We start from the raw sequence: 57,671 nt of genomic DNA on the forward strand, positions 1-57,671 counted from the left end.
TGCAACTATCACGAACGCCAGACCCTGATCCCGCAGTTCAGCACGCGGCTGCGTGCCGGCGCGCCGCGGGTCCGTCTCGTCCTGCTCGATGCCGCGGGCCACGGCGACGTTCATCTCAAGCAGAACCAGTGCGACATCGTGCTCGGTCCGGTCGGGATCGTCGGCGAGAGCTTCTTTCGGCGCCATCTCCTCACCGACCACTATGTCTGCGTGATGGATCCGGCCAATCCGCTCGCGCGCGGCCGGATCGCGCTATCGGCCTATGCCAGGGCCGAGCATGTCTTCATCACCCACAGCGGTGAGTGGCAGCCGCTTTATCTCGCGGCGCTGAGGGCGAGGAAGATCGAGATCGAGGCGGTGGTCAGCCTTCCCAACCACGACAGTCTGGAGCGCATCATCACAGGCACGAGGCTCGTCGCGACCATCCCGTATCATCTGGCGCGGGCGATGCGCGGCGGCCTCCATGTCGCTGCGCTGCCGTTCCGCGTGCCGATCTCGATCGACATGTACTGGGGCGCCAGGACGGCCAAATCCGGCCTGCACAAATGGGCGCGCGGCCTGCTGGCCGAGGTTGCGAAGGCTTGCGCCGCCTGAGCGAGGAGCCGGGCTGCAGGTCCAAAGCAAAAGGCCCGCACCGGAGTGCGGGCCTTTGTCCGGCGCGTTGCTGCGCCGAAAGCGTGTGGCGTCAGAACAGGTGGTAGAACACGTAGTAGAGAACGCCCGAGATGATCATCGCGGCCGGCAGCGTCAGCACCCAGGCCATCGCGATGTTGCGGATCGTGGCCCATTGCAGGCCGGAGCCGTTGGCGGCCATGGTGCCGGCGATGCCTGACGACAGCACGTGCGTGGTCGAGACCGGCAGGCCGTAGCCGTCGGCCGCCGCGATCGTCGCGGCCGCCGTGATCTCGGCGCAGGCGCCCTGCGCGTAGGTCAGGTGGGTCTTGCCGATCTTCTCGCCGACGGTGACGACGATACGCTTCCAGCCGACCATGGTGCCGAGGCCGAGCGCGATGGCGACGGCGAACTTCACCCAACTCGGGATGAACTTCGTCGCGGCATCGAGCGAGCCCTTGTACTCGTTCAGCGTGGCGATGTCGGCAGCGGTCAGCTCGGCTTCCTTGTCCTTCATCAGGAAACGGATCGCCTCGGACGCCAGGTACATGTCGTTACGGGTGTTGCCGACCGCGTCAGCCGGGAACTTGGCCAGCGATCCATACTGGGCAACCTGCTGGCCGATGTCGCGCACCAGCACCGCAAGCGACGGAAAGGTGCCTTCGTTGATCTGGTGCTGCGCGACATAGTTGGTCACGGCCGGGCGCGGATTGCCGATCACGTTGTAACCGGCGGCCTTGCCTTCGATGACCTTGCTGGCCGCGGTCGAGTGCGCCGTGAACAGCTCGATCTGGCTCGAGGGCATTGCGCGGTTCAGCGCATAGGCGGTCGGCACGGTGCCGATCAGGATCAGCATGATCAGGCCCATGCCCTTCTGACCGTCGTTGGAGCCGTGGAAGAAGCTGACAAGCGTGCAGGTCAGGATCAGGATGCCGCGGATCCACCACGGTGGCGGCTGGTCGCCGACCGGTTCGCCGAACAGCGCCGGCGTCGCGCGCTGCAGCGCGATCTTGAGGAGGTAGAGCAGGCCGGCGGCGAGCGCGAAGCCGAACAGCGGCGACAGCAGCAGCGCCTTCGCGATGTTGGTCGCCTGCGACCAGTCGACGCCCGAGGTGCCGTCACGGCCGCGCAGCAGCGCATTGGTGATGCCGACGCCCATGATCGAACCGATCAGGGTGTGCGAGCTCGAGGCCGGCAGGCCGAGCCACCAGGTGCCGAGATTCCAGATGATGGCGGCGATCAAGAGCGCGAACACCATGGCAAAGCCGGCACTGCTGCCGACCTGCAGGATCAGCTCGACCGGAAGCAGCGAGACGATGCCGAACGCGACGGCGCCGCTGGAGAGCAGCACGCCGATCAGGTTGAACATGCCCGACCACACCACGGCGACATGGGCCGGCAGCGAGCGGGTGTAGATCACGGTGGCGACCGCGTTCGCGGTGTCATGGAAGCCGTTGACGAATTCGAAGCCGAGCGCGATCAGCAGCGCGACGAACAGCAGGATATACGGCAGGAACGAGGTGATGCGCGTACCGGTGGCGTCGACATCGGCATAGATGCTGTAGGCAACGAACAGCAGCGCGGCCGCGACCACGCCCAAATAGATAACCCCGGTGAGAGGATGAAAGCCCTTGTCGAGGTCCGGACCCTTCGTTAGGGCGGGCTCGATCGAGCCGGGTAACGCCATATCGCTCATGGTAAACTCCTGTCCCAATGCTCCCGATTTTGATCGATGCATATGACAAGCAATTGAAATCCGGCCCCGCGAGATGAGCCGGCTTGCGGTGACGGTGGACATCGAGCCGAATTTTTGTGCAACGCATTGAGCGCGCACGTGGCTTCGCGGCCTCGTGGCAAACTTCAGCAATAACGGATCGCCGATCGCGACGGAGACTTGCGGCCTGCGTTTCGCTGAACGAGACAATGTGCGGATGACATCACACCGGCATCCGGCGGGGCCGGCAGGCCTTACGGCCGGAGAATTCGGCGGGCGCCTGCGAGTGGGAGGATCGCGAATGAGGGAGGAGGATTGCGAGATGAGGTGGCGCGCCGCACGATCGGGGCTAGCAAACCGCGCAGCGCGCCCGCCTCAGGGTACGTCATGGCGTGAACATGACGCCCGATACCTGCGGAACATGCTACCCTACCACGGATCAATTAAAGGTTGTAGGTATTTGTCTGCGTTTAGAACAATTTCTCGTTGCGATGTAGTTCCTCCGGTTCCGCTGGTTTTACGGAACTCAAGCTGCATCGGCTGATCTGCGCAACTGATGTGCGGCGATTTTCAGGTCGTCGATAAAGCGCTGATATTCCAGCGCCTTGGCTTTTTCATCCGGCAGCCGCAACAGATAGGATGGGTGCACGGTGACGAGCACCTTGGTTCCGTCGTGATCGATCAGATGGCCGCGGTTCTTGTTGATCGGCGTGATCTTGCCGAGCACGCTCTGCGCGGCGGTGGCGCCGAGCGCCATCACGAGGTCCGGCTTGATGGTGGCGAGCTCGCGCTCATACCACTGGCGGCAGGCGCGGATCTCCGGTGTGCTCGGCTTCTGGTGCAGCCGGATCTTGCCGCGCGGCACGAATTTGAAGTGCTTCACTGCGTTGGTGACATAGACCTTGCGACGATCGATGCCCGCTTCCTGCAGCGCGCGATCGAGCATCTGGCCGGCCGGTCCGACGAAGGGGTGGCCTGCGAGATCTTCCTTGTCGCCGGGCTGCTCGCCGACCAGCATCAGCGTTGCGCTCTGCGGTCCCTCGCCGAACACGGTTTGCGTTGCGTCTTTCCACAGCGGGCAGGCGCGGCAATCGGCGGCCTCCTCGCGCAAGGCCGCAATCGTGTCGTGAGCTTGCCTGTCTTGAGCTTGCTTGCCTTGAGCTTGCTTGCGGGGCATCGGCGTATCCTGCCGCTTCTGCGGCTCGGCCGCCTTGCGTGCGATGAAGGGGCCGCTGGTCATGCGCATTGCGTCTTCGATCAGAGGCTTAATGATCGAGTCCTCGGGCAGGTTCCTCCAATAGGCTTGCGGCATCTCCATCACCTTCAGCCGTGCGGGATTGAAGCGGCCGTTGTCGTGACGCCGCCAGGCCTCCTCGAGCCGGTCCTCGGTCGGCACTTCTGATTTGGCGACGCCCGGCGTGATCGAGATCGCGTGCCCGTCCCAATGTGCGCAGACGTCGGGGGTCAGGATCGACCACGGCATGTCGGCGAAGCGGCCGGCGAAGAACGGCGCGGCAAGTTCGACGATGCGATGCTCCGGCTCGAACCAGGCGACGTAATGCGCCGTCCGCTCGCGGCCGATCTCGCGGAAGCGCAGATGCGCGTGCATCCTGTCGATATCGACATAGACCGCGCGCGCCATCGCGTGGACCTCGACGACATCGGGATCATCGGTCGCGCCGAGCAGATCGTGGCGGCTGCGCAGCCGCCACAGCAGGCGATAGAGCAGGGCAAAGCGTTCGTCACTGCGATGCAGGATCGCGGCCTTTGCGAGCTCGACGAAGATCGCGGGGACGTTGAACTGCGCCTGCGGCACGTCAGGTAATTCATTCACGCAGGATGCCGGCGACAATTCGTCGTCCTTGCGTACGGTCCACGTGACCTCCGCAGGCTTCACGTCATTGATCGCCAATCGCCGCGCGGCCTTGCGCCAACCCTCGAAATCGGTGTCGTTGTCGAGCACGATGATACGCATGCGATTGCTCCGTTTCCGTCACGCTGCCATTTCCGGGGCCTTCCGCGCCTGGCTTGCGGAAGAGCGGGGCCCGTCTGCTTTGGCGGCTGCTGAATCCTATTGATTCCACTCATGAATCGATGAGCTCACCAATCCGATTGACTCCGCGGGCTCCGTTAGCTTTATATTAGAACATATCATGAACAAATGAGCCAGTCCCTGGTTCTCTATTCTGGTCAGTGACGGCCTCAAATTTTGGTTGGGAAGGAGCGGCGCAATGAATGGCGCACGCACGGGTACGCTTGCGTCTCTGCGCGGCAGCATCGCGCGCATCGAGGCGCCATCGGATGCGGCGATGCCGAACCGCGTCGCGCTTGGACACGCCGGTGCGGATGCGATGCTGCGCGGCGGGCTTGCGCCGGCAGCATTGCACGAGGTGTTCGCGGCCGGCCATCAAGGCGGCGCGGCGACCGGATTCATCGCCGGGCTCGCCGGACGGCTGTCGGCACGCAAGCCGCTGGTCTGGGTGCGGCAGGATTTTTCCGATCGCGAAAACGGCGCGCTGTCGATGCGCGGGCTTGCCGAGCTCGGCCTCGATCCGCGCCTCTTGGTCACGGTGCGCGCCGCCGATGTCGACAGCGGTTTGCGCACCGCGGCCGACGCGCTCGCCTGCGATGCGCTCGGCGCGGTCGTGCTCGAGGTCTGGGGCCAGGCGCGCCAGTTCGATCTCGTCGCCAGCCGCAAACTGACCCTGGCCGCGCAAGCCTCCGGCGTCACCGCGCTGGTGCTGCGGATCGCAGCAACTCCGATCCCCTCGACCGCGGAGACGCGCTGGATCGTGCGCGCGGCGCATTCGCCGCCGGGCAATGCCGCGAGCGCCTGGGGCACGCCGCGCTTCGAGGCCGAACTCGTGCGCAATCGTCATGGCCCGGTCGGGCGATGGATCATGGAATGGAAATGTGATGAGTGCCAATTCAGTGAACCGTCGGCGTATCCTCAGCCTGTGGCTGCCACGCCTGCCCATCGACCGCATCAAGCGCAAGCTCGCGCAGGACATCGCCTCGCAAGCTGATGCGCATGGCGTTGTGCCAACCGACACACGGGCGGTGGTAGGGCTCCCTCTCCCGCTTGCGGGGGAGGGCTGGGGTGGGGGTCTCGCCACGAGTCCCGCTGAGGAGAGAGCCCCCACCCGGATCTCATCTGGCGATGCGATCCGGCCTCCCCCGCAAGCGGGAGAGGCGAAGAAAGAACCTCGCTTGCCGCCGCAAGCGGTGGCAGTGCAAGAACTCCCCAGCGTTGTCGTCGCAAAAGACCACAACGCCATCCTGCTGCACGCGATCGACGAGGCCGCGGTGCGCGCCGGGCTGTCGATCGGGCTGCCGCTCGCCAATGCGCGGGCGATCTGTCCGGAGCTCACGGTCTATGATGCCGATCCCGCCGCCGATCTGAAGACGCTGAACGACATCGCCGACTGGTGCGACCGCTTTACGCCGCTGGTCGCGCTCGATCTGCCTTACGGTCTGTTTCTCGACATCACCGGCTGCGCACATCTGTTCGGCGGCGAGCGCGCGCTGCTGCAGATCGTGACGGGGGCGCTGAGCCGGCGCGGCTTTGCGGTCAGCGCGGCGATTGCCGGCACCTCGATCGCGGCGCGTACGCTGACGCGCATCGCCTCGGGCAAGGTTGTCGCCAATGGCGAGGAGGCGGCGGCGGTCGGCCCGCTGCCGGTGTCGGCGCTCGGTGCCGATGCCGCTGTCACCACCGGCCTGCGCCGCGCCGGCTTGAAGACCATCGGCGATGTCGCCTCGCGCGCGCCGCATGAAATCTCGGCGCGGTTCGGTGCGGCCTTCACCACCTTGCTCAGCCACGCGCTCGGGCAGGGCGATGCCCCGATCAGCCCGCGCAAGCCGCTGCCCGACTACATCGTCGAGAAGCGTTTCCCCGAGCCGGTCGCGACCGACACCGTGATCGCGCTGACGCTCTCGAGCCTCGCCAAGATGCTGGTTGCGGCGATGGACAAGCAGGGCAAGGGCGCCCGGCAGCTGGAAGCGAGCTTCTTCCGCACCGACGGCGCGGTGCCCGCGGTCATGGTCGAGACCGGGCGTCCGGTGACGCGGCCCGAGATGATCGACCGCCTGTTCCGCGAGCGGCTCGATGCGCTGAACGATCAGCTCGATCCCGGCTTCGGCTTCGATCTCATTCGCCTCGCCGCAGGGCGTACCGAGATCGTGGTGCAGCAGCAGCGCGATCTCGACGCGTCAGTGCACGACAATGACGAGCTCTCGGCGCTGATCGACCGCATCGCCGCCCGCATCGGCGGAAAACGCGTCGTCGTGCATCTGCCGCTGGAGAGCCACATCCCCGAACGATCGGCGCTGACGCTGCCGGCGCAGCATCATCTGGCCGCGGCGGGCGCCGCCGCCTGGCCGGAGCGCGTTGCCGGCGAACCGCCGCTGCGTCCACTCAGGCTGTTCGAGCGGCCCGAACCGATCAAGGTGCCGTTCGCGACCGTGCCCGACGGTCCGCCGCATCAATTCACCTGGCGGCGCGCGCAGCATGACGTGGTGCGGGTCGAGGGCCCCGAGCGCATCGCGATGGAATGGTGGAAGCAGGACGGCGCGTCGCTGACGCGCGATTACTTCCGCGTCGAGGATGCCGAGGGCCAGCGCTTCTGGATCTTTCGCGACGGCCTCTACGAGAGCGAGCTGCGCGACGAGGAGGGTAAGCCCGTCCCGGCCAGCTGGTATGTGCACGGGCTGTTCGCATGAATATGCATAGCGTTTTCGAGCGAAGTGGGAGCCGGTTCGCGTGAAGAAAACGCGTCAAAACAAGAGTCCTCCACCCGACTATGCCGAGATCGGCATCACCAGCAATTTCTCCTTCCTGCGCGGCGGCTCCGATCCGCGCGCCTATGTGCATCAGGCGAGCGAACTCGGGATTCCCGTGATCGGGCTCGCCGATCACAACACGCTCGCCGGCGTGGTGCGCGCCTGGAAGGAGCTCGACAGCGAGAAGGTCGCCCATCCGCCAAAGCTTTTGATCGGTGCCCGCATCGTCTTCATCGACTCTACGCCCGACATACTGGTCTATCCGCGCGATCGCGCCGCCTATGGACGGCTGTGCCAGCTCTTGACCCGCGGCAAGCGCGGCGGTGGCATCGAGCGCATCGAGAAGGGCGACTGCCGGCTTACCCTGTCCGATCTCATCGACTTCGCCGAAGGCCAGCTTCTGGTGCTGGCGCTGCCGCATCGCTTCGAGGCACCTGTTGCGCTCGATATCCTTGCGCAACTGAAGGCAAGCGCCGCCGACGGCGTCTGGCTCACCGCAAGCCTGCTCTATCGCGGCGACGACAAGCGCCGGCTCGCGCGGCTGCATGGCCTCGCCACTGATGCCGATGTGCCGCTGCTCGCCACCAACGAGGTGCTCTATCACCATCCGGCGCGCCGCCCGCTGCAGGACGTGCTGACCTGCATCCGTGAAAAGACCACGATCGAGGCGGTCGGCCGCAGGCTCGAGGCCAATGCCGAGCGGCATCTCAAGCCGGCGCATGAAATGATCAGGTTGTTTCGCGATCTGCCGGACGCGATCGCGGAAACCATGCGCTTTGCCGCGCGCATCTCTTTCTCGCTCGACCAGCTCAAATATCAGTATCCCGACGAGCCGGTGCCGCCGGGCAAGACCGCGCAGCAGCATCTGGAAGATCTGACCTGGGCCGGTGTCGACAAATATTTCGGCGGCGAGATCGACGAAAAGCTTCGCACCACCCTGAACAAGGAGCTCGCGCTGATCGCCGAGCTGAAATACGCGCATTACTTCCTCACCGTGCACGACATCGTGCACTATGCGCGCAGCCAGAACATCCTGTGCCAGGGGCGCGGCTCGGCGGCGAATTCCGCGGTCTGCTTCGTGCTCGGCGTCACCTCGGTCGATCCGACCAAGGTCGATCTCTTGTTCGAGCGCTTCATCTCCAAGGAGCGGCTGGAGCCGCCCGACATCGACGTCGATTTCGAGCATTCGCGGCGCGAGGAGGTGATGCAATATGTCTATCGCCGCTACGGCCGCCATCGTGCCGCGATCATCGCCACCGTGATCCATTATCGCCCGCGCAGCGCGATCCGTGACGTCGGCAAGGCGCTCGGACTGACCGAGGATGTCACCGCGGCGCTTGCCGACACCGTGTGGGGCAGCTGGGGCAAAGGCCTCAACGATATGCAGGTGCGCCAGGCCGGGCTGGACCCCAAAAATGCGATGATCAACCTCGCGGTCGAGCTCGCCACCGAGCTGATCGAGTTTCCGCGCCATCTCTCGCAGCATGTCGGCGGCTACGTGCTGACCCAGGACCGGCTCGACACCTATGTGCCGATCGGCAACGCCGCGATGGACGACCGCACCTTCATCGAATGGGACAAGGACGACGTCGACGCCCTTAGCATGATGAAGGTCGACGTGCTGGCGCTGGGCATGCTGACCTGCATCCGCAAATGCTTCGACCTGATCGCCGACCACAAGGGCGAGCGCCGGGAGCTCGCCACCGTCCCGCAGGACGAAAAAGAAGTCTACGACATGCTGTGCCGCGGCGAGTCGCTCGGCGTGTTCCAGGTCGAGAGCCGCGCCCAGATGAACATGCTGCCGCGGCTGAAGCCGCGCACCTTCTACGATCTCGTCATCGAGGTAGCGATCGTGCGTCCCGGTCCGATCCAGGGCGACATGGTGCATCCTTATTTGAGGCGGCGGAACAAGCAGGAGAAAGAAAGCTATCCTGCGCCGTCGCCCGAGCACGGCCCACCGGACGAACTCTACAAGGTCCTGCACAAGACGCTCGGCGTGCCGCTGTTCCAGGAGCAGGCGATGCGGATCGCGATCGAGGCGGCAAAGTTCACCTCCGAGGAAGCCAACGGCTTGCGCCGCTCGATGGCGACCTTCCGCAACCTCGGCACCATCGGCAGTTACGAGGAGAAGTTGGTCGGCAACATGGTCGCGCGCGGCTACGATCCGGACTTCGCCCGCAGCTGCTTCGACCAGATCAAGGGCTTTGGCAGTTACGGCTTCCCGGAAAGCCACGCCGCGAGTTTCGCCCAGCTCGTCTACATCTCCTCATGGCTGAAGCACCATCATCCCGATGCGTTCTGCTGCGGGCTGCTCAACTCGCAGCCGATGGGCTTCTATGCCCCGGCCCAGATCGTCGGCGACGCCCGCAAGAACGGCGTCACGGTGCGCGAGGTCGATGTCTCCCATAGCTTTGCGCAGAACACGCTGGAGGAGAAGGTCGGCGATCATTGCGCGGTGCGGCTCGGCTTCCGCCAGATCGACGGATTTCACTGGCTGGATGAGGACGAGGAGCGGTTGAAGCAGTTACAGTTGTCATTCGGGGATGCGCGAAGCGCAGATGTACATGAGTCAGGGAGGCACGAACGGATGGGCTCTCTCCCCCCTTGCGGGGGAGAGTTGGAGAGAGGGGTAAGCCACGACCACCGCCCGTGCGGCTTACCCCTCTCCCTAACCCTCCCCCGCAAGGGGGGAGGGAACCCTCCCACCTCCCGAGCGGCCTTGGACGGAGAACTCGATTGGGCCGACCGCATCGTCGCGGCGCGCAACCGCCGGCCGTTCACCTCGCTGGAAGATTTCGCGCGCGACACCGGCTTGCCCAAGCGCGCGCTGATCCTGCTCGCCGACGCCGATGCGTTCCGCTCGCTCGGGCTCGACCGCCGCGAGGCGCTGTGGGCGGTGCGCCGGCTGCCCGACGACGTGCCGCTGCCGTTGTTCGAGGCCGCCACCGCGCGCGAGCAGCCGGATGAGGGCGCCAAGCCGCTGCCGGAGATGCCGCGTCCGGAGCAGGTGGTCGCCGACTATCAGACCATCCGCCTGTCGCTGAAGGGCCATCCGATGGAGTTTTTGCGCGGCACCTTCACGAAGGAGCGCGTCGTCGCCTGTCACACCATCAACCAGAGCAACGACCGCCGCCGCGTCCGCTGTGCCGGCGTCGTGGTGGTGCGGCAGCGGCCAGGCAGCGCCAAGGGCGTCGTGTTCATGACGCTGGAAGACGAGACCGGCATCGCCAACATCGTGGTGTGGCCGAAGGTGATGGAGCAGTACCGCAAGGAGGTGATGGGCGCGCGCCTGATCCTGGTCGAGGGCTATATCCAGAGCAGCCCGGAGGGCGTGACGCATCTGGTGGCGCAGCGCATGACCGATCGCTCCCACGATCTGATCGGCCTCGCCAATGAATCCTTGAGCCGCAAGCATCCCGTGCCCGCGGGCCCCGCGCTGATCGAGCCGCTCAACGACGACCGCCGCGATCACGGCGACAACTCGCCGCAAAAGATCCGCCACCCGCGCAACGTCCGCATCCTGCCGCCGTCCCGCGATTTCCATTGAACCGCGTGCGACGGCTCTCTCACCGTCACCCTGAGGAGGCCGCGGAGCGGCCGTCTCGAAGGGTCGACGGCCCGAATGTGGCCGTGCATCCTTCGAGGCTCGCAAGAGCTCGCACCTCAGGATGACGGTATCCTCTATCCACGTTATCGCGATCGAAACGAAACAATCCCATCCTATGCCGTCAATCCTCGAATATCTTCTTCGGCTTTTCGGAATTTCACTTGACGGCAGACCCAACTCAGATGTTCAATATGCCGTCTCACCCGACACGAGGGGCGCTTCGCGGTCGTCACGAACGTGGGTCGAGATGCGGTGGACGCCGATTGCGCAACTGACGAGTGCGCGTGACGCGGACGACGAAGTCGTGTGGTCCTGACGCCCTAGCGGCAGGTGTCCTCTCGTAAGACGCGAAGCGTGTTGCGAAGGCGGTGACAAAAAAGCCCAGTCTCGCCGGGGAGAGCACGTATAAGCCGTAACCCATCGCGCAGGGAAAGCCGGATTGCTCCGGTTACACCTGTGGTCCTACCCCCGAGCTTTCTACCCATTGCTCGGGGCCCATGGGTGCGATCGGCACCCGGCTTTCCCTGCGCCCTCTGTTCAAGACAGGGCGGAACGAAGAGCAAAGCTCGGACAAATCATGTCGCGAGAATGCGGAAGTGTGTCACAGACGACGCCACACATTCAGTGTCGTCCCTGCGAAAGCAGGGACCCATAACCACCGATGGTCATTGTTGAGCAGCGCTGCAACGACGAGTCCCCTCCACAACAGCCGCCGCGAAGTATGGGTCCCTGCTTTCGCAGGGACGACAGCGGAGGACGCGCCCTCTCGGCTCAAGCACGACCGTCTCTGGAATACTGGATCGCCCGCTTTCGCATTCGCATGTGATGACACCCGCGTGTTTGTCATCATGAATCGAGGACCATCCACCGCCGTCGTCCTGGCCCCCCGTGCGCAATTGCGCGCTAGGCCAGGACGACGATTGAGGAGATCGTCAGCCCGTGTCCGTCACCGTCATGCAGATGAGGCCGCGCAGCGGCCGTCTCGAAGCAGCAAGCGGGATGGTGGATGCGGCGCGAACGCGCCATTGTCCATCCAACCAGTTCATCGACTGATGTCGCGCGAATGCGAACGTGTAGCCTACACGCCAATGCTGACACGTAGCTTACAACCCGTCCCTGTCGGACGGGCCCCACGTCGCATCGATGACGGATGACTTCCTCAGCCGCTGCATGCTACTCCACCGCGGCGCCGACCGGCGGTCCACCCGGCGGGCGGTGCAGGAAGGTGATCGATGCATAGGCGCCGACCCACGAGCCGAGGGCGGCGAAGGCGACGTAGAGCCAGTTTTCGGTGTAGCTGATCACCGCATAGGAGGAGAGCACATACCAGACGCTGCTCCAGGTCGCCGCCGGCACGCGCTTGCGTGCCACGACCGCCGAGGTGAACATGACATAGACCGCGTCGGTCGCTGCGGTCGCGAGGAAGACACCGCCGGCGGTGAGGGGATCGATGGCAGCCATTGCAACTCCTGTGTGGGTCAGGCAGAGCTGGATATAAGCAGGGCCGGAAATGACGGTTGGGATTGGGCACCGCCTTTTTGTCATCATGCTCGGGCATAGAATAATCGCAAACGGGTATGCGCATGCAGGACATTCGTGAAATCCTTTCCGATGTCTGGACCGGCGCCGGCGGCGCGCCGGCCGCGCTCGATGCGGTCGCGTTGACCGGCAGCGAGCCGCAGCTGCCGTCGTCGTTTCGGGTCGCAGCCGCAGCGCAGGTGCCGATCGCAGCAGCCGGCCTCGCGGCGGCCGAGATCTGGAAGGCCCGCAGCGGCGAGCAGCAAGAGGTCGCGGTCGACATCCGCCATGCCGTCGTCGGGTGCCGCAGCGAGCGCTATTTGCGCGTCGACGACAAGCCGCCACCTCCGGCCTGGGACAAGATCGCCGGCGTCTATCGTGTCAAGGACAACCGCTTCGTCCGCCTGCACACCAATTTCCCGCATCATCGCGATGCCCTCTGCAAGGTGCTGGGCTGCAACGCCGAGCGTGACGAGGTCCAGGCCGCACTGCTGCAATGGGACGGCGAGGCGTTCGAGACCGCGGCCTACGCCGCCGGCGGCGTCGTCGCCTTGATGCGCTCGCACGACGAGTGGTCGGCGACGCCGCATGCCAAAGAACTGGCAAAGCTGCCGCTGATCTCGATCGAGAAGATCGGCGAGGCCGCGCCGAAGCCGTGGCCCGCCGGCAACCGCCCGCTGGCCGGCATCCGTGTGCTCGATCTGTCGCGCGTGATCGCCGGTCCCGTCGCCGGCCGCACGCTCGCGGCGCATGGTGCCGACGTGCTGCTGATCTCCGGTCCCGATCTGCCGGCGATCCCCTGGCTCACCATCGACACCGGCCGCGGCAAGCTCACGAGCTTCCTCGAGCTGCGGAGCGAGGAGGGGCGGGGCGTGATGCAGGGTCTGGTGGCGCAGGCCGATATTCTCTCGCAGGGCTATCGTCCGCAGGCGATTGCACGGCTTGGCTTCTCGCCGGAGGACGCGGCGCGGATCAATCCCGGGATCGTCTATGTGACGCTGTCGGCCTACGGCCATGCCGGACCATGGGCCGGGCGCCGCGGCTTCGACTCGCTGGTGCAGACCACGACCGGCTTCAATCACGCCGAAGGACAGGCGGCCGGCACGGATGGGCCGAAGGAATTGCCGGCCCAGATGCTCGACCACGCGACCGGATATTTCATGGCGTTCGGCGCCATGATGGCGAAGGCCCGCCAGGCCCGCGAGTGCGGCAGCTGGCACGTCCGGGTATCGCTGGCGCAGACCGGGCGCTGGCTGTGGAATCTCGGCCGCCTCGAGGGAGGCCTTGCGACCGAGGACCTGAAGGCGGATGCGGTGCAGCCCTTCATCGAACGGCTGCCGTCCGGTTTCGGCACGCTGAGCTCGGTCCGCCATGCGGCCGTGCTGTCGCGGACCCCGGCGCATTGGTCCCGTCCGGCCATGCCGCTCGGCAGCCATCCTCCGGAGTTTCCTCCCCCGGAGTTTCCCGGATGAGACATTCAGCTGCCGTTCAGGCTATCCAAACTTTAACGACTGGCATCGCCGAAGGGCGATTTTTAGGTTGTTTGAAACGCCAATTCAGCACTATTAGCGCACCGCTGGGGCTGTCCCGCCGGACGCTGCAACGATCGACCCCGCGGACCGCATGGTGAAAGAGTTTACCAAGAGAATGCAGAGCTTTAGCCGCCCGCGCCTGGTCGTGGCCGCAGCGCTGCTGGCGGTTGCCTGCGCGGGTGCCTATGGCTACACGCGTTTCGGCACGGAAAAGCAGACATCTTCGGAAGTCTCCAGCCAGTCCCGCAAGGGCGGCGCGCGCTATGCCCCGTCGGCGGCCGAGTGGGCCAGCCTGACCTTCCAGACCGTGAGCGAGCGCACCTTCCGCTCCGAGCTGGTGACCGAGGGCAAGATCGGCATCGATGAGGACCGCTCCACCCCGGTCTACTCGCCCTATACCGGGCGCGTCACCCGCCTCATGGTGCGGCCCGGCGACGCCGTGGTGAAGGGCCAGCCGCTGTTCGTGATCGAGGCGGCCGACACCGTGCAGGCGCAGAACGATTACGTCGCGGCGATGACCGGCCTCAACAAGGCGCAGTCGGCGCTCGACCTGGCGCAGATCCAGGAGAAGCGCGCCAAGGATCTGTCCGAGGGCAAGGCGATCCCGCTGAAGGATTATCAGCAGGCGCAGGCGGCGCTGGTGCAGGCGCAGAACGATGCGCGCTCGGCGCAGACGCTTTTGGAAGCGGCGCAGAACAAGCTGCGCATCCTCGGCTTCAGCGACGACGACATCACGACGCTGCGACAGAAGGGCCGCCTCAATCCGGAGACGACGGTGTTCGCGCCGATCGGCGGCACCGTGGTTCAGCGCAAGGCCGGTCCGGGCCAATATGTCTCGACCGGCGCCAGCGACCCGGTCTACGTGATCGGCGATCTGTCGACGGTCTGGCTGATCGCCTTCGTCCGCGAATCCGACGCCGACAGCGTCGCGGTCGGGCAGGACCTCACCTTCAGCGTGATGGCGCTGCCGGGCAAGGTGCTGAACGCCCGGGTCAACTATGTCGCCGCGGCGATCGATGCGACCTCGCGCCGGCTCCTGGTCCGCGCCACCATCGACAACGCCGACAAGCGGCTGAAGCCCGAGATGTTCGCCAATGTGACGCTGTATTCGAAGGGCGATCATCCGGCGGTCGGCGTGCCGAAGCAGGCGCTGATCTACGAGGGCGACCAGGTTCGGGTCTGGGTCGCGAGGCCCGACGACAAGACCATCGAACTGCGCCAGATCAAGCCCGGCCTCATCAATGGCGATCTCGTCGAGGTCGCCGGCAACCTCAAGCCGGGCGAGCAGATCGTGACGAAGGGAAGCCTCTTCATCGACCGCGCCGCATCAGGCACCTAAGCGCATGATCCGGAAACGCGGGAACCGGTTTTCCCTCGCGACAAACGCGCAACGCGTTTGCGCGGAGATCACGCTCAATAAGAAAAGTCCCTTCCAGTTGAAAGCGTCGATCTGAATGGATCGCCTCGTCGCCCTTGCCGTCAATCGCCGCTACTTGATGGTGGCCATGTTCGTGGCCGTCTTCATCGGCGGCCTGATCGCGTTCAAGCAGCTCAACATCGAGGCCTATCCCGATCCGACCCCGCCGATGGTCGACATCGTGACGCAGAGCCCTGGCCTCTCGGCCGAGGAGATCGAGCGCTACATCACGATCCCGATCGAGACCCAGGTCGCCGGCATCAAGAACCTCAAGACCATCCGTACCATCTCGCTGTACGGCCTTTCCGACGTCAAGCTGCAGTTCTCCTTCGACTACACCTATGACGAGGCGCTGCAACAGGTGCTCAACCGCCTGTCGCAGCTCGCGCCGCTGCCGGGCAACGTGCTGCCCGGCATCTCGCCGCTGAGCCCGATCGGCGAAATCTTCCGCTACCGCCTGAAGGGACCGCCGAACTACAGCGTGCTCGACCTCAAGACGCTGCAGGACTGGGTGCTGCAGCGCCGCTTCCGTGCGGTCCCCGGCGTGATCGACGTCACCGGCTGGGGCGGCAAGACCAAGACCTATGAGATCCAGGTCGACTTCAACAAGCTGGTCGCCAACGGCCTGACGCTGCCGCAGGTGCTGCAGGCGGTTTCCAACGCCAACATCAATGTCGGCGGCAACACCGTGAACATCGGCTCGCAATCGGCCGTGGTGCGCGGCGTCGGCCTGATCCGCTCGATCGACGACCTCGCCAACACCATGGTCTCGCAGTCCGGCGGCAATCCGGTGCTGGTGCGCGACATCGCCCATGTCACGATCGGCGAGAAGCCGCGGCTCGGCATCGCCGGCCTCGACAATGACGACGACATCGTGCAGGGCATCGTGCTGATGCGCCGCGGCGAGCAGAGCTCGCCGACGATCTCCCGCGTCGAGCAGCTGGTCCACGACATCAACCATTCCTCGATCCTGCCGCCCGGCGTGAAGATCGAGCGGATCTACGACCGCAAGGACCTGATCGAGCTCACCACCCACACCGTGCTGCACAACATGGTGGTCGGCATCCTCCTGATCGTGCTGTTGCAGTGGATCTTCCTCGGCGACCTCCGCAGCGCGCTGATCGTCGGCGCGACGATCCCATTCGCGCTGTTCTTCGCCGTGATCATCCTGGTGTTGCGCGGCGAATCCGCCAATCTGCTGTCGGTCGGCGCGATCGATTTCGGCCTGATCGTCGATGCCACCGTGATCATGGTGGAGGCGATCTTCCGCCGGCTGTCGCAGACCACCGCGCTGTCGGAAGACGAGCGAAGCCACATCTCCGAGGACACGGTGATGGGGATGAAGAGCCACGCGATCCTGTCGGCGGGGGCCGATGTGTCGCGTTCGATCTTCTTTGCCGCGGCGATCATCATCGCGGCGTTCCTGCCGCTGTTCACGCTATCCGGTGTCGAGGGCAACATCTTCGGCCCGATGGCGCGCACCTATGCCTATGCGCTGGCCGGCGGCCTGCTTGCGACCTTCACGGTGACGCCGGCGCTGAGCGCGATCATCCTGCCGGCACACATCCACGAGACCGAGACCTGGATCGTCAAGAAGCTCGACGGGATCTACGTGCCGGTGCTGAACTGGGCGATTGCCAACCGCAAGATGGTGATGACCGGTGCGGCCGGCCTCGTGGTCATGACCATCATCTTCGCGCGCTTCCTCGGCCTCGAATTCCTGCCCAAGCTCGAGGAGGGCAATCTGTGGATCCGCGCCACGCTGCCGCCGACGATCTCGCTGCAGGAAGGCAATGCCTATGTCAACGAGATGCGCAAGCTGATCCGCAGCCGTCCCGAGGTGCTGTCGGTGGTGTCGCAGCATGGCCGTCCCGACGACGGCACCGACGCGGCCGGCCTGTTCAACGCCGAGTTCTTCGCGCCGCTGAAGCCGGCCAGCGAATGGCCCACCACCCACGACAAGGAAGTGCTGACCGCGCAATTGCTGGCGCAGTTGCAGGAGAGATTCCCGGGCGTCGAATTCAATTTCTCGCAATATCTGCAGGACAACGTGTCGGAAGCGGTGTCCGGCGTGAAGGGCGAGAACTCGATCAAGCTCTACGGCAATGATCTGCAGGCGCTGACCGACACCGCCAACAAGATCAAGTCGGTGTTGTCGACCGTGCAGGGCGTCACCGACCTTGCGGTGTTCACCTCGCTCGGCCAGCCGACCATCCAGATCGACGTCGATCGCGCCCGTGCCGCGCGCTATGGCCTGTCGCCGGGCGACATCAACGCCACGATCCGGGTTGCGGTCGGCGGCGATAGCGCCGGCGACCTCTATGAACCCGGCAGCGACCGGCACTTCCCGATCATCGTCCGCCTTGCGCCGGAATACCGCAAGAGCGCGGAGGCGATCCAGAACTTGCGGATCGGGGTGGCCAACGCCAATGGCGGCATCACGCAGATCCCGCTCTCTGAAGTAGCCTCGATCAACCTGATCTCCGGCGCGGCCTATATCTACCGCGAACAGCAGGAACGTTACCTGCCGATCAAGTTCTCGGTGCGCGAGCGCGACCTCGGCAGCGCGATCCGGGAGGCGCAGCAGAAGATCGACGAGCAGGTGCAGCTGCCGCCGGGATCGCGTGTCGAGTGGGTCGGCGAATTCGGCAATCTGCAGGATGCGATCAGGCGGCTGTCGATCGTGGTGCCGATTAGCCTCGCGCTGATCGCGGTGCTGCTGTTCTTCAATTTCGGCTCGATGGTCGACACCATGCTCGCGATGAGCGTGATCCCGATGGCGATCTTCGGCGGCGTGCTCGGGCTTCTGATCTCGGGGATTCCGTTCAGCGTCTCGGCGGCGATCGGCTTCATCGCGCTGTTCGGCATCGCCGTGATGGACGGCATCATCATCCTGTCGCAGTTCAACCAGCTGATCGACGAAGGCTATGACCGGATGCGCGCGGTGATCCGCACCGGCGAGCTGCAGTTGCGTCCGGTGCTGATGACCTGCGTGGTGGCAGGCGTCGGCCTGTTGCCGGCGGCGATTTCGGAAGGCATCGGCTCGCAGGTGCAGAAGCCGCTCGCCATCGTCGTCGTCACCGGCATGATGCTGGCGCCGCTGGTGATCCTGATCACGCTGCCGGTGTTGATCTTCTATTTCTCGCGCCGGCCGCGCGAGCGCTAGCTCAGAAGGAATCAGGTGAAGCCGTAGAGCCGTGCAGGGTTGTCGACCAGGATCGCCTTGCGGATCGCTGCGTCCGGCGCCCAGACCGGAAGCTGGTTGAGGAGGCGGCCGTCGTCGATCTGAAACAGCGGCGTCACGTCGGTGACCTTCCTGCCTTGCGGCGTCACCGAATCCGGGTGCGGCCAGTCGGTGCCCCAGATGATGCGCTCGGCATTGGCCGCGATCAGCGCCTGCGCCAGCGGCGTGGCGTCGGCATAATCGGGCGCGAGCTTGGAGGCGCGGTAGGCGCCGGAAATCTTGACATAGGCCTTGCCGGACTTGACCAGTGCGAGCAGGTCGGCAAATCCCGGCTGGCCTGTGCCGAGCGCGGCTTCGGCGCCGCCGAAATGGTCGAACACGATCGGCACCGGCGCTGTGGCGACGAGGTCCTTGATCGCGGAGATCATGGCGAGGCTGGTGAACAGCTGCACATGCCAGCCGCGCGCCTTCATCCGCTCGATCGCGGCCGAGAAGCGCTGCCGGCCGACATTGGGATCGTTGACGCCGCCGGTCGCGAGGTTGAGGCGAATGCCGCGGAAGCCGGCCTTGTTCAGGGCATCGAGATCGCTCTCGCTGGTCTTGTCGTCGATCACCGCGACGCCGCGCGCGGTCGGTCCGCGGGCCGTGATGCCGAACAGGGTCGACGAATTGTCGGGGCCGTAGACGCTCGGCGTCACGATCACCACGCGCTCGACATGGAGCGCCTTGTGCAGCGCGCTCATCTCCTCCGGCGAGGCCGGTTCCGGCGTGTAGACGCGGCCGGCGAAGAACGGGAATTTCTCGGGGTCGCCATGGATGTGGGTGTGGCAGTCGCACGCCCCGGCAGGCACGTCGAAGTTCACCGCGGTCGATGGTTGCGCTGCCTTGGAAAATGCGTTGCTGCTGGTCATGGTCACTCCGGCTGCGATGGAAGCCAGCATCATATCGCGTCGCGTCAGCATTGGACGTCTCCCTGCGTGCTCGGCTGTTATGCGCGTCATACGCGCGCCGGCATTATGGGTTGCCGGCGGGGCGGAGGTTATCGGTGGAGAGAGCGGGCGGGAAGGGCCAGTTCGCGGAGCGAACGGTTCCACAACGCCTATTGTCCCGACGGCGTGCGCAGGCCGTGCCAGGCGTCGCGCACCTGATGGTAATGCACCTCGGGCAGATAGTCCGGCGTCTTCAGGTTCAGCGTCTTGACGTCGAGCCGCCCGGTCGCGCTGAGCAGCGTGTAGGAGGCAATCACGCGGTCGCGCTGCGCACCGATCAGCCGTGCCCGCGCCGTGATCAAATCCTGCTGCGCGTTGAGCACGTCGACCGTGGTGCGCTGGCCGCCCGCGGCTTCCTTCTGCACGCCGGCGAGCGCAACTTCCGCGGCCTTCATCTCGGACTCTGAGGCCGACACCGCGATCTTGGCGCCCTCATTGGCGACCCACGCGCTGACCACGGCGGTCTTGGCTTGATTGCGGACTTGATCCAGCACCAGTCGGCTCTGCGCCGCGACTTCCTTGGCCTGCCGGGTCTGCGATGCGGCGGTGCCGCCGTCATAGATCGGCTGCGTGACCTGACCGATCACCGAGGCTTGATCGGTGCCGAAGCTGCCGAGCGTGGTGTCGGTGTCGCGGCTGCGGCTGACGCTGCCCTGCACCGAGACATTCGGCATCAGGCTGCTCTCGGCGACGCGGATCGAGGTCGAGGCGACGTCGACGTCGAAGCCTGCCGCGGTGACGGCGGGATGCTCGCGGAGCGAGAGCGCGATCGCATCCTCGCGGCTGCGCGGCAACAGCCGGTCGATGGTCTCGGCCGGACGCAACTGGGATGGTGCATTGCCGACCACCTGCGCATAGGTGGCCTGGCTGACCGCGAAATTGACCTCGGCGGCGTTGAGGTCGGCGAGGCCGCGGTTGAGCCGTGCCTCGGCCTGGGCGGTATCGGTCGGCGTCACGTCGCCGGCATTGAGGCGTCGTTCGGTGATTGCCCGGGTCTCCTTCAGGAAGGCGACGTTGGCGCGCTGCGCCTCGACCAGGGTCTGGTTGGCCAGCACATTGGTGTAGACGGTGACGGCGTCGAGCAGCACGCCCTGGCCGACATTGCGCAGCGCCTCGCGGCCGGACTGCACCTGCAACTCGGCGACGCGAACGCTGTTGGCGGTCTTGAAGCCGTTGAACAGGGTCTGCGTCACCGTGACGCCGATCTGCCACGGCTTCAGCGTTGCGGTCTGGATCACATTGCCGGGCAGCTGGTCGCGCACCGCCTGCAGGCCGACCGACAGGCCGGCGATGATCTGGGGACGGTAGCCGGCCAGCGCCTGCGGCACGTTCTCGTCGGTCGCACGCTGGCGCGCCCGCTCGGCATTGAGTTGCGGATTGGTCTGATACGCCTTGACCAGGGCTTCCGGCAGGCTCTCGGCGCGGGCCGCAGTCTCCGTCAGCAGCGCGCATGTCAGCACGCCAAGGCCGATGCCCGACAAAAGCACGCGCCTCGCTACGTCGCCAACCCTGGCGGCACGCTCAACCATGTGATCCCGCAAACCAAAACTCCGGCAGTGCGCCCCCGCCGACGCCGCCGACACATCTACCTGTTTACGGGGCGGTGCCGCCACAGACAAACCGCCGCGCGACATCTGCACATCATTTCAGTTCTTGTCTGTTGCCGGTTCGTCACAGGCGAACGTATCGGTCATATGAAGTATAAGTTTGAACCGCCGGCCGTCGATTCAACGACGCCGGTTATCCACTGTCTCCTCCGGGTCCATTGCTGATGCCCATATTCTTCTCCGACCCCGAGGCGATCGCGGAGCACATCATTGGTGACGTCGGAACCGAACTGGTGGTCGGGCTGCCGCTCGGCCTCGGCAAGGCCAACCACATCGTCAACGCGCTGTATGCGCGGGCACTGGCCGACCGCTCCGTCAATCTGACGCTGTTCTCCGCACTGACGCTGGAAAAGCCGAAGCCGAAGAGCCTGCTCGAACGTCGCTTCATCGGTCCGGTGATCGACCGCCTGTTCGGCGGCTATCCGGATCTCGCCTACGCGGATGCGCTGCATCACGGCGCGCTTCCGCCCAACATCAAGGTAATCGAGTTCTTCTTCCTCGCGGGGCAGTGGCTGCACCAGCCATTCGCGCAACAGCACTACATTTCCGCCAACTACACCCATGCGGCGTCATACCTGTTGTCGCGCGGACTGAATGTCGTGCCTCAGCTTATTGCCAAGCGCATGGTCGACGGCGCGCCGCGCTACAGCCTGAGCTGCAACACCGACACCACGCTCGACGTGCTGCGCGCCCGTGCCCAGGGGCGGGCGTCGTTCAAGCTGATCGGCCAGGTCAATTCCGAGCTGCCGTTCATGCCCGGCGCCGGCGACCTGCCGGCGGATGAATTCGCCGCGGTGCTCGACAGTCCCGAGACCGATTTCCCGCTGTTCGCGCCGCCGTCCGAGCCGATCAGCGACACCAAATATGCGATCGGCTTGCACGCCGCTGGTCTGGTGCGCGACGGCGGCACGCTGCAGATCGGCATCGGGCAGGTCGGCGACGCGCTGGCGCAGGGGCTCGTGGTCCGCCATCGCGACAACGCCCAATTCCGCGGCATCATGCAGCGCCTTGCGCCCGGTACCGGGCAACTCGCCGCGGCCGAGACCGGGTCGTTCGAAAAGGGTCTCTACGGCGTCAGCGAGATGCTGTTCGAGGCGTTTTTAGGGCTGATCGACGCCGGCATCCTCAAGCGCGACGTTGGCGGCGTGATCCTGCACGGCGCATTCTTCCTGGGCCCGCCATCATTCTACCGGGCGCTGCGCGAGATGGCACCGGAGCAGCTGGCGCGAATTCAGATGATGCCGGTTTCCTTCACCAACGAGATCTTCGGCGACGAGGAGGGCAAGCGCCGCGCCCGGGTCGATGCGCGCTTCGTCAACAACGCGATGATGGCGACGCTGCTCGGCGCTGCGATCTCGGACGGTCTCGAGAACGGCCAGGTCGTGAGCGGGGTCGGCGGCCAGTATAATTTTGTGGCGCAGGCATTCGCGCTCGAGGGCGCACGTTCGGTGCTGGCGCTGGAGGCGACCCGTCAGTCCGGCAGGCAGGCGCAGTCGAACATCCGCTGGTCCTATGGACATGAGACCATCCCTCGGCATCTGCGCGACGTCTTTGTCACGGAATATGGCGTCGCCGACGTCAGGGGGAAATCCGATGCCGACGTGATCGCCGCGATGCTGCGGGTCTCGGACTCCCGCTTCCAGGGCGAATTGATGCGGCAGGCCAAGGACGCCGGCAAGCTGCCGCGCAGCTATGAGATTTCCGCGGCGTATCGCGAAAATTATCCCGAGCGCATCGGTGCTGCGCTGAAGCCCGCGCGCGACGCCGGGCTGCTGCCGTCATTCCCGTTCGGCAGCGACTTCACCGATGTGGAGCAGCGGCTGATTCCGGCCTTGCAGATCTTGCAGCAGGCGCAGCACACGCCGCTGCAACTCGCCGGCCTGCTGTGGCAGGGCATGCGGCATCCGCCCGATGCCGCCGACCGCGAATGCCTGGCGCGGCTCGATCTCGACAAGCCGACGCATTTCGCCGAGCGCGCCTATCGCGCGCTCGTCACCGCGGCCTTGCAGCAGAGCCGAAGGGCTAAAGCGCGATGAGACCATCGCGCTTTAGCCTGTTGTCTGCGCATGATCTTGTCCGGAAAACCGCTTCGCACTTTTCCGGATCATGCTTTAGCGGTTCTTGTTGACCGGCTTGCGCTTCTCGATGAACGCCGCCATGCCCTCGGAGCGATCCTCGAGTGCGAAGGTCGAGTGGAACAGGTTGCGCTCGACATTCATGCCTTCCGCGAGCGGCGTCTCGAACGCGCGGTTGACGGCTTCCTTGGCCATCGCGACCGCCGGACGCGACATCGAGGCGATCTTCTCGGCCGCCGCGAGCGCCTCCTCGAGCAGCTTGTCGGCGGGCACGATCCGCGACACGAGGCCCGAGCGCTCGGCTTCCGCCGCATCCATCATCCGCCCGGTGAGGCAGAGGTCCATCGCCTTCGACTTGCCGATCGCGCGGGTCAGGCGCTGCGTGCCGCCGATGCCGGGAATGGTGCCGAGGGTGATTTCCGGCTGGCCGAACTTGGCGGTGTCGGCGGCGATGATGATGTCGCACATCATCGCGAGCTCGCAGCCGCCGCCGAGCGCATAGCCCGCGACCGCGGCAATGGTCGGCTTGCGACAACGGGCGACGCGGTCGCCGCCGATGGCGGTGAAGTCGCTGTTGAACATGTCGATGAAGCCCTTCGGCTGCATCTCCTTGATGTCGGCGCCGGCCGCGAAGGCCTTCTCGCTGCCGGTGATCAGGATGCAGCCGATCTTGTCGTCGGCCTCGAGATCGTCGACCGCCGCGGCGATCTCGCGGAACACGCCGAACGAGAGCGCATTCAGCATTTTCGGCCGGTTCAGCGTGATGACGCCGACCGGTCCCTTGCTTTCGACAATGATGAATTCGAACGTAGCCATGGACGCAAACCCCGTGCCTGATTTGCCGGGCAATGTGCCCGCTGACGGGATGCGCTTCAAGTGGCTGAAACGAGGCTTTGGGCTGCGGTGCGGCGCCCCCCGCGCCGCACCGCAGGTGCCTCCGCTAGGCCATGAACATGCGCGCGGCGGAGGCCACCGTGAGCAGGGCGCCGAAGCCGATGAAGATCTTCCCGATCAGCGAGGTCTGGTCCCAGCTCGCGCTGTCGCTGCTCGCCAGAACCGGGGCCGGCTTGGGTGCTGCCACGGCAACCGTCGGCGGTGGCGCGGGCGGTGCCTCCTGCTGGACGGTCTGCGGCTGAGCCGGCTGCGGCTGTTCCGCCGGCTGCTCCTGCTGCAGGGCGCGGTCGACGTCGTTGAGCTGGTCGGATGCGACCACATTCCCGTCGGACTGGTCTGCGGGCTTGTCGGCCGCGGCAATCAACGCATTGGCTTTCACCGGCGTCGCCGCCGCATTGTCGTCGCCGGAGGTCAGCTCTGCATTGGCGTTGGCGACCGTGGCGGGAATGCCTGCCGAGGTGACGCTGCCGGCGTCACTACTGGTGGCCTTCTTGCTCTCGGATTTATCGGCCGTTTTGGAGGACTGGCGGCGCGCATGGCGCCGGCCATGCCGGGGGCTCTGTTGCGCGGACTTGTCGGTCGTTGCGCTGTCGGATTTCGATGCTGATGAGTCCGAACCGGCCGCATGTGCCGGCAGCGGACCGGCGAGACCCACGAAAAGCCCTGTCAGTCCTGTCGCAACCATCAATGCCAAGCGCCCGCCGGCTTTGATCTTCATTTTGATGATCTCCCCATGTCGCCCGCCCAAGGGCGAAAAGAGACCCCGCTGCGTGTCCACACCGGGGCAGAAAAAGGGAATCTTCGGGCATCCGGGGGCAAAAGCTGGGCAATTTCGTCCTAGTGGTCGATCGGGCGAGCAGCAGCACCGATGCTTGTCGGACCGATCGGTGTTATGAGCCGTGACGGCTGGAAACCCGCCGGTGCGATTCTTTGAGGCCGATCCTCGGCGCGCGGTCGGAGGATGGAGATCACGAATCCGTGATCGTCTGGCGTGCCGCGTAACGAACTGAAAGATCGGCCGAATTGCAATTCAGGAGCCTGCGTGCGCGAACGTGAGGATGAATGGACCGACCTGATGCGGTCGGCCATTTCAGGCGATGACGCGGCGTATCATCGCCTGCTCAAGGCCATCACGCCGGTACTCCGTGCCGCTGCGCGCCGCGGCCTGGCGCGCGCGGGACAGCCGGTCGATCAATCCGAGGACATCGTGCAGGACATCTTGTTGGCGGTGCATTTGAAGCGACAGACCTGGGATACGAGCGCGGCGTTCGCGCCGTGGCTGTTCGCGATCGCACGCAACAAGCTGATCGACGCGCTGCGTCGCCGCGGCAAGCGGATCTTCGTCAACATCGATGATTTCGCCGAGACCCTGCCTGGGGAAACACCGGAGCCGACGGCCTCGCCGGGCGAGGTGAGCGCCCAGCTGCAGGCGTTGCCCGCGCGGCAGCGCGAGGTGCTGCAATCGATCGCGGTCGACAGCGCCTCGATCAAGGACACCGCGGCGAAATTCTCGATGAGCGAGGGCGCGGTGCGGGTCGCGCTGCATCGCGGGCTTGCGAGCCTCACTGCGAAACTGCGGGATCGATGAGCATGGACACCGATCAACTCATTCGAACCCTGGCCGCCGACAATGCCTATCGCGCACGTCCGATCGGTCTTGCGCTGATGCTGGCGCTGCTGGCGGCGGCGCCGGTCTCGCTCCTGATCTTCTTCGCCGAACTCGGCGTGCGGCCCGACGTGATGACCGCCATGCACAATCCGTTCTTCGACCTGAAATTCGCGGTGACGCTGGCGCTCGCCGCTTCGGCGATCGCGGTCAGCCTGCATCTGTCGCGCCCGGAGGCCTCGCTGCGCGGCTTCGGCTGGTGGCTGCTGATTCCCGCCGGCATCCTCGTCGCCGCCATCAGCGGCGAGATGATGATGCCGCAGCGTACGCCGATGATGACTCGGCTGATCGGCAAGAATTCGATGGCCTGCATGACTGCGATCCCCGCGATGTCGCTGCCGCTGCTGGTCGGCGCGCTGTACGGGCTGCGGCAGGGTGCGCCGGCGCGACCGGCGGTCGCCGGCGCGATAGCCGGCCTGCTCTCGGCAGGGCTCGCGGCGACCGTCTATGCGTCGCACTGCACCGATGACTCGCCGCTGTTCGTCGCCACCTGGTACACGCTGGCGACCGCGATTGTCGCGAGCGTCGGCGCGCTGATGGGAACGAGGGCGCTACGATATTGAGTAGCCCGGATGGAGCCAACGGGTCGCGCGAACGCGCGCCCGATGACAGGCTCCGCGAAATCCGGCTGCGCCCTAACCTCCCCTTGAAAAGGGGAGGTCGCTTTGCTCGTCAGAGCAAAGCGGGTGGGGATCAGCTCTCTCCAAGGGCAGCGTCGCCTGCGGCTGACCCCCATCCCGACCTTCCCCCTTTCAGGCGGAAGGGGAAGAGAGCTTCGTAGCCCGGATGGAGCGGAGCGAAATCCGGGGCAGCTCCATCCGCGGATACAGGTCCCCGGATTGCGCTCCGCTCCATCCGGGCTACGGAGATCAGGCTGAGAGTTCAGGCCGCGGGCGCGGACTGCTGCATGCGATGGAAGCGCAGCACCTGCTGCGCGGTCGACGGCCGCAGCCGTTCATAGGTGTCCTTGCAGGCCTGCAGATCGGTCGGCTCGCCGCCCGAGATGTCGTCGCGCAGGTTGATGATCGCCCGCACCGTCGACCATGACAGGCCCGAGACCTTGGCGAGGATCATGACGCCCTCGGCGCGGGTTTCGATCATCATGTTCTCGGCGACGCTGACCGAGACGTTGGCGAGCGCGGCCAGCGAGGCATTGGTCTCGTCGAACTTGCCGGCCTCGGCGAAGGCTGCGAGCTGGAATTCGTCGAGCCGGCCGTCCTGGTAGAGCGACTTGACCAGGGCATGCGCGATCGTGGTGTCCGGCGTCACGGCGGCCGGCGCCGAGCGCGCGCGTCGCGTCGCTTCCTTCACCGCGATCGGAATCTCCTTGGCCTGCTGCGGATTGGCGGCCTCGAGCCGCTGCCTGACCGCGTCCGAGGCCTTGGCGACCAGCTTGAGATAGAGATGCCGCGGGATGTTCGGGCGCAGGCCGACGCAGGTCGACAGATTGTCGTCGCCCTCGGCGCGGCTGACCAGGCGGGTGAAGCCCCGCTCGGTGAACTCCGCGCCGGGATTGTTGACCGCGCTCTGGATCACCTCGTCATTGCCGCGCAGCACCAGCACGTCGGTGACGGCGCCGCTCAGCGTCTTGCGGTTCGAGATCGCGAGCAGATGCGCCTGGCTCTTGCTGCGCGCCGTTTCGATCAGGGTGTCGTCGTCGAGCCGCGGCGACAGCGTCAGCACGGGGCCCGCGACCTCGATCAGATCGTCGAAGGCAAGGGTGCGGATGGTCTGCGGCGGCGCGGTGTCGATCGGGGCGAGGCGGTTGGCGAGCAGCGCCTTGGCCGAGTTTTCGATGTGCTCGAGCAGGCATTGGAAAACGTCGTCGAACAGCACGATCTGCTCGTTGGAATAGTTCACCGAGCCGTTGATGAAGAGGTCGGTCACGCGGCGCAGCGTCTCGACGCGGCGTGCGACGGTGCCGTGCGCGAGCGTCGTCTGAAGCTCGTCGAGCAGACTTTCGGGGGCGGTCTCGGGCTTCAAACTCATGACTCTGTCCTGAAGCAGTGGCGACGGCTTCTCCGGCGCCGAAGAGGGAATGAAGGGTCTCAGGCGCTGGCGATGCGGTTGCGTCCCCTGGCCTTGGCTGCGTAAAGCGCGCCATCGGCGCGGGCGAGCAACGTATCGGAGTTTTCGCGCGGCTTGAGGGTTGTGACGCCTGCGGAGATCGTCACCCGCATGCCGGGCGAGAAAGCGCTCCAGTCGAGATCGGCGATGATCGCGCGCAGCCGTTCGAGCGCGCGGATCGCCTGATCCTGCGACAGGTCGGGCAGCACCAGCAAAAATTCCTCGCCGCCGTAACGGCCGAAGCGATCGACGCTGCGGAGGTTGGCGAACATGCCGATGGCGAAGGTGCGCAGCGCCTCGTCGCCGATCGGATGGCCGTAGACGTCGTTGATGCGCTTGAAATGGTCGAGGTCGATCAGCGCGACCGCGCAGGAGCTGCCGTTGCGGGCGCAGCGGGCGATCTCCTCCTCGAGCGTGCGCATGATGCTGCGGCGGTTGGAGGCGCCGGTCAGCTCATCGAGCTCGGCGAGCTCCTCGATGCGCCGGTAGGCTTCCTTCAGCTTCAGTCCGCTCTGATACAGCGATTGCTGCATCGAGCTGGAGAAGATGCCGAGACACATGCAGCGCCCGATCGTCAGCGCGAACACCAGCATGGTGGCGAGGCGATCGATCCGGGTCGCCGTCGGCATCCCGATCGCCTTGTCGGTGCCGAGGAACAGCGCGGCGAGGCCCAGCACCATGACGGTCCAGACGATCGCGGTCTGCCGCGCCGAGGTGCGCAGCGCGCCGAAGCCGAACACCACGAACAGGTTGCAGAGGAACAGCACGCCGACTTCCGGCGCGATGTAGGTGAACACCAGCAGGTTCACCATGTTGATCGCCGATTGCGGCGCGACCAGATAATGGTCGCGGAAGCGTTCGTGAAAGCCGCGCTCGGAGAGCACCACGTAGACAACGACCAAACAGAGGCCGGTCAGCGCGTAGCCCGCCGCCACCCAGACGGACGTGGTGCCGGCATGCGCGTAGATCAGCAGCACGACGGCATCGAGCACGAAGCAGGCTGCGATCATCGACTGGATCTGGCGGCGCTGCCTGGCCCGGCGCGCCAGGCGCTCGGCCGTCAGCCTTGGACGGCCGCTTTCCGATGCGCCCACGATCGGGCCGGGAAGTGACGACGCAGCGCTGCCCATGGTCCCGCCATTGGTGAAATTCGGCGAAAATCTACGTGGGAAAGCCTTTAGGTTTGGTATCTTTTGGAACCGAATCTACCCCGGTGTACCCGGTCATCGCCCTTGTTTCGTAAGGGGAATCCGTTTGCCCAAGCGGGTCGGGAGCGGTGTGCCGGGACCTGCGCCGTGGTGGACTTCGCGACGGTGCTGGCTTGCCGATAAAGCCTTGGTATGGTCGCGCCGGATGGTGCCTGTCCGCGAGAGTTCTAACTACTATGATACCGTTTATCGAGTCTCGGCCGATTTTTCCTCATTTGAATCGCCGACTGTGGCATAGATCACACATGCAGTGCGGACATTGCCGTAATGTGAAGAATCTTGGCTCTCGCGTCGAACCACGCACCGCCCCCTTCAGACCAACTTTGCGAGACGGCCATTGAGCGCGACACAGGCGGCTTCAGACGACGTTCTGATCGCTCGGATCGCTCAAGGCGACCGGCTTGCCATGCAGGTGCTGTACGGGCGGCACCATGTCAGGGTGTACCGCTTCGGGCTTCGGCTCGTGCGGGACGAACAGGTGGCGGAAGATCTCATCAGCGAGGTCTTCCTGGACGTGTGGCGTCAGGCGGGCAAGTTTGAGGGACGATCCGCCGTTTCGACCTGGCTTCTGGCGATTACCCGGTTCAAGGCGTTGTCTTCGCTGCGGCGAAGGAAGGACGCCGAATTGGACGATGAGGCCGCGAACGCGATCGAGGACACGTCCGACGATCCGGAAACGGTAGTGCAGAAGAAGGACACCGGTGACACGCTGCGTAGGTGCCTGACGGGACTATCGGCGGAACATCGGGAAATTGTCGATCTTGTCTACTATCACGAGAAATCCGTGGAAGATGTCGCTGAGATCGTGGGGATTCCGGAGAATACCGTGAAGACGCGCCTGTTCTATGCGCGCAAGAAACTTGCCGAGTTGCTGAAGGCAGCCGGTGTCGAGCGAGGTTGGCCATGATGGCTGCGAGAAAAAAGGTGCAAGAGCCTGACGATATCGAGATGCTGCTGCCCTGGCACGCGGCCGGCACGCTGAACGCGCGTGACACGCGCCGCGTCGAGGACGCGCTCGCGAGCGATCCGGAACTCGCCCGGCAATATGCCGTCATCCGCGAGGAATATGCCGAAACCATCGGCCTCAACGAGAGCCTCGGTGCGCCCTCGGCACGCGCCATGCATAAGCTGTTCGCCGCGATCGATGCCGAACCGGAGCATAAGCCGTCGATGGGGGCACGCATGTCGGCCTCCGTCTCGGAGTTCTTTTCGAAATTATCGCCGCGGACGCTGGCCTGGTCGTCCGGCCTCGGCGCGGTCGTGGTGTTGTTGCAGGCAGGCGTGATCGGCACGGTGCTGATGCGCAGCCAGCCGGCTTTGTTCGAGACCGCCTCGCTTGATGCGGTCGAACAACGCAGCGCGCCGAGCGCCGTTGCACCCAGTGCGCCGATCACCCGCGACCTCGGTGCCAGCGTGGCGGCGACGCCGACCCGGCTGTTGGTGCGCTTCACGCCCGATGCCAGGATCGCCGACATCACGTCGCTGCTCGACAATTACCAGGCCTCGATCCTCGACGGGAAGGGCGGGATGTTCCGGTTGCAGTTCCGCGCAATGGACAAGGGCAGCGTCGCTGCGCTGATTGCGCGCTTGCAGAAGGAGAAGATCGTCAGCCTCGCGGTCGAAACGCCGTAATCGGCGGCTGACGGTTCTGCGCCGAGTTGAGGTCACCATGGCCGCCAACGGCCGGACCAGATCGACGAACCACGCGATCGCCGCGGCCGCAGCATTGTTGCTGGTCTGTGTTGCCGGCTCTGCCTCCGCCCAGAATTTCATGCGATCGCCGGCCGGTAGCGCGCCACAGGTCTCGCTTGGGCAGCGGGCCAATCCCGGTATGGGCCGTGTTGGTGGCAATCCCGTCGGCGGGTTCGGCGGCACGGTTGGCCGCATGCCGCCGTCGGTGGACCGCGGCCCGGCCACGTCGTGGACCGACGATGGGCCGCGATCGCGCGTGTCGCCGCCGCCTGTGCGCCCCGCGCCGCGTCTCTCCGCCAATTGCGATGACGGCGATCGCGGCCAATGCTCCGACCAGCCGGCTGCCGGCAAGGGCGCAGCGCGGGAAGGCAAGGCCGGCAGTGGCGGCAGTTTGCGTACGCAGGATGCGTCGAGCAGGCGAACCGTGCCGAATGAGCTCGTGGCCGAAATCGACGGCGCCTTGACGGAGGCGGAGGCCGATGCGCTCGCGCGCCGCCATGGGTTGAGGCGGATCGCCTCGCAGAATGTCGCGCTGTTGGGTGCGACGATCGGCCTGTTCCGCATCTTGGGCAATCGTTCGGCCGAAACGGCGAGCCGCGAGTTCGCAGGCGATGCCGGCGTCCGCTCCGTGCAGCCGAACTACCGTTACGCGCTGCAGGACCAGAAGGCGTCGGGGGGCAGCGATCCGGCGCAATATGCCCAGACACAGCTCCATCTGCCCGCGGCCCACAAACTGGCGCGCGGAATGAATGTCACCATTGCCGTCATCGACTCCGGTGTCGATGCCTTCCATCCGGAGCTGGCGAACACGGTCGCGGATACGTTCGATGCGCTCGGCAGCAAGGATAGCCCGCAAGCCCACGGCACCGCCATTGCCGGCGCGATCGCGGCGCGCGTCAGGCTGACGGGGAGCGCGCCGGAAGTGCGGATCCTGGCGATCCGCGCCTTCGGTGCGGTCGCGGGCGGCGCCGGGAGCACCTCCTATGTGATCCTCAGGAGTCTCGACTACGCGGTGGCGCATGGCGCGCAGATCGTGAACATGAGCTTTGCCGGACCGCAGGATGCACTTGTCGGGCGTGCCGTGGCCGCCGCTGCGGCGAGGGACGTCGTGTTGGTCGCCGCGGCCGGCAATGCCGGCGCGATATCGCCGCCGCTGTACCCGGCAGCCAATCCCGATGTGATCGCGGTGAGTGGCACCGATGCCGGCGACCGGCTGATGGCGGCCTCGAACCGCGGCAGCCATATCGCGTTGGCGGCCCCGGGCGCCGACCTCCTCGTGCCGGTGCCTGACGGCAAGTACCAGCTGATGTCGGGCACCTCGTTTTCGGCCGCGTTCGTCAGCGGCATCGTGGCCTTGGTGCTGGAACGCAATCCGGCATTGAAGCCCGTCGAGGTGCGACGGATCCTGACCAGCACGGCGCGCGATCTCGGGACGCCTGGACGTGACGATCTGTTCGGCGCCGGAGAGGCGGATGCGCTTGCCGCGGTGATGGCGGCGACCAGTGCTCCCGTCGCTTCCGCCGCGGACAAACCGTCGCAGCCTGCAGAGCAGGCCGACGGCAATAACACTTCCGTGAGCCGCACGTCGAATGAACCCGCGCCGTCGATCGCATCGGACGATTCCGCCGCAAATCGTCGTGCTGCGCAGTGATTTTCGACGCCGAACGCCGGCAACGGTGCGATGGAACCGCGGCGCGAGAAGGTTAAAAAAATCGTCGGCGATTTGAACGTCCGCCTTCCTCTCACGACTTATGTGTGTGGGAGCGGTTTATCCCTCCCCGGCTATATCAGGCGCGAGCGCCCATCCACCCCAAGCGCCCATATGGCTTTGACCCGTCCGGTTGTCCCCCCGGACGGGTCTTTCATTTTGGGGGCACCCTTGCATGACGGGCTTGAACGTGCGCGGCGGCGATGCCGCCGACCGATCGCGGCGGGATGGCCATACGCGCGACGGCTGCGACGGTTTGCTGTGGATCATTCCGCTGTGCGTTGCCCGGCAGCGGTGCGCTTCGCCCACCATGGCAGTCGATGACTTGACGGCAGTTCGAGCGAGACACTCCGTAGTAGAGCGGACTTCTTCGATCGCCGGTTTGCGATTAAGAATTTAGTTAGACTTTATTTACCTTTTCCACAGAATATCGGCGTCACGTCCAGTTGATTCGGTTCGGTTGCGTCTGCGTCCGTTTCTTTTCCTGCAGGCAACTTGAATGACACATCGGACCGACGTGGCCAGAGGCCAGGAGATCGTTGCACGCTGGTGCAACCTTGCCGAGCAAAGGCTGGAGCACCTTACCGAACTGTTCGACACCGGGCGCTGGCGCCGCTATCACAGCGAGCAGGCCTTTCTCGAGAACATCAGGGAAGCCCGCGCCGCGGTCGACATCTGGCGCGAATTGCTGTCGCGCGAAGCCTCGCTCGACAATTCGCCGATCGATCTGTCCTGGCTCGGCCGCGGCAGCTCGAAACTGCCGCCGCGCGATATCTCGCCAGTGCCGGAGCGACGGTCGGAGGCCGCGACATTGGCGGAGGCCGCCATGACCGCGGTCGCGGCCGCGCTGGAGACGGCAACGGAAGTGCTGGAGCAGCCGCTCACCGTGGCCGACGCGCCGCCGCTGGAGATGCCCCCTCCGGCGGTGCGGCCGCCGGTGCTCGATCTCGACACCATCCAGCGGCGCTATCCGCTGCTGCGCAACGCGCTGTAGGCGACCGCTCTCGCTTATTTTTTGAGCATGATCTCCGTGCAAACGCGTTCCGCGTTTGTCGCGAGGGAAAACCGCTTCGCGCTTGTCCGGATCACGCGCTAGCGCCGCACCGCGTTCGCGCCGACCACAAGCTGCGCATATTGCTGGGCGCCGCCGGCCGACAGATCCGGCGTGATCGGGCGGGCGTGGTCGAGCCCGACTACGGCGCCGCCGGGAGTTTCCGAGATCATGTTGTTGTTGATCAGCGCGGTGCCGGCGCCCGGCACCACCGAGACGCCGATACCGACGAAGGCATTGCGGACCACGTTGCCTGATATCGCGACGTCGCGCAGGTACTTGCCCCAGCCGGCGACGATGCCGAAGGTCGGCGCGTTCTCGATCACATTGCCGGTCACGGTGCTATCGGCCTCGACATAGATGCCGATGCCGGCGCCGTCGTTCGGATCGGTGCCTGCAGGGCGCTTCGGCAGCAGGTTGCGGATGATGTTGCCCTGGACCACCGCGATGCGGCCGCCCTCGTTGAAATTGCACACGGAGACGCCGATCGCGGCGCCGTCGACGGTGTTGTTGGCGATCACCGCGGCCTCGAACGAGAATTCCGAGTAGAGCGCAACCTCGCGGACATTGCTGACGCTGTTGTCGGTGATGTGGATGTTGGAGGCCGAATTGCCGCGCACCGCCGAGAAGTCGCAATTCTTGATGCGGTTGCCGCGCACGATCACGTTGCCGGCGCGGAAGGCGTTGATGGCGTTGCCGTACTGCCCGGAGCCGCCGGGGCCGGCCTTGATGTCCTCGATGCGGTTGTCGGCGACGATCGAGCCGTCGTCGCCGATCGCGGTGCGCAGGATCTCGATGCCGTTGTCGTTGGTGCCCTTGATGGTGTTGCGCGACACCATCAGGCCGATCGCGTCGAACGACACCAGCGCCGTGGTCGCGATCTCGGTGAAGACATTGTTGCTGACGTCGCCCGACATTTGCTCGAACCAGATGCCGTTGCCGCCGCTGCCGGTGAAGCGGCAATCGGTGATGCGGATGTCGCGGCCAGACAGGCAATGCACGAGGCCGCGCCGGTTCGGCAGCGGGACATTGCCGCCGTCGAAGGTGAGGCCCATCAGGACGATGCCGCCGGCGCCTTCGCCTTCCAGCATCGAGGCGCCGCCGTTGAACACCAGCCGGCTGGCGCCGCGGACGCCGATCAGCTGGCTGCCGGGCGCAAGCCGCAACAGGCCGGTGCGGTAGACGCCGGGCGGGAAGGCGAGCGGCACCTGCGCCCGCGCGGCGTCGTCGATCGCGCGCTGCAGATTGCGGGTCTGGTCGTCGGGGCTGCCGGGGCGCACGCCATATTGCGTGACGTCGCGGCCGAGCGAGCCGGTCGATGGCGCGGCGGCACGCGCAGCGTCAGACGACATCGCAAGCACGCCGGCTGCGCCGGCGGCGGTTGCTCCGATCAGATGGCGGCGGTTGACGTCCATGGGCAAGGCCCTCGCAACATTCGCGAGCGGTGACGTTCGCGGGTCGAGTGGTAGCGCGAAATGCGGCGCGGCATGGTGAACACGCCGACGCAGCGGGGCGATTGTTGGCGGTAGGGTTAATCGCGGGTGCAACCGATTTACGTTGTCAAACAGTCGTTCCTCGATGTCATCACGCGCGCATGCGCGGGCCTGACACCGGGGAGAATGAGGGCCCACGGCTCCTTCCCGGGCGTCGTCCCGGCCTAGTGCGCACTTGCGCACGGGGGCCGGGACCCATACGCCGCGGCTTGTGTTGTGAACGGGACTCGTCATTGCGGCGACGCTCCACAATGATCTTGCGTGGTTATGGGTCCCGGCCTTCGCCGGGACGACACTGAATGGCCGTCGCAGACGTCGTCATTCGATCCAATTTTAGCATTTGCTGGGGTCTACGGTTGAGCTTGCGTACGCGTGAGTTGGAGGATGCCAACTAGGGCGTGTACTTGCACCGCCCAATCCGCGCGCTCACGCGCGCGAGGCCTGCCGGGTCAGTTTCACCAGCTCCATCAGCATCGCTTCGCCGGCATCGACGAGCGCTTCCAGCGTGATGGACGATTTGCCGGGCGCAGCCGTTCCGTCATGGGCGAGCGGCGGAACGTGAATGAACTGCGCGAGGCGCAGATCATTGTCGCCGTTCACGGCCTCGATCGCCCGCCAGCTCAGGTAGTTGCAGAGATAGCTGCCGGCGTCGCGCGAGGCTCGCGCGTCGATCCCGGTCGCCAGCGCGGCGCGCAGTAGTTTTTCAGCCTGAGGCCCGAACATGCGCGCATCGGCGCCGCCCTCGATCGATCCCTTGCGCGCATGCTGGCGGCCGGCGTCGGGGAAGCGGGTGGTCACCGCGTTGCGGGCGCGGCTTTCGATCCGCAGATAGTTGGTGCGGCCGGCGAGGCCGAACATCAACAGCGCCTGCGGGCGATGTTGTGCGATCAGCTCCGGCAATTCGCGATCGACGGCCGCGTAGGTGACGTCGAAGATGTGGCTCGACAGCGCGATGTCGTCGAAGGCTGGGCGGCGCAGGGCGGTCAGCCGCTTCACCAATGGCATGGTCGGGTTGAACGGCGCGCCCGGAAACGGCCCGAAGCCGGTGACGAGGATGCGCAGCCTGCCGCTCAATGCAGCATCTCCGCGATCTGCTCGGCGGCGACGGCGGGCGAGATGCGGCCGCCGGCGACCTCGGCCTCCATCTTCTTGACCCTCGCGCGGATCGCGGCATCGCTGCGCAGCCGCGCCATCATCCGGCTCTCCAGCATCGACCACATCCACTTCACCTGCTGCTCCTTGCGGCGGCCGGCGAACTCGCCCGAGGCGTTCATCGCGGTGCGGTGGTCAAGGATCTTCTGCCATAGCCGGTCGAGCCCGGCGCCGGTCAGAGCCGAATAGGTCTCCACCGGCGGATGCCAATGCTCGGAGCGCGGCGCCAGGATGTGCAGCGCGCTGCGATAGTCGGCGGCGGCCAGGTTGGCGCGCTTGAGGTTGTCGCCGTCGGCCTTGTTGATCGCGATCATGTCGGCGAGCTCGACAAGGCCCTTCTTGATGCCCTGCAGTTCGTCGCCGGCGCCCGGCAGCATCAGCGCCAGGAAGAAGTCGGTCATGTCGCAGACCGCGGTCTCGGACTGGCCGATGCCGACGGTCTCGACCAGCACCACATCGAAGCGGGCGGCCTCGCACAGCAGCATCGCCTCGCGGGTCTTCGCCGCGACGCCGCCGAGCGTGCCCGAGGAGGGCGAGGGGCGGATGAAGGCCTGGTCGGAGACGGCGAGCCGCGCCATCCGCGTCTTGTCGCCGAGGATCGAGCCGCCGGTGCGCGCCGAGGACGGATCGACCGCCAGCACTGCGACCTTGTGGCCGCGCTCGATCAGGAACATGCCGAGCGCATCGATCGTGGTCGACTTGCCGACGCCGGGCGAGCCGGTGATGCCGACCCGTACTGCCTTGCCGGTGTCAGGCAATAGCGCCTGTACCAGCTCGCGCGCCGCCGCCTGGTGGTCGCTGCGCCGGCTCTCGACCAGCGTGATCGCCCGCGCCAGCGCGGCGCGGTGGCCGGCACGGAGGTCCTTGGCGAGGGCGCGGATGTCGGGAGCGGCAGGCTTCGATGCGATCATGGTCTTGCTTTACAACGGCTGGCCATGGCAGGCGAGGGGAACGCGGATCGGACCGGCGCGGCTTGTTGATGACGCCTATTGCTGATCGTCCATATCGCCCTTCGGCCGCCCACCGGCAAAAATCCTGGCGCCCTCCGGCGTCAGATACGGCTTCAGCGTCTCCCACGGCACGAAGACGACATACTGGCCTTCGGCATAGGGGCCGACGGCGTAGGGCGGGTAGTGGAAGGTAAGGCCGGAGCTCTTGCCTGATACGGTCGACGGCGCCAGCGTCGCGGCGCCGATCTTGAGCAGGGTCGGCTTCAACTCCTTGTACCATTCGGAGGTCGCCGTCTCGCCGGCGCCGCGCCGCTTCTTCTCGGCGTTCAGCGCGCTGACGACGGCCTTGCGCATCGCCGTCAAGGTCGGGCCGTTGTCTGCGGTCTCGGTGAAGAAGGGACGGATGCTGATGCGCTTGTTCGCCGTCGCATCCCACAGGATGGTATTGACGTCGGAGTTCGGATGCGCACCGTGGGTGTCCATGTAGTCGTCGCGCAGCACGCTCACATAGCGGTCGTCGACGACGGAACGCTCGGAGTATTTGCGTTCGAACGAGTAGCCGCCGCGGTCCCTGAAGAGCTCAGGCTCATCCTTCCGCGCGGCCGCAGCCTTGGCGGCATTCTTGTCGATCCACTTCCTGCCTTCGCCGAGGCAATCCGCCGCCAGCGCGCTATCTGCCTTGATCTTGTCGTCGAGATACACGTTGGCCTCGATGCTCGCATTCTTGATCGCGGCGTCGGGTTTCGGATCGGCAGCGCGCGCGGGAAGGCAGAGGCAAGCGAGCACGCCGGCAAGACCCATGATGCGGACAGGCGTTATCGAGCGAGCGGCGCGCATGGAAAACTCCTTCAGAGGGCAGGGCAATCGCGTATATCGCTGGCGGGGCCACCAATTCCGCGTCGTCATGGCCGGGCTTGACCCGGCCATCCACGTCTTTCTTCAGATAGAACCAAAGATGTGGATGCCCGGGACAAGCCCGGGCATGACGAGCCTTGTGACGGGGAAGCGGCAGCGCTACTCCGCCGCCGCGCTATGGCCGAGCCGGGCGTTGAGCTTGTGGATCAACTCCTCGGCGGCATCGGAGATCACCGTGCCCGGCGGGAAGATCGCCTCGGCGCCGGCCGCATACAGCGCGTCGTAGTCCTGGGGCGGCACCACGCCGCCGATAATGATCATGATGTCATCGCGGCCGTGCTTCTTCAGCGCCGCCTTCAATTCCGGCACCGCAGTGAGATGCGCCGCGGCAAGCGAGGAGACGCCGAGAATGTGGACGTCGTTCTCGACCGCTTGCCGCGCAGCTTCGTCGGCGGTCGCGAACAGCGGTCCGATATCGACGTCGAAGCCGACATCGGCGAAGGCCGATGCGATCACCTTCTGGCCGCGGTCATGACCGTCCTGGCCGATCTTGGCGACGAGGATACGCGGGCGGCGGCCTTCGGCCTCCTCGAACGCATCGATCAGCGCCTGCACCTTTTCGACCTTGTTGGACATCGCCGCTGCCTCTCGCTTGTAGACGCCGGTGATGGACTTGATCTCGGCGCGGTGGCGGCCGAACACCTTTTCCATGGCGTCCGAAATCTCGCCGACGGTGGCTTTGGCGCGCGCGGCATCGATCGCGAGCGCCAGCAGATTGCCGTTGCCTTCGCCCGCCGAGCGGGTGAGCGCGGCCAGCGCCGCATCGACGTCCTTCTGGTTGCGCTCCTTCTTGAGTCGCGCCAGCTTGTCGATCTGCAGCCGCCGCACGGTGGAATTCTCCACCTTCAACACGTCGATCGGCTTCTCGTTCTCCGGCTTGAACTTGTTGACGCCGATCACCGCCTGGCGGCCGGCATCGATCCGCGCCTGGGTCTTGGCGGAGGCTTCCTCGATCCGCAGCTTCGGCACGCCGGCCTCGATCGCCTTGGCCATGCCGCCGAGCGCCTCGACCTCCTGGATGTGACCCCAGGCCTTCTGCGCGAGATCGCGGGTCAGCCGCTCGACATAATAGGAGCCGCCCCAGGGATCGATGATGCGGTTGGTGCCGCTCTCCTGCTGCAGGAACAGCTGCGTGTTGCGGGCGATGCGCGCGGAGAAATCGGTCGGCAGCGCCAGGGCCTCGTCGAGCGCGTTGGTGTGCAGCGACTGGGTGTGGCCTTGCGTTGCCGCCATCGCCTCGATCGTGGTGCGCATCACGTTGTTGAACACGTCCTGCGCGGTCAGCGACCAGCCCGAGGTCTGGCAATGCGTGCGCAGCGACAGCGAGCGCGGATCCTTGGGGTTGAACTGCTTGAGCAGCTTGGCCCAGAGCAGCCGTGCGGCGCGCATCTTGGCGACTTCCATGAAGAAGTTCATGCCGATCGCCCAGAAGAACGACAGCCGCGGCGCAAAGCGGTCGACGTCGAGGCCCGCGGCAAGCCCGGCGCGCAGATATTCGACGCCGTCGGCCAGCGTATAGGCGAGCTCGAGGTCCTGCGTCGCGCCGGCTTCCTGCATGTGGTAGCCGGAAATGGAAATGGAATTGTATTTCGGCATCCGCTGCGAGGTGTAGGCGAAGATGTCGGAGATGATCCGCATCGAGGGCGCCGGCGGATAGATGTAGGTGTTGCGCACCATGAACTCTTTCAGAATGTCGTTCTGAATGGTGCCCGACAGTTTCTCCGGTGGCACGCCCTGTTCCTCGGCAGCGGCGACGAACAGCGCGAGGATCGGCAGCACCGCGCCGTTCATGGTCATCGACACGCTCATCTGGTCGAGCGGGATGCCGGCGAACAGCGTACGCATGTCGTAGATGGAATCGATCGCGACGCCGGCCATGCCGACGTCGCCGGAGACGCGCGGATGATCCGAGTCATAGCCGCGGTGGGTGGCGAGGTCGAAGGCGACCGACAGGCCCTTCTGTCCGGCTGCGAGGTTGCGGCGATAGAACGCGTTGGAGTCCTCTGCCGTGGAGAAGCCGGCATATTGCCGGATGGTCCAAGGCTGGTTGACATACATGGTCGGGTAGGGGCCGCGCAGATAGGGCGCGATGCCCGGCCAGGTCTCGAGGAAGTCGATGCCCTCGAGGTCGGCCTCGCCGTAGACGGATTTCACCGGGATGCCCTCGGGCGTCAGCCACGGCTCGGCGCTCGCGGCCGGGGCCATACTGGCCACGGGCTGGAAGGCGACATCGGCGAAATTGGGAATGCGGGTCATTCCTGGGCTTCCTCAAGCTGGCGATTGCGTTCGATCAATCGCTGTAGATTCTTCTTGTAGACGGGATCTTCGAAACCGGTTTTGCGCGGCTCGCCCGAAGTGCTTTCTGCATTACGCGACGCACCTTCGAACGCCCGGGCCGCAAGCAACGCGACGACATCCGGTGAAAAGAACGCAGTCGTCAGGAACTGCCACATGGTCCAAAGCTCTCAATCATGATCTGGATGCTGATGGCTGACGATGGTCGCCATCTTGTCCGGTCCGTAATTCTGCATCGTGGTCTGGCTCGGCAGGTTGGCAATGCCGACCACCCAGCCGTGGCGGGACTCGGTCCCGAATTGCTGCGTCGGTATCACCCGGTCGGGCCGGTCGAATGAGCCCGTCATGATCTCGATCCGCGGCCCGTCGATACGGCGGAAGCTCAGGGGCGTTCCACAGGCCGCGCAGAAGTCGCGCTCGGCGATCGAGGAGGACCTGAACGCGGCGGGCTTGCCGCGGGTCCATCTGAAGTCGTTGCGATCGATGTCGGCGAAGGAGGCAAATGGCGCGCCGGACGCCTTCTGGCACATCCGGCAGTGGCAGATGCTGATCCGCGTCGGTGCCGCCGAGACGGCAAATCGGACGGCGCCGCATTGGCAGCCGCCGGTCAGAACGGGTGTCGATGGTGCCTCTGCGCTCATGTCTGCTCCATCCGCCGATAGGCCTCGCGCAATGTCGCCAGCGCATCACCGCCGGCGAAGACGAACTCGCCGATGCCGGCCGCCCGCAGCGCCGCTTCCTGGTCGCCGGGCCGCCCTGCCAGATAGATATGCCTTGCTCCGGCGCCTTGAAGGGCCCTGGCGGCCTCAGCGGCGCTGACGGCATAGACCTTATCCGAGGAACAAATGCACGCCATCGTGGCGCCCGAGGCCTTGAAGGCCGCGGCCAGCGCCGCCGCGTCGGCAAGACCCTCGCTGTCGACGGCCTCGATCCCGCCGGTTTCGAAGAAGCTCTTGGCAAAGGTCGCGCGTGCCGTGAAGTCCGCGGCGGTACCGAGATTGGCCAGGAAGATCTTCGGCCGTGCGCCATGCGCCTTGAGCGCGGCATCCGACTTGTCGCGCAGCGCCTCGAACGGTTCGGCGAGCCGCATCGGTGCGAGGGCATCGAACTTCACCTTGGCGTCGGCGGGGGACGCCGGCGCTGATGGTTTCACATCCAGCACCGCGGGGGCGGCCTCGCGCAGATCCGCAAATTCGCTGGCGCCGGTCAGCACGTCGCGGCGCTTCGCCACATTTGTCTCGCGCAGCAATCGCGTCGCGGCGACCTTGTTTTGGAGCAGCCCCTGCTCGAGCGCGGCGAAGATGCCGCCGGCCTTCTCGATCTCCTGGAACAGCGTCCATGCCGCCTCGCAGAGCTGCGAGGTCAGCGTCTCGATGCCGCCGGCGCCGGCCGCGGGATCGGAGACCTTGGCGAGGTTAGACTCATCGAGCAGCACGAGTTGGGTGTTGCGCGCCACGCGCCGGGCGAAGTCGTCAGGCAGGCCGAGCGCCAGCGTGTGAGGCAGCACCGTGATCGCATTGGCGCCGCCGAGCCCGGCCGCAAAGGTTGCGATCGTCGCGCGCAGCATGTTCACATTGGGATCGCGCTGGGTCAGCATGCGCCAGGCGGTTTGCGCGTTGACGAAGATCGGCTTCGGCGTGAGGCCGCAGGCCTGCTCGACCCGTGCCCAGAGCAGCCGCAACGCGCGGAATTTCGCCATGGTCAGGAACTGGTCGGCATCGGCGCTGAGGCGGAACGAGATGCCCGCACGCGCCGCATCGAGATCGATGCCGGCGCCTTCCAGCATGCGCAGATAGGCGAGGCCCAGTGCCAGCGTGAAAGCGAGTTCCTGCACCTCGGAGCCGCCGGCATCATGGACCGGCCGGCCGTCGGCCAGCACGAACGGCCCCTTGAAGCCGCGCTTGATCAGGCCATTGACGACCTGGCCGAACGACTTTTCGTAGTTGGGCCAGGCGATGGCCGCGGCACCGCGCACGGCCATGGTGCTGAGCGCCTGGTAATTGAAATGCAGGTCGAGCTTGGCGGGGTCGAGCTTGCGGGCCTCGACCATGTCGGCAAAGGTCTCGCCGGCGTTCTCGCGGCCGATCACCGGGTTGAGCGCGATCATGATGCCGGCATCGAGATGGACGCCGCCGCAGGCGCGCGCCAGCGTCTTCTTGCTGGCATCGGCAAGGCCGAAGCCGCGCGCGCCGGGACCACCGGCGAACTCGAATTCGAGGCCGGTCGCGCCGTTCTCGAGATCCTGCAGCGCTTGCGCATTGGCCTGTGCGGCATCGGGATGATCGACCCGTTGCAGGATCTGCCAGGGCGCAGCCGCGGTGCGGCCGGCAAGCGGGCTTGAGTTGGTGGCGCGGCGGTAGATCGGATCGATCTTCAGGCCGTCATAGGTCTTGCCGACCAGCTTCTCGAACGGGGCGCCCTTCAGCACGCCGTCGACCAGCTTGCGCCAGTCGTCATAGGTCGCAGGTCGAAAATCCGAAGCCAGAGCCAAATCGTCAGTCGAGGTCGTCATCCGCCCAAATCGCCCTTCACCGGCTCCGCGAGGAGCCCCTTGATTTGGCCGGAAATTGCCACGGGCAGGCGGCCAAGCCAAACGGTTGTTTGCGGTGGTTTGGCTTTAATCGAGGTCCGCTAGACGGAAAATACCGTCGGCGGAGACCTTGGCCAGCGCATCGGCGATGCGGCGCCCGGCGATAACGCGGTCGGGAACGATCTCGGCGAGCGGCACCAGCACGAAGGCGCGTTCGAACAGGCGCGGGTGCGGCAGCGTCAGTTCCGGCTTGTTCAGTGTGACGTCGTCATAGGCGATCAGGTCGAGATCGAGCGTGCGCGGCCCCCAGCGCTGCTCATTGGCGCGGTCGCGGCCGAATTTGGCTTCGATCTTGTGCAGCGTGAACAGCAGCGCGTGCGGATCGAGACTGGTCTCGATCTCGATGCAGGCGTTGATGAAGCTGTCCTGCTGCTGCTCGCCCCAGGGCGGCGTCGAATAATCCGACGAGCGTGCGATAAGTGCGGCCTGGGTCATGCCGCAGATATTGGCGATCGCCTTGCGAAACGTGGTGCGGACGTCGCCGACATTGCCGCCGAGGGCGATCAGGACGTCAGCCATCTGCGTTCAACCCTGAGGCGGTTGATGGCGCGAGCGGGTGAGCACCACCCCGACATCGTCGAAGATCGCGGCGATCGGCGCGTGCGGCTTGTGCACCGTGACCTTGACCGCCCGGATGCGCGGGAAGCTCGCCAGGATGTCCTCGGCCACCGCGCCGGCGGCGCGCTCCAGCAGCTTGTAGTTGGTGTTCTTGAATGCAGATGTGGCGGTCGCCACCACGTTGGAATAGGAGACCGTGTCGGAGAGGCGGTCGGTGCGTGAGGATTCCGAGAGGTCGGTATAGAGCTCGAGATCGATGACGAAGCGCTGCCCGACTTCGGTCTCATGTTCCATCACGCCATGACGGGCATGGATGACGATCCCGGTGATGAAGATCGTATCGGTCATTGCTGTCCCTCGATTGCCGCGGCCACGCGCAGCGCCTGAACGGTTTCGGCGACGTCATGCGCGCGGATGATGCGGGCGCCATTCTGCGCGGCGATCAGATGCGCCGCGATCGAGCCGCCGATCCGCTCGTGCGGTTCCGACGGCACGACCGTGCTGATGAAGCGCTTGCGCGAGGCGCCGACCAGCAGCGGCAGCCGGAACGCGTCGAGCTCGGAGAGCCGCGCCAGCGCGATCATGCTCTGCTCCGGGGTTTTGCCGAAGCCGATGCCGGGATCGAGCACGATCCGGTCGGGCGAAATGCCGGCGCTCGCGGCGATCGCGAGCGAGCGCTCGAAGAAGGCGGCGATGTCCTGCATGATGTCGATCGCCGGATCGGCCTGCTCGCGATTGTGCATGATGATCACGGGCACGCCGCGTGCGGCGACGAGCGGCGCCATGCCGGCATCGCGCTGCAGACCCCAGACGTCATTGGCGATGACAGCGCCCTGGTCGAGCGCCCAGGCCACGACCTCCGATTTCATGCTGTCGATCGAGACCGGCACGCCAAGCGCGATCACGTCGGCCAGCACCGGCTTCAGCCGCGCCATCTCGGCTTCGGCGGTGACCGGCTGCGAGCCGTAGGGGCGGGTCGATTCCGCGCCGATGTCGACGATATCGGCGCCCTCGGCGACCAGCTTGCGGGCCTGCGCCAGCGCCTGCTCGGGTGCAGCGAACTGACCGCCGTCGGAGAACGAGTCCGGCGTCACGTTCAGGATGCCCATCACCGCCGGATAAGGCCGCGACAACAGCGCCGGCAGCACCGCCGATACGGCCGGGCCGGTCACCGCCGATGCTATGGGCTTGCTCGCCATCATGCGGTGGCTTTGCGCTGACCGCAGCGGCAAGTCAAGGTGTGGCAATGACGGGTGACGCGGCCGGCGGCCGAATGCCGTTAAGACAGGCTAATAGGTGATTTTGGGAGGCAGCTTGCGTGCCTCTTCGATCAGCAGCTCGACCGACTTCTCCGACGGCATCACGCGGACGAGCTTACGCCGCACATTGGCGTCCTTCATGCTCTGCGCGAGCCGCGACGGATTGCGGTGCGCGAGCTCGCGCACGGTGGTGACGCCGGCGGCGCGGACCAGGCCGACCTTCGCCTTGCCCATGCCGGGAATCCGCATGTAGTCGGAGATGTTGGCCCATTCGAGCAATTGTTGTTCGCTGATCCCGGTCTTGGCGGCGAGCGCCTTGCGTCCCTTGACGGTGCGGGCGGCTTCAAGCAGTGCGTCGGTCGTGCGGATACCCTGCGATTTCAGTTTGGTGGCGCAATAGGCGGACAGGCCTTCGATCTCGGAGAGGGGGTATGTCATGATACTCGTATGCAGGTAGAAGGGAGCGCACGTGCAAAGGCGTTTGGGAAAATGCTTCAGGCAAACTGGCTGAGGCCCGGCGTCCCCGAGATGATCTCGCCCATTTGATCCGCTCCGATTTTGTCGCGGCCGAACCTGAAAAGTTCACGCGCGACGTTCTGAATCTCACTCATGCTCAATCCAAGCGCCATCAGCCGGGTGCCGACAGCCATCAGACCGCCACCCATCAACCGCGATAGACCACCGCTGTTGTTGGAGGCGGCGATTGCCGCTTCGGCGCCGGGGATTTGGTCGATCAGAGCCTGGACTTTGTCGGAAGGTCCCTCGTTACGGAGGAAACCCAGAACGATGCCAATGGTTTTTTCAGCGACAGCACCGTCGATGCCGGCCTTCGCGGCCAGCTGCCCAACCAATTCGTCCATATTGCCCCGCCTCAACCGGTTTTTGCCGGATCATTCTTGAAGATTTATCTTGAGCGCCTGTGTCACGAAATACAAGCGATCCGCGCATTTCAGTTCGTTTTCTTTTTCGATCGCGTCGGGAGTGTTGCACCTCTGCAAGAGTGAGCGGCGGATTCACACCATCTTGTCGCAATGCGCAATGCCTTTCGTCACTTGGCCGGGAATAAAGTATGAGGAACTGGTGGAGCGACAATATACATCAGTGCGCGCCGATGGTTTCAATCGACCTGCAAGATGCAATATGATGTCATCGGTTCGAATGGATCGAGCCGATTTAAAATCGCGTTAAGAGGCGAAGCGATGGCGACGTCCGACACCAAGTTGGCCGACACCGATGAGAAAATCTTTATCGGCAAGGGCGAGGAAACAGCCTGGCTGACACTTGCGCTGGCCAACCGCCACGGCCTTGTGACCGGTGCGACGGGAACCGGCAAGACCGTCTCGCTACAGGTCATGGCTGAAGGATTTGCGCGCGCCGGCGTTCCGGTTTTCGCAGCCGACATCAAGGGCGATCTTTCCGGTATCTCCGAAGTCGGCGAGGCCAAGGACTTCATCCTGAAGCGCGCCAAGGAGATGGGCCTGACCTTCCAGCCGGATCAGTTCTCGACCGTGTTCTGGGACGTGTTCGGCGAGCAGGGCCATCCGGTGCGCGCCACCGTCACCGAGATGGGACCGCTGTTGCTCTCGCGGATGCTCGATCTGAACGACGTGCAGGAGGGCGTGCTCAATGTCGCCTTCCGGGTCGCCGACGAGAACGGCCTCACGCTGATCGACATGAAGGACCTGCGGGCGCTGCTGGATGCGATCGCCCCGGACGGCAGCAAGAAGGCTGCCGACGACGAGGAAGATTCGCTGGCGCCGATCCGCAAGGCCGCACAAGGCTACGGCAATGTGTCCAAGGCGACCGTCGGAACGATCCAGCGTCAGCTTCTGGTGCTCGAGAACCAGGGCGGGGCGAAGTTCTTCGGCGAGCCGGCGCTGACGCTGAAGGATTTCATGCGCACCGACCGCGACGGCCGCGGCATGGTCAATATCCTGGTCGCCGACAAGCTGATGCAGAGCCCGCGGCTTTACGCCACCTTCCTGCTCTGGATGCTTTCGGAATTGTTCGAGGAATTGCCGGAGGCCGGCGACCTGCCGAAGCCGAAGCTGGTGTTCTTCTTTGACGAGGCGCATCTGTTGTTCAACGACGCGCCGAAGGCGCTGATGGACAAGATCGAGCAGGTGGTGCGGCTGATCCGCTCCAAGGGCGTCGGCGTCTATTTCGTCACCCAGAATCCGATCGACGTGCCGGACAAGGTGCTGGCGCAGCTCGGCAACCGCGTGCAGCACGCGCTGCGCGCCTTCACGCCGCGCGACCAGAAGGCGGTTGCCGCGGCCGCGCAGACCTTCCGGCCCAATCCGAAGCTCGACACCGCGCGGGTGATAATGGAGCTCGGCAAGGGCGAGGCGCTGGTGTCGTTCCTCGAGGGCGGCGGCACGCCATCGATGGTCGAGCGCGTCATGGTGCGCCCGCCGTCGGCGCGGATCGGGCCGATCACGCCGGAGGAGCGCAAGGTGATCATGGATGCGAGCCCGGTGAAGGGCAAATACGACACCGCGGTCGATGCCGAATCCGCCTACGAGATCATCCAGAAGCGGCTCGCCGGAACGGCGGCGCCAGCGGACGGCAGCGCTGGCGGCGAGGGTGGCGGCATCCTCGGCCAGATCGGTTCGATCGCGTCCACGATCTTCGGCACCAACGTCAAACGCGGCCGCATGTCGACCGGGCAGGTGATCGCGCGCAGCGTCACGCGCTCGGTGACCGACAAGGTGATCGGTGGCGTGGCCGCCGATCTCGGCAAATCGCTCGGCGGTTCGGTTGGCGGCTCGATCGGCCGGGCGCTGGTGCGCGGCGCTCTCGGTGGATTGCTGCGCAGATAGCATCGCGCCGGTCGGCCGAAGCGGGAGACCGGCTTTGCCTCCCGCGGCCGGCGCGCTACAACCTGGCGCAACGTCCAACAAAAAGGATATCCGCGATGTCCAACGCCAAGCTGCAGCCCGTCCTCGACCGCATCGACGCCGATTTCGACAACAGTCTCGAGCGGCTGTTCACGCTGCTGCGGATCAAATCGATCTCGGCCGATCCGGCCTTCGCTGATGACTGCAAGGCGGCTGCCGATCATCTCGCCGAGGATATCGCAACCCTCGGCTTCAAGACCGAAGTGCGGCCGACCGCCGGCCATCCGGCCGTGGTCGGCAAGCTGAACGGCGCGAGCGACGGACGCCCGCACGTGCTGTTCTACGGCCACTACGACGTGCAGCCGGTCGATCCGTTGAATCTCTGGCACCGTCCGCCATTCGAGCCCGCGGTGACCGACCATGCCGACGGGCGCAAGATCATCGTCGCGCGCGGCGCCGAGGACGACAAGGGACAGTTGATGACCTTCGTCGAGGCGTGCCGTGCCTGGAAGACGGTGACGGGATCGCTGCCGGTCGACATCACCATCGTCATCGAGGGTGAAGAGGAGATCGGATCGAAGAATTTCGTGCCGTTCCTCGAGGCGAACAAGGACGACCTCAAGGCCGACTTCGCGCTGGTCTGCGACACCGGCATGTGGGATCCGAATACGCCGGCGATCACCACATCGCTGCGCGGCCTGGTCTATGACGAGGTCAAGATCAAGGCCGCCAATCGCGACCTGCATTCCGGCGTGTTCGGCGGCGGCGCGCAGAACCCGATCCGCGTGCTGACGCGGATCCTCGGCGGCCTGCATGACGAGAACGGCCACATTACCATCCCCGGTTTCTATGACGGCGTGAAGGATTTGCCGCCGGATATTCTGGCCCAGTGGAAGCAGCTCAATCTGACGCCGGAGAGCTTCCTCAAGCCGATCGGCCTCTCGGTGCCCGCCGGCGAAAAGGACCGGCTCCTGATCGAGCAGGTCTCCTCGCGCCCGACCTGCGACATCAACGGCATCGTCGGCGGCTATACCGGCGAGGGCTCCAAGACGGTGATCGCGGCCGAGGCGTCAGCGAAGGTCTCGTTCCGCCTGGTCGAGGGACAGGATCCCGAGAAGATCCGAAAGGCGTTCCGCGACTATGTGAAGGCGCGCCTGCCGGCCGACTGCAAGGCCGAGTTCACCGACCATTCCAGCGCGCCGGCGATCGCGCTCGACTGGAACATGAAGCCGCTGGCAGCCGCGCGCCGCGCGCTGACCGACGAATGGGGCAAAGAGGCGCTCTTGATCGGCTCCGGCGCCTCGATCCCGATCGTCGCCGATTTCAAGCACACGCTCGGCCTCGACAGTGTGCTGATCGGCTTCGGGCTCGACGACGACAACATCCATTCGCCGAACGAGAAGTACGACCTCAAGAGCTACCACAAGGGCATCCGCTCCTGGGCGCGGATCCTGGCGGCATTCGCCGACGCCAAATAGCGCCAGGCGCACTGCACGTAAAAACGCCGCCCGGAATTGGGCGGCGTTTTGATTCGGATGTAGGATGGGTAGAGCGAAGCGAAACCCATCGCTTCTTCATTGCGATCAGTCATGGTCACCTATCGCCGCAATTTCATTGCTGGAGGCAGTTTCTTCTTCACGGTCAATCTAGAGGACCGGCGCCTGCGACTGCTGACAGACCACATCGATCAACTGCGCGCCGCCTTCCGTGAAACGCGCGAACGGCATCCTTTCACGACCGAGGCGATTGTCATTCTGCCCGATCACCTCCATGCAGTTTGGAGCTTGCCGGAAGGTGATGCTGACTTTGCGACGCGCTGGCGGCAGATCAAATCGGCATTTTCACGAAGCTTCCCGGCCGGCGAACTCATTTCGGGTAGCCGAGCGGCCAGATCGGAACGCGGCATCTGGCAGCGACGATACTGGGAGCACACGATCCGGGATGAAGATGACCTCTCTCGTCACATCGACTACGTGCACATCAATCCGCTCAAGCACGGCCTCGTGAAGCGGGTGAACGACTGGCCGTATTCGTCGTTTCATCGCATGGTCAAGCTCGGAGTCTACCCAGAGGATTGGGCTGGCGATGGGGAGAGAGCGGATGGGGCGTTCGGTGAGCGGTCTTGATGCTGAGGCGCGATGGGTTTCGCTGCGCTCTACCCATCCTACGGGTCTCCGCCAGGCCCCCGGACGTAAAAACGCCGCCCGGAATTGGGCGGCGTTTTGTTTCTGATAGTGCAGAGGGTGTTGGCCGTTAGCCTAGCCGAATATTGTGAAATTTCAATCACGATAGCCGGGATTGACCCGGTCGAGCTTGCGCAGCAGCGGCGGCCAGACCAGCTGGGTCGAGCGCAGCTCGGCGCGATCCGGGTTGGAGAGCAGCTCGGTGTTCTTGTCGATCGCGTGCGGGTCGACCGGATAGGCGATCGGTCCGAGCGCGCGGGTCGCCACCTGCATCGAGCAGGCGCGCTCCAGATGGTACATCCGCTCGAACGCGGACGCGACCGAGCGGCCGACCGTCAGGGTGCCGTGATTGCGCAGCAGCATATGGTTCTTGCTGCCGAGATCGCGCTGCAGGCGCGGACGCTCGTCATGATCGAGCGCGATGCCTTCATAGTCGTGATAGGCGAGGTCGTGGGTGACGAGCTGCGCGGTCTGGTTCAGCGGCAGCAGGCCCTCGGGGCCGCTCGACACCGCGGTGCCGTCGACGGTGTGCAGATGGAGCACGCAGCCGGCGTCCTCACGCACCTCGTGGATCGCGGAATGGATGGTGAAGCCGGCCGGGTTGATGCTGTAGTCGCTCTTCGAGAGCTGGTTGCCGTCGAGGTCGACCTTGACCAGGCTCGATGCGGTGATCTCGTCGAACATCAGCCCGTAGGGGTTGATCAGGAAGTGGTGCTCGGGTCCGGGGACGCGGGCGGAAATGTGGGTATCGACCAGATCGTCCCAGCCATAGAGCGCGACCAGCCGGTAGCAGGCGGCGAGATTGATCCGCTGCTCCCATTCCGCCGCACTCATATCCGACGGCACTTCCTTCAGGCGCGCTTCCGCTGGCGACATGGCCGATTGCTCCATTGATGGCGTTATTGCTTGGTCCAAGCGTAGCGCCGCCGCCGGACCACAGCAAGGCAGGGTAACGGCGTGACAGTCATGTCGGCATGCGGCCCACGCTCCGAACGGCGATCGTCAGTGGGCAGCGTGATGCGTTACGGCGCCGGGATCGCCAGCAGGCTCGAGATGCTGCGGCCGCGGATGTCGTAGACGCGGGCGAACACGACGTCGTCGCGCTTGATCTCGACCATCACAGGCGCGGCCAGGCCCTTGCAGTAGAATTCGCCGAGCGTCATCGCGAAATCGGCAGCATTGCTGTCCCAGCCGATCGTGAAGTCGGGGCCGAGCGCGACCTGCGCGGGGCGCTGCGGTCCGCACACCGCGACCTTCCACTTGCGGTTCTGCGGCGGCACTTCCTGGCGCTCCGCCAGTTGCTCGCGCAGCCCGTCGGATGCCTGCTTCAGCGCCAGGCCCCAATAGTCCAGCATGAAGAAGTTGTCCGCGGTCCGCACCGTGCCGGCGATGTGGTTGAAGTGCGTGTACTGATACGGATGCAGGCGGATCATTTCGCTGAGCGGCAGCAAGAGGCCGAACGCGAACACGGCGAGCGCCGCGGGCTGCCAGGCGCGGCGGTTCTCGCCGAGCCAGTCCATGCCGCGCGCGAATGCGACGCCGGCCAGCACCGTCATCGGCGGAATCACGAAGATGAAGTGACGAATGCCGTTATAGAGCGCCGGCCGCTTCACCATCGCGATGACCAGCGGCAGCGTCGCCGCCAGCGTCAGCATCAGCATGATCGACTTGCGCTTTGCGGTGACGTCGTAGCGCGACAGCGACATCAAGGTGATGACGACGGCGGCGGCCAGCAGCACCAGCAGCACTTCGGGAAGCTGCAGCGCGAACAGAGTGGGCAGATAGGACCATGGCATGTCCGGCACCGACACCAGCGCGCCGTCGAACATCTCCTTCCAGGGTTTCTCGAAGAAGTGCGAGAAATAGGTCACCGCTTCGAGCGGATGTCCGGGCTCCATGATCGACCATGGCCAGATCAGGCCCATCACGAGATAGCCCAGCACAAGTCCCGGCAGCAGCACATAGACGACATGGGCAAAGCGGTGGGGCGCCTCACGCGGGCCCTGCTTGCGGAACTCCTCGATCAGGAGCGGGACGAAGCCGACCACGGCGTAGATCAATGCGAGCCCGCCAAGCACGCGGCAGCCGATCGACAGGCCGGCCCCCAGGCCGACGATCAGGATGGTGCGCGGCGAGGGCGCCGGATATTCCTCGATCAGGCGCACGAGGCCCATGATCAGGACCACCATCGCCACGGCGAACGGCGCATCCTTCGGATTCATGAACATGTGGCCGTAGAAGGTCGGGCACAGCGCCAGCAGCAGCAGCGCCGCCAGTCCTGCCAGCGGGCCGCCGACGCGGCGCGCCAGGCGCCAGGTTACCGCAAGGCCGATAACGCCGACGATCGCGCCGAGCAGGCGGCGCGTCTCGAACAGTTCGAGCGGAATGATCTTGTGCAGCAGGGCCGCGGCCATGTCGAAGCCGCCGCCGTACATATACAGATTGGCAAACGACAGCGCGCCGGTGTCCTTGAACCCGGACCCGTACATGCGCAGCAGGAGGTCGGCATATTCAGCGTGGGTGTAATCGTCCCAGCCCAGACCGTAATCGCGGAACGTCAAGCCGGCGACCACGGCGACCACGCCGAGGACGAGGACAGCGAGATCGTCGCAGGTCTTCTCCACCGAGCGCCGCGCAGGCGCCTCGAGGGCAGACGTCGTAATCGATGACATAGCTAGTGATACCGGCGTGCCTGTGGCCCAGATTGGCGCTTTAGGGCCTCATTCCCCGGCATCCATAGCGCAGTTCCGTTTCCAAGTAATTGGTAATTGTGGCGTAATTTCCCAGATGCGTTGCAATAAATTGGCAGCAATTCGTAGCCAGTAGATCTACGGGAGCTGGCTGCCGGACAGCCGCTGCAGCCGCGGTGAAGCAGCGCATCGCGCCCGGTTAAGCGGGATTTTAGGGAACTCTGTCTACAATTGGCGGTTGGCGGTGTGAGCAATATGACGGTATCGTGGCGTTGGTGGCTCGCGCCGATTTTCGGTCGGGTCTCCCGGGGGTTAGTTCGATGAAGGTTGGTCTGTTGGTCGTCGGCGCGGGCCTGGTCGTGGCGGGCTTGGCGGCGATCGGCCTCGGAATTCCAAACAAGGAATTCAGCGTCGGCGGCACGTTGATCGCAACAGGCGTGACCGGCGCATGTACCGGCGTGATTGTTGTGGCCCTTGCCGCCATCCTTCGCGAACTCCAGGCCATGGGCGACCGGCTCGATGCTGTCGTTGCCGTGGGTCTGCGGTCCGGGTCGTCGTCTGCAACTTCCCCGCGCGGCACTCCCGACGATCCGGTGTTCCCGCCGCCTGAGCCGAAGGTGTCGGCGCCTCCGCCGCTGGCTCCCGCGTCCCCGCCATCCGCGCCGACGGCGCCGCCGCCCTGGCACGATGAAATCGCCTCGCGCGGCGCATCAGGCGAGGTGCCGGCGGCCGCGCCCGCGGATGGCGCGGCACCGCCCAAGCGGCGCAATCTGCTGTTCTCATCCTCGCGCAAGGAGCGCGAACGGAGCCAGTCGCGTGCCGCCGAGCCGCTCACGCCCGATCTGTTGTCGCCGGAACTGCGCCCGAATCCGGGCGGTTCGGCCGAACCGGCGCCGGCAACCTTCGACGATGCCTGGCCGAAGGCCGACCGGCCGCGGTCGGTCGACGTCGCCCCCCGGCGCGGGCCCCGGACGCCATCGACCTTCGGCGAGGCCCAGTCGGCCGCCGCAGCCTCGCCGGCATCGGGCCATCCGCCGCCGCCCCAGGAGCAGCCGCCGGTGACCGTGCTCAAATCCGGCGTCGTCGACGGCATGGCCTATTCGCTCTATTCGGACGGATCGATCGAGGCGCAGATGCCGGAGGGCATGATGCGATTTGCCTCGATCGACGAGCTCAGGTCGCACCTGGAGCAGCGGCCTTAAGATCCGGGCCAATACTTGCGCGCGGCCGGCCCGAAGCCGGAAACGCGGCCGTTGTTGTCAGATTTGCTGTAATTCGTGCATATTCGCAAAGTAGTACGCGATTCCATTAATGTATTGCTGCGCATGGATACTGTCCGGTGGGCGCCGGGCTGTCGATAGCACGGGGAAGATTGAGCCATGTCCGATACGTCAGGCAAAACGCCGGTCGAGCTGACCGCCAACATCGTTTCGGCCTATCTCAGCAACAATCCGACGCCGGCCTCGGACATTCCGAACCTGATCAGCCAGGTCCACTCCGCCTTGCTGCGGGTGTCGAGCGGACGCAGCGACACGCCGAACGAGCCGGCCAAGCCCGCGGTGTCGATGAAGAAGTCGATCACGCCCGAATATCTGGTGTGCCTCGAGGACGGCAAGCGCTTCAAGTCGCTGAAGCGCCATCTGCGCACCCAGTACAACATGACCCCGGAGCAGTATCGCGACAAATGGGGCCTGCCGGCCGACTATCCGATGGTGGCGCCGAACTATGCGGTGGCGCGCTCGCAGCTCGCCAAGAAGATGGGCCTCGGCCAGCAGGCGCGGAAGCGGAAATAGAAGATTACGCGGCGGACGCCAGCGCCTCGCGCGCATCGTTGCGGATGCGGTCGACCATCGAGCGCAGGCCGTTGGAGCGCTGCGGCGTCAGATGGTCGCGGAAGCCGAATTCGTCGAACAGCGCGAGCGCGTCGGTGCCGAGGATTTCCTTGGGCGTGTGCCCGGAAAACAGCGTTAGCACGATCGCGACCAGGCCGCGCACGATGTGGGCGTCGCTATCGCCGATATAGATCAGGCGCGGTTCGCCGTTGGCACCGCGCTCGATCCGCTTCGACAGCCAGACCTGGCTGACGCAGCCCTGCACCTTGTTTTCGGCCGAGTGCCCCGCCTCCGACAACGGTTCGAGCGTGCGGCCGAGCTCGATGACATAGCGGTAACGGTCGTCCCACTCGTCCAGCAGCGCAAAATTGTCCCTGATTTCGTCGATCGTCGTCATCGTGGCCCGCGTCCTGTCCTTGACGGCTTATATAGGAAGGCGGGCCGCGAAAGCGATGAAAATGGAACCGGTTCCCGGTTGTTTTGACGGGTTTTCTTCAACGCGAACCGGTGCCCGCCTCGCCTGACGGCGCTTTGGTTTTCCCCTTACGGCGTCGGCGGCAGGCGGAATTCGATCGACTGGTCGTCCGCGGTCAGCGTGTCGCGGATCGCGGTGGCTGAATCGGTATCGTCCTTGCCGATCGAGCCGGTGTGGTCCGGCGGCTTCTTGTCGGTGATGATCTGGTAGAGCTTGCGCGCCCCGTCGGTCGCGCGCTGGCCGATCGCGGTCGCGGCCTGGCCGCCGACCTCGCAGGCGGACGGCTGGCGCTTGCAGAACTGACCCATGTCGTTGATCGTCGCGGTCGCGGCCGACACCGCATCCGACGCGCTGATCGGCGGCGTCTTGTCCGCTTCGGGTGTTTTGCCTCTCGGCAGCAGCACGAGCACAAGCCCGAGCCAGAATGCCAAACGCAGCAGGAAGAACATGGCGCGATCCCGGTCGTCTGTCTTGTCTTGCTTCTTGCGCGGTCGATGCCGCTATTGGCCTTGAGGGTTAGCATCGGTCGATAAATCGGAAGTATCTGCATTGAAGTAAATCCGCCGAAAAATCGCGGAAAATTCGCCTGAATTGATTCGCCGTAAATTTTCGATTGATGGCGCCCGACGCGCGCCGGATGCGCAGGATCCGCCGCGTCCACCATTTCGAAACCATAGATTGTCGCATCCGGAAACCAGCCGTTCACCATCCCCGACAAATGGCCGGTGAATAGCGGGTCAAACCCACTCCAATGCACGGTGTTTGGCGGCAGGCCGCCCAGCCTTAGCGTTCGCTTAAGTTCGCTCTGACACGTTGACCTGCAATCACGAAGGAGGCGTTCCGGCGCGTCTGTCTGACGATTGAGCCGAAGCGCGAGTGCTGTGAGTAGTTTGAGTCTGATCCGCGATTGCCTGGATGCGCTGCTGCATCCGTCGGCGCAATATGATGCGCTGACGCGTGCGCGCCATCGTGCCTTCATGGCGCCGCGGCTGCTCGGCAGCCTGGCGGCGCTTGCCTCGTTCCCTGCCTTTCTTGCGATGCGCGGTGCGCCGACGGCGATCGAGGTCGCGGCATTCGCCTGGCTGATCGCGCCGATCCTGCTGTCGTGGTTCCTGTCGCGCACCGGGCGCTATGAAGGCGCGCATGTGCTGTCGTCGCTGGCGCTTGCCGGTCTCGTGATGATGATCGCGGCGACGACCGGCGGCATCGCCTCGTTCGCCGCCGTGTGGCTCGTCGTGATTCCGATCGAGGCGGCGCTGTCGGCCTCGCGGCGCGTGGTGGCGTTTGCGTTCGCGCTGGCGATGATCTGCGCGGCGCTGCTGAGCGTGCTCGGCCATTATCATGTGCTGCCGGTCGTCGATCCCGCGGTTGCTTCGAACAGCACGCTGGTCGGTTTCGGCGTCGTGTCGGCGATCTTCTACGCCGCCGGACTCGCCTTCGGCGCGGAGTCGCTGGCGCGTACCAGCGTGGCGCTGCTCTATGTCGAGGAAGAGCGCTACCGCCTGCTCGCGCATAACATGAGCGACGTGCTGTCGCGGCACAGCCGCAACGGCGCCGTGCGCTTCATTTCGCCCGCGGCCGAGAACATGCTCGGCGTGCCGGCATCGCGGCTGTTGGGCCACGGCCTGTTCGACCGCGTTCATGTCGCCGATCGCCCGGCCTATCTCACGGCGCTGTCGGATGCCGCGCGCGGTGACTCGCGCAGCGTCGAGTTCCGCGTGCGCCGTGACGGTGCGCGGGGCGAGGTCGCGGCCGAATTCATCTGGGCCGAAATGCGCTGCCGCCCGCTCGATCAGGCCGCCGCCGATGCCGAGGTCGTCGCCGTGATCCGCGACGTGACCGATCGCAAGGTGCAGGAGCAGGCGCTCGAACAGGCGCGCAATGTGGCCGAGCAGGCCGATGCGTCGAAGACGCGCTTCCTGGCCACCATGAGCCACGAACTGCGCACCCCGCTCAACGCCATCATCGGCTTCTCCGAGATGATCGCGCAGGAAGACGTGCTCGGCCTCGACGTGGCCCGCCGCAAGGAATACGCGCAGCTGATCAACGATTCCGGCCAGCATCTGCTGTCCGTCGTCAACGGCATCCTCGACATGTCGAAGATGGAGTCGGGTAATTTCGAGATTTCGCCGGAGCCGTTTGCGCCCCGGCCGGCGCTGCTCAATTGCTGCAATCTGGTGGCGTTGAAGGCGCGCGAGAGCGGCGTCGACCTCGTCACCCGCGTGCCCGACGATCTGCCGATCGTGAACGGCGATCCGCGCGCGTTCAAGCAGATCGTGCTCAATCTGGTCTCCAACGCCATCAAGTTCACCGAGCGCGGCGGCAAGGTGACGGTGTCGGCCGGCGTCGAGGGATCGCGGCTGGTGCTGCGTGTCTCGGACACCGGCGTCGGCATCGCCGCCGATGATCTCAAGCGGATCGGCGATCCGTTCTTCCAGGCCGGCAAGACCTATCAGCGCCGCCACGAGGGCACCGGTCTTGGTCTTTCCATCGTGAAGGGACTGGTCGGCCTGCACCACGGCGAAATCAATGTGGAGAGCAAGGTGGGCGAGGGAACCACGGTGTCGGTCGCGCTGCCGCTGGCGTTCACCCCGCCCGCCGCCGTCGAGCCGTCCAGCAATGTCTCGACCCTGAAGCCCGCGCTGCGTTCCGGACTACAAGAGCAAACCCATCAGGTGAAGAAGAGTGCCTAGACAGACTTTGGATGACGATGAAACGCCGCGCCGTCGCCGCGGCGCCAAGGCAGTGGCCATCGCGGCCGAGGAGGAACGTGGCCTCGTCCTGCGCCTGCTGCTGCACAGTCCGAAGGATCTGGTTGCCGGCGTGCTAGCGACGTCTGCCATTGTTGCGATCCTGATCAATGCGCTGTTCCTGCAGGCCGGCCGTCATCCGTCGCCGATGTTCGGCGGTTCGGTTGTGACGCTGCCGCCGCCGGCCCCGGTTGCCGCGGCCACCAGCCCGATACCGCGCCCGCGTCCGGCCGAGGCGGCTGCCCGATCGGCCGAGCCCGTCGACGTGAAGCCGGTGGAGACTAAGCCGGCCGAGACCAGGTCCGTCGAAGCCAAGCCGGCAGAACCCAAGGCCGAGGCCAAGCCGGTCGATCCGATGGCCAATCT

At 65.4% G+C, this 57,671-nt stretch carries 47 protein-coding genes (2 of these 47 running past the window's edge); 21 read left to right on the forward strand and 26 right to left on the reverse strand.

The genetic code is table 11. From position 1 onward, the window contains the following. A protein-coding gene (locus ACE10X_RS15335; RefSeq protein ID WP_038386459.1) for a LysR family transcriptional regulator crosses the window boundary here: on the forward strand, positions 1-594 show its 3' portion. Its footprint begins 315 nt before the window's first position; only the last 594 of its 909 coding nucleotides appear in the window; the start codon falls outside the window, past its left edge; the stop codon is at positions 592-594. A 91-nt stretch (positions 595-685) separates the two neighbouring features. On the opposite strand, the gene ACE10X_RS15340 is transcribed toward ACE10X_RS15335, so the two are convergent. Beyond that, positions 686-2,308: an inorganic phosphate transporter gene (locus ACE10X_RS15340; protein WP_038386460.1), complete on the reverse strand. Its 1,623-nt coding sequence runs from the start codon at positions 2,306-2,308 to the stop codon at positions 686-688. A 544-nt stretch (positions 2,309-2,852) separates the two neighbouring features. Next, a complete protein-coding gene (locus ACE10X_RS15345; protein ID WP_038386461.1) occupies positions 2,853-4,301 on the reverse strand; it encodes a UdgX family uracil-DNA binding protein in 1,449 nt (482 codons plus the stop codon). A gap of 256 nt (positions 4,302-4,557) precedes the next feature. Here ACE10X_RS15345 and ACE10X_RS15350 point away from each other — a divergent pair, with 256 nt between their 5' ends. From ACE10X_RS15350 to ACE10X_RS15360, 3 genes are all read left to right on the forward strand, one after another. After that, the gene (locus ACE10X_RS15350; RefSeq protein ID WP_038386462.1) at positions 4,558-5,352 is read left to right on the forward strand and encodes an ImuA family protein; all 795 of its coding nucleotides are present in this window, start codon (positions 4,558-4,560) and stop codon (positions 5,350-5,352) included. Positions 5,353-5,536: 184 nt separating this feature from the next. Next, entirely contained in the window at positions 5,537-7,048 is a 1,512-nt protein-coding gene (locus ACE10X_RS15355) for a DNA polymerase Y family protein (RefSeq protein WP_375764289.1), read from the forward strand. A 40-nt stretch (positions 7,049-7,088) separates the two neighbouring features. Next, entirely contained in the window at positions 7,089-10,655 is a 3,567-nt protein-coding gene (locus tag ACE10X_RS15360; RefSeq protein WP_051003119.1) for an error-prone DNA polymerase, read from the forward strand. A gap of 1,233 nt (positions 10,656-11,888) precedes the next feature. Here ACE10X_RS15360 and ACE10X_RS15365 read toward each other — a convergent pair. Continuing rightward, positions 11,889-12,176 carry a hypothetical protein gene (locus ACE10X_RS15365; RefSeq protein ID WP_028345379.1) on the reverse strand — a complete coding sequence of 96 codons (288 nt, stop codon included), beginning with the start codon at positions 12,174-12,176 and terminating at the stop codon, positions 11,889-11,891. 122 nt (positions 12,177-12,298) lie between these two features. Between ACE10X_RS15365 and ACE10X_RS15370 the strand changes: the two genes are divergently transcribed. From ACE10X_RS15370 to ACE10X_RS15380, 3 genes are all read left to right on the forward strand, one after another. Next, a complete protein-coding gene (locus ACE10X_RS15370; protein ID WP_375764290.1) occupies positions 12,299-13,705 on the forward strand; it encodes a CoA transferase in 1,407 nt (468 codons plus the stop codon). Between the two features lie 151 nt (positions 13,706-13,856). Continuing rightward, positions 13,857-15,104 (forward strand): efflux RND transporter periplasmic adaptor subunit, encoded by a 1,248-nt coding sequence (locus tag ACE10X_RS15375; protein WP_018270630.1) that lies wholly within the window; start codon positions 13,857-13,859, stop codon positions 15,102-15,104. 115 nt (positions 15,105-15,219) lie between these two features. Further along, positions 15,220-18,348 carry an efflux RND transporter permease subunit gene (locus ACE10X_RS15380; protein WP_038387159.1) on the forward strand — a complete coding sequence of 1,043 codons (3,129 nt, stop codon included), beginning with the start codon at positions 15,220-15,222 and terminating at the stop codon, positions 18,346-18,348. A gap of 11 nt (positions 18,349-18,359) precedes the next feature. Here the strand turns inward: ACE10X_RS15380 and ACE10X_RS15385 are convergent, their stop codons facing one another. Together ACE10X_RS15385 and ACE10X_RS15390 are read right to left on the reverse strand one after the other, a co-directional pair. Further along, complete coding sequence (locus ACE10X_RS15385) at positions 18,360-19,328, reverse strand: amidohydrolase family protein (RefSeq protein ID WP_038387160.1); 969 nt, start codon at positions 19,326-19,328, stop codon at positions 18,360-18,362. A gap of 137 nt (positions 19,329-19,465) precedes the next feature. Continuing rightward, on the reverse strand, positions 19,466-20,884 hold the full coding sequence (locus ACE10X_RS15390) for a TolC family outer membrane protein (RefSeq protein WP_080583501.1): 1,419 nt from the start codon (positions 20,882-20,884) through the stop codon (positions 19,466-19,468). A gap of 242 nt (positions 20,885-21,126) precedes the next feature. Between ACE10X_RS15390 and ACE10X_RS15395 the strand changes: the two genes are divergently transcribed. Beyond that, positions 21,127-22,998: an acetyl-CoA hydrolase/transferase C-terminal domain-containing protein gene (locus tag ACE10X_RS15395; protein ID WP_038387161.1), complete on the forward strand. Its 1,872-nt coding sequence runs from the start codon at positions 21,127-21,129 to the stop codon at positions 22,996-22,998. Positions 22,999-23,073: 75 nt separating this feature from the next. On the opposite strand, the gene ACE10X_RS15400 is transcribed toward ACE10X_RS15395, so the two are convergent. Next, positions 23,074-23,853, reverse strand: a complete 780-nt coding sequence (locus tag ACE10X_RS15400; RefSeq protein WP_016843234.1) for an enoyl-CoA hydratase — start codon at positions 23,851-23,853, stop codon at positions 23,074-23,076. Between the two features lie 124 nt (positions 23,854-23,977). Continuing rightward, the gene (locus tag ACE10X_RS15405; RefSeq protein WP_038387162.1) at positions 23,978-24,649 is read right to left on the reverse strand and encodes a hypothetical protein; all 672 of its coding nucleotides are present in this window, start codon (positions 24,647-24,649) and stop codon (positions 23,978-23,980) included. 324 nt (positions 24,650-24,973) lie between these two features. Here ACE10X_RS15405 and ACE10X_RS15410 point away from each other — a divergent pair, with 324 nt between their 5' ends. Beyond that, positions 24,974-25,519: a sigma-70 family RNA polymerase sigma factor gene (locus tag ACE10X_RS15410; RefSeq protein ID WP_038387163.1), complete on the forward strand. Its 546-nt coding sequence runs from the start codon at positions 24,974-24,976 to the stop codon at positions 25,517-25,519. Between the two features lie 2 nt (positions 25,520-25,521). Continuing rightward, positions 25,522-26,160 (forward strand): NrsF family protein, encoded by a 639-nt coding sequence (locus tag ACE10X_RS15415; RefSeq protein ID WP_038387164.1) that lies wholly within the window; start codon positions 25,522-25,524, stop codon positions 26,158-26,160. A 319-nt stretch (positions 26,161-26,479) separates the two neighbouring features. Here ACE10X_RS15415 and ACE10X_RS15420 read toward each other — a convergent pair whose 3' ends face one another. Beyond that, entirely contained in the window at positions 26,480-27,586 is a 1,107-nt protein-coding gene (locus tag ACE10X_RS15420) for a DUF2336 domain-containing protein (RefSeq protein ID WP_038387165.1), read from the reverse strand. 59 nt (positions 27,587-27,645) lie between these two features. Then, a complete protein-coding gene (locus ACE10X_RS15425) occupies positions 27,646-28,794 on the reverse strand; it encodes a GGDEF domain-containing protein (protein WP_038387166.1) in 1,149 nt (382 codons plus the stop codon). Positions 28,795-29,209: 415 nt separating this feature from the next. Here ACE10X_RS15425 and ACE10X_RS15430 point away from each other — a divergent pair, with 415 nt between their 5' ends. The 4 genes from ACE10X_RS15430 (at position 29,210) to ACE10X_RS15445 (ending at position 33,266) form a co-directional block, all read left to right on the forward strand. Continuing rightward, positions 29,210-29,779, forward strand: a complete 570-nt coding sequence (locus ACE10X_RS15430) for a sigma-70 family RNA polymerase sigma factor (protein WP_016843228.1) — start codon at positions 29,210-29,212, stop codon at positions 29,777-29,779. Then, positions 29,776-30,504 (forward strand): hypothetical protein, encoded by a 729-nt coding sequence (locus tag ACE10X_RS15435; protein WP_038387167.1) that lies wholly within the window; start codon positions 29,776-29,778, stop codon positions 30,502-30,504. The genes ACE10X_RS15430 and ACE10X_RS15435 overlap by 4 nt, the downstream gene beginning before the upstream one ends. A 37-nt stretch (positions 30,505-30,541) precedes the next feature. Next, on the forward strand, positions 30,542-32,215 hold the full coding sequence (locus ACE10X_RS15440; RefSeq protein WP_375764291.1) for a S8 family serine peptidase: 1,674 nt from the start codon (positions 30,542-30,544) through the stop codon (positions 32,213-32,215). A gap of 556 nt (positions 32,216-32,771) precedes the next feature. Beyond that, a complete protein-coding gene (locus ACE10X_RS15445; protein ID WP_038387169.1) occupies positions 32,772-33,266 on the forward strand; it encodes a TIGR03809 family protein in 495 nt (164 codons plus the stop codon). A 98-nt stretch (positions 33,267-33,364) separates the two neighbouring features. On the opposite strand, the gene ACE10X_RS15450 is transcribed toward ACE10X_RS15445, so the two are convergent. The 13 genes from ACE10X_RS15450 to ACE10X_RS15510 form a co-directional block, all read right to left on the reverse strand. Continuing rightward, complete coding sequence (locus ACE10X_RS15450) at positions 33,365-34,738, reverse strand: TIGR03808 family TAT-translocated repetitive protein (RefSeq protein WP_038387170.1); 1,374 nt, start codon at positions 34,736-34,738, stop codon at positions 33,365-33,367. 504 nt (positions 34,739-35,242) lie between these two features. Continuing rightward, complete coding sequence (locus ACE10X_RS15455; protein ID WP_038387171.1) at positions 35,243-35,890, reverse strand: pyroglutamyl-peptidase I; 648 nt, start codon at positions 35,888-35,890, stop codon at positions 35,243-35,245. Next, the gene (meaB, locus tag ACE10X_RS15460; protein ID WP_038387172.1) at positions 35,887-36,879 is read right to left on the reverse strand and encodes a methylmalonyl Co-A mutase-associated GTPase MeaB; all 993 of its coding nucleotides are present in this window, start codon (positions 36,877-36,879) and stop codon (positions 35,887-35,889) included. The genes ACE10X_RS15455 and meaB overlap by 4 nt, the downstream gene beginning before the upstream one ends. A 75-nt stretch (positions 36,880-36,954) precedes the next feature. Then, positions 36,955-37,719 carry an RsiV family protein gene (locus ACE10X_RS15465; RefSeq protein ID WP_038387192.1) on the reverse strand — a complete coding sequence of 255 codons (765 nt, stop codon included), beginning with the start codon at positions 37,717-37,719 and terminating at the stop codon, positions 36,955-36,957. A gap of 213 nt (positions 37,720-37,932) precedes the next feature. Next, the gene (gene scpA / locus ACE10X_RS15470) at positions 37,933-40,089 is read right to left on the reverse strand and encodes a methylmalonyl-CoA mutase (protein ID WP_038387173.1); all 2,157 of its coding nucleotides are present in this window, start codon (positions 40,087-40,089) and stop codon (positions 37,933-37,935) included. Further along, entirely contained in the window at positions 40,086-40,286 is a 201-nt protein-coding gene (locus ACE10X_RS15475) for a hypothetical protein (protein WP_038387174.1), read from the reverse strand. Before ACE10X_RS15475 ends, scpA begins: the two co-directional genes overlap by 4 nt. A 12-nt stretch (positions 40,287-40,298) precedes the next feature. Beyond that, positions 40,299-40,769, reverse strand: a complete 471-nt coding sequence (locus ACE10X_RS15480; protein ID WP_038387175.1) for a GFA family protein — start codon at positions 40,767-40,769, stop codon at positions 40,299-40,301. Next, a complete protein-coding gene (locus tag ACE10X_RS15485; protein ID WP_038387176.1) occupies positions 40,766-42,640 on the reverse strand; it encodes a methylmalonyl-CoA mutase family protein in 1,875 nt (624 codons plus the stop codon). The genes ACE10X_RS15480 and ACE10X_RS15485 overlap by 4 nt, the downstream gene beginning before the upstream one ends. Positions 42,641-42,745: 105 nt before the next feature. After that, positions 42,746-43,237, reverse strand: a complete 492-nt coding sequence (gene folK / locus ACE10X_RS15490; protein ID WP_038387177.1) for a 2-amino-4-hydroxy-6-hydroxymethyldihydropteridine diphosphokinase — start codon at positions 43,235-43,237, stop codon at positions 42,746-42,748. Between the two features lie 6 nt (positions 43,238-43,243). Further along, positions 43,244-43,624, reverse strand: a complete 381-nt coding sequence (gene folB, locus ACE10X_RS15495; RefSeq protein WP_016842351.1) for a dihydroneopterin aldolase — start codon at positions 43,622-43,624, stop codon at positions 43,244-43,246. Beyond that, complete coding sequence (gene folP / locus ACE10X_RS15500; protein WP_304556527.1) at positions 43,621-44,478, reverse strand: dihydropteroate synthase; 858 nt, start codon at positions 44,476-44,478, stop codon at positions 43,621-43,623. Before folP ends, folB begins: the two co-directional genes overlap by 4 nt. A gap of 87 nt (positions 44,479-44,565) precedes the next feature. Continuing rightward, positions 44,566-44,973, reverse strand: coding sequence for a DUF4332 domain-containing protein (locus ACE10X_RS15505; protein WP_018270650.1), 408 nt, complete (start codon positions 44,971-44,973; stop codon positions 44,566-44,568). Between the two features lie 56 nt (positions 44,974-45,029). After that, positions 45,030-45,395, reverse strand: a complete 366-nt coding sequence (locus ACE10X_RS15510; RefSeq protein ID WP_016841849.1) for a hypothetical protein — start codon at positions 45,393-45,395, stop codon at positions 45,030-45,032. Between the two features lie 339 nt (positions 45,396-45,734). On the opposite strand from ACE10X_RS15510, the gene ACE10X_RS15515 reads away from it, so the two are divergent. The 3 genes from ACE10X_RS15515 (at position 45,735) to ACE10X_RS15525 (ending at position 49,501) form a co-directional block, all read left to right on the forward strand. Continuing rightward, positions 45,735-47,357, forward strand: a complete 1,623-nt coding sequence (locus ACE10X_RS15515; RefSeq protein ID WP_038387178.1) for a helicase HerA-like domain-containing protein — start codon at positions 45,735-45,737, stop codon at positions 47,355-47,357. Between the two features lie 95 nt (positions 47,358-47,452). Next, entirely contained in the window at positions 47,453-48,853 is a 1,401-nt protein-coding gene (locus ACE10X_RS15520) for a M20/M25/M40 family metallo-hydrolase (protein ID WP_375764292.1), read from the forward strand. Between the two features lie 111 nt (positions 48,854-48,964). After that, positions 48,965-49,501 carry a transposase gene (locus ACE10X_RS15525; protein WP_038387180.1) on the forward strand — a complete coding sequence of 179 codons (537 nt, stop codon included), beginning with the start codon at positions 48,965-48,967 and terminating at the stop codon, positions 49,499-49,501. Between the two features lie 153 nt (positions 49,502-49,654). Here ACE10X_RS15525 and ACE10X_RS15530 read toward each other — a convergent pair whose 3' ends face one another. Beyond that, positions 49,655-50,434: a class II aldolase/adducin family protein gene (locus ACE10X_RS15530; protein ID WP_028345351.1), complete on the reverse strand. Its 780-nt coding sequence runs from the start codon at positions 50,432-50,434 to the stop codon at positions 49,655-49,657. 146 nt (positions 50,435-50,580) lie between these two features. Next, entirely contained in the window at positions 50,581-52,230 is a 1,650-nt protein-coding gene (locus tag ACE10X_RS15535) for a glycosyltransferase family 39 protein (RefSeq protein ID WP_038387181.1), read from the reverse strand. A gap of 338 nt (positions 52,231-52,568) precedes the next feature. Between ACE10X_RS15535 and ACE10X_RS15540 the strand changes: the two genes are divergently transcribed. Beyond that, positions 52,569-53,450, forward strand: coding sequence for a hypothetical protein (locus ACE10X_RS15540; protein WP_038387182.1), 882 nt, complete (start codon positions 52,569-52,571; stop codon positions 53,448-53,450). Positions 53,451-53,627: 177 nt separating this feature from the next. After that, positions 53,628-54,041, forward strand: coding sequence for a MucR family transcriptional regulator (locus ACE10X_RS15545; protein ID WP_038387183.1), 414 nt, complete (start codon positions 53,628-53,630; stop codon positions 54,039-54,041). Between the two features lie 4 nt (positions 54,042-54,045). On the opposite strand, the gene ACE10X_RS15550 is transcribed toward ACE10X_RS15545, so the two are convergent. Together ACE10X_RS15550 and ACE10X_RS15555 are read right to left on the reverse strand one after the other, a co-directional pair. After that, a complete protein-coding gene (locus ACE10X_RS15550; protein WP_038387184.1) occupies positions 54,046-54,477 on the reverse strand; it encodes a SufE family protein in 432 nt (143 codons plus the stop codon). A gap of 146 nt (positions 54,478-54,623) precedes the next feature. Beyond that, entirely contained in the window at positions 54,624-55,004 is a 381-nt protein-coding gene (locus tag ACE10X_RS15555) for a DUF5330 domain-containing protein (RefSeq protein WP_038387185.1), read from the reverse strand. 432 nt (positions 55,005-55,436) lie between these two features. On the opposite strand from ACE10X_RS15555, the gene ACE10X_RS15560 reads away from it, so the two are divergent. Beyond that, a complete protein-coding gene (locus tag ACE10X_RS15560; RefSeq protein WP_038387186.1) occupies positions 55,437-57,248 on the forward strand; it encodes an ATP-binding protein in 1,812 nt (603 codons plus the stop codon). After that, positions 57,241-57,671, forward strand: partial view of a peptidoglycan-binding domain-containing protein gene (locus tag ACE10X_RS15565; protein ID WP_244435937.1) — the 5' portion only. Its footprint extends 310 nt past the window's final position; the window shows 431 of its 741 coding nt (coding positions 1-431); it begins with the start codon at positions 57,241-57,243; the stop codon falls past the right edge of the window. The genes ACE10X_RS15560 and ACE10X_RS15565 overlap by 8 nt, the downstream gene beginning before the upstream one ends.

Origin of the sequence: Bradyrhizobium sp. Pha-3, assembly GCF_042258325.1 — a bacterium.
GTDB lineage: Bacteria > Pseudomonadota > Alphaproteobacteria > Rhizobiales > Xanthobacteraceae > Bradyrhizobium > Bradyrhizobium elkanii.

Bases quoted from the DNA above. Each gene is read 5' to 3' on its own strand.
- ACE10X_RS15340 (WP_038386460.1), bottom strand. From the start codon at position 2,308: ATGAGCGATATGGCGTTACCCGGCTCGATCGAGCCCGCCCTAACGAAG.
- ACE10X_RS15345 (WP_038386461.1), bottom strand. From the start codon at position 4,301: ATGCGTATCATCGTGCTCGACAACGACACCGATTTCGAGGGTTGGCGC.
- ACE10X_RS15350 (WP_038386462.1), top strand. From the start codon at position 4,558: ATGAATGGCGCACGCACGGGTACGCTTGCGTCTCTGCGCGGCAGCATC.
- ACE10X_RS15365 (WP_028345379.1), bottom strand. From the start codon at position 12,176: ATGGCTGCCATCGATCCCCTCACCGCCGGCGGTGTCTTCCTCGCGACC.
- ACE10X_RS15370 (WP_375764290.1), top strand. From the start codon at position 12,299: ATGCAGGACATTCGTGAAATCCTTTCCGATGTCTGGACCGGCGCCGGC.
- ACE10X_RS15375 (WP_018270630.1), top strand. From the start codon at position 13,857: ATGGTGAAAGAGTTTACCAAGAGAATGCAGAGCTTTAGCCGCCCGCGC.
- ACE10X_RS15380 (WP_038387159.1), top strand. From the start codon at position 15,220: ATGGATCGCCTCGTCGCCCTTGCCGTCAATCGCCGCTACTTGATGGTG.
- ACE10X_RS15385 (WP_038387160.1), bottom strand. From the start codon at position 19,328: ATGCTGACGCGACGCGATATGATGCTGGCTTCCATCGCAGCCGGAGTG.
- ACE10X_RS15390 (WP_080583501.1), bottom strand. From the start codon at position 20,884: ATGGTTGAGCGTGCCGCCAGGGTTGGCGACGTAGCGAGGCGCGTGCTT.
- ACE10X_RS15395 (WP_038387161.1), top strand. From the start codon at position 21,127: ATGCCCATATTCTTCTCCGACCCCGAGGCGATCGCGGAGCACATCATT.
- ACE10X_RS15400 (WP_016843234.1), bottom strand. From the start codon at position 23,853: ATGGCTACGTTCGAATTCATCATTGTCGAAAGCAAGGGACCGGTCGGC.
- ACE10X_RS15405 (WP_038387162.1), bottom strand. From the start codon at position 24,649: ATGAAGATCAAAGCCGGCGGGCGCTTGGCATTGATGGTTGCGACAGGA.
- ACE10X_RS15415 (WP_038387164.1), top strand. From the start codon at position 25,522: ATGGACACCGATCAACTCATTCGAACCCTGGCCGCCGACAATGCCTAT.
- ACE10X_RS15420 (WP_038387165.1), bottom strand. From the start codon at position 27,586: ATGAGTTTGAAGCCCGAGACCGCCCCCGAAAGTCTGCTCGACGAGCTT.
- ACE10X_RS15425 (WP_038387166.1), bottom strand. From the start codon at position 28,794: ATGGGCAGCGCTGCGTCGTCACTTCCCGGCCCGATCGTGGGCGCATCG.
- ACE10X_RS15435 (WP_038387167.1), top strand. From the start codon at position 29,776: ATGATGGCTGCGAGAAAAAAGGTGCAAGAGCCTGACGATATCGAGATG.
- ACE10X_RS15440 (WP_375764291.1), top strand. From the start codon at position 30,542: ATGGCCGCCAACGGCCGGACCAGATCGACGAACCACGCGATCGCCGCG.
- ACE10X_RS15445 (WP_038387169.1), top strand. From the start codon at position 32,772: ATGACACATCGGACCGACGTGGCCAGAGGCCAGGAGATCGTTGCACGC.
- ACE10X_RS15450 (WP_038387170.1), bottom strand. From the start codon at position 34,738: ATGGACGTCAACCGCCGCCATCTGATCGGAGCAACCGCCGCCGGCGCA.
- meaB (WP_038387172.1), bottom strand. From the start codon at position 36,879: ATGATCGCATCGAAGCCTGCCGCTCCCGACATCCGCGCCCTCGCCAAG.
- ACE10X_RS15465 (WP_038387192.1), bottom strand. From the start codon at position 37,719: ATGGGTCTTGCCGGCGTGCTCGCTTGCCTCTGCCTTCCCGCGCGCGCT.
- scpA (WP_038387173.1), bottom strand. From the start codon at position 40,089: ATGACCCGCATTCCCAATTTCGCCGATGTCGCCTTCCAGCCCGTGGCC.
- ACE10X_RS15475 (WP_038387174.1), bottom strand. From the start codon at position 40,286: ATGTGGCAGTTCCTGACGACTGCGTTCTTTTCACCGGATGTCGTCGCG.
- ACE10X_RS15480 (WP_038387175.1), bottom strand. From the start codon at position 40,769: ATGAGCGCAGAGGCACCATCGACACCCGTTCTGACCGGCGGCTGCCAA.
- ACE10X_RS15485 (WP_038387176.1), bottom strand. From the start codon at position 42,640: ATGACGACCTCGACTGACGATTTGGCTCTGGCTTCGGATTTTCGACCT.
- folK (WP_038387177.1), bottom strand. From the start codon at position 43,237: ATGGCTGACGTCCTGATCGCCCTCGGCGGCAATGTCGGCGACGTCCGC.
- folB (WP_016842351.1), bottom strand. From the start codon at position 43,624: ATGACCGATACGATCTTCATCACCGGGATCGTCATCCATGCCCGTCAT.
- folP (WP_304556527.1), bottom strand. From the start codon at position 44,478: ATGATGGCGAGCAAGCCCATAGCATCGGCGGTGACCGGCCCGGCCGTA.
- ACE10X_RS15505 (WP_018270650.1), bottom strand. From the start codon at position 44,973: ATGACATACCCCCTCTCCGAGATCGAAGGCCTGTCCGCCTATTGCGCC.
- ACE10X_RS15510 (WP_016841849.1), bottom strand. From the start codon at position 45,395: ATGGACGAATTGGTTGGGCAGCTGGCCGCGAAGGCCGGCATCGACGGT.
- ACE10X_RS15515 (WP_038387178.1), top strand. From the start codon at position 45,735: ATGGCGACGTCCGACACCAAGTTGGCCGACACCGATGAGAAAATCTTT.
- ACE10X_RS15520 (WP_375764292.1), top strand. From the start codon at position 47,453: ATGTCCAACGCCAAGCTGCAGCCCGTCCTCGACCGCATCGACGCCGAT.
- ACE10X_RS15525 (WP_038387180.1), top strand. From the start codon at position 48,965: ATGGTCACCTATCGCCGCAATTTCATTGCTGGAGGCAGTTTCTTCTTC.
- ACE10X_RS15530 (WP_028345351.1), bottom strand. From the start codon at position 50,434: ATGTCGCCAGCGGAAGCGCGCCTGAAGGAAGTGCCGTCGGATATGAGT.
- ACE10X_RS15535 (WP_038387181.1), bottom strand. From the start codon at position 52,230: ATGTCATCGATTACGACGTCTGCCCTCGAGGCGCCTGCGCGGCGCTCG.
- ACE10X_RS15540 (WP_038387182.1), top strand. From the start codon at position 52,569: ATGAAGGTTGGTCTGTTGGTCGTCGGCGCGGGCCTGGTCGTGGCGGGC.
- ACE10X_RS15545 (WP_038387183.1), top strand. From the start codon at position 53,628: ATGTCCGATACGTCAGGCAAAACGCCGGTCGAGCTGACCGCCAACATC.
- ACE10X_RS15550 (WP_038387184.1), bottom strand. From the start codon at position 54,477: ATGACGACGATCGACGAAATCAGGGACAATTTTGCGCTGCTGGACGAG.
- ACE10X_RS15555 (WP_038387185.1), bottom strand. From the start codon at position 55,004: ATGTTCTTCCTGCTGCGTTTGGCATTCTGGCTCGGGCTTGTGCTCGTG.